Source organism: Lysobacter sp. GCM10012299, from assembly GCF_042649405.1.
Classification (GTDB): Bacteria; Pseudomonadota; Gammaproteobacteria; order Xanthomonadales; family Xanthomonadaceae; genus Lysobacter_J.
This window is the reverse complement of the sequence record NZ_JBHRZC010000002.1, coordinates 1-56,364: the sequence shown is the minus strand read 5'-3', so window position 1 is coordinate 56,364 and position 56,364 is coordinate 1. Positions and strand designations below refer to the sequence as shown.

The window sequence follows — 56,364 nt, the reverse complement described above, 5'->3', positions numbered from 1 at the left end:
GGCGTCGGCAGGGGTGATTTTTGTTGCGGCGCAGCAAGCGCTGGGCATCGGACGGACGCTGAAAGCCTTATAGGAAAGGGCCTCTGGCGTGGCGTCCCGACTTGTGACAACGTTGGCCGACGGATGTCGTACGAGTCAACGTGCGACATTGACCGCATTCCTTGGGAGGGGAACCCAGCATGTCCACCACCACTGTCGCCGGGCCGCGCAGCCATTACGGCTCGATCGCGATCATCGGCGCCCTGTTCTTCATCTTCGGCTTCGTCACCTGGCTCAACGGCCCGCTGATCTCGTTCGCCCGGCTCGCCTTCGATGTCAGCGAGACGCTCGCGTTCCTGATCCCGAGCGCGTTCTACATCTCGTACTTCTGCCTGGCGCTGCCGTCGTCGGTGATCCTCAAGAAGACCGGCATGAAGAAGGGCATGGCGCTGGGCCTGTTCCTGATGGCAGTCGGCGCGGCCGTGTTCGGCCAGTACACGACGGCGCGCGTCTACGGCGGCGCAGTCGGCGGCATCTTCATCATCGGTGCCGGCCTGGCGATCCTGCAGACCGCGGTCAACCCGTACATCAGCATCCTCGGCCCGATCGAGGGCGCGGCGCAGCGCATCGCGGTGATGGGCATCTGCAACAAGCTCGCCGGCTGGGCGGCACCGTACGTGATCGGCACGCTGGTGATGCACGGCATGGGCGACGTCGCCGCCGCTGTCGCAGGCGCTGACGCAGCGACCAAGGAAACCGTGCTCAACGAGTTCGCCGCGCGCATCCACACGCCTTACATGGTGATGGCGGGCCTGCTGGCGCTGCTGGCGGTGGCGATCCTGTACTCGCCGCTGCCGGAAGTGCGCGCCGAAGAGGTCAACTCCGAAGGCGACAACGGCGAGAAGAAGAGCCTCTTCCAGTTCCCGCACGTGTGGCTGGGCGCGCTGTGCATCTTCGTCTACGTCGGTGTCGAGGTGATGGCCGGCGATGCCATCGGCACGTACGGCCAGGCCTTCGGCCTGCCGCTGGACGAGACCAAGTTCTTCACCGGCTTCACCCTCGGCTCGATGCTGCTGGGCTACGTCGTCGGCCTGATCCTGATCCCGCGCTTCATCTCGCAGGAGCGCTACCTGAGCATTTCGGCAGTGCTGGGCGTGCTGCTGGCACTGGGCGCCTACCTGACCACCGGCTACGTCTCGGTCGGTTTCGTCGCGGCGCTGGGTTTCGCCAACGCGATGATGTGGCCGGCGATCTTCCCGCTGGCCATCCAGGGCCTGGGACGCCTCACCGAGAAGGGCTCGGCGCTGCTGATCATGGGCATCGCCGGCGGCGCGGTGATCCCGCAGCTGTTCGTGCACTTCAAGCAGCACTACGACTTCCAGCTGGTGTTCCTGCTGCTGGTGGTGCCCTGCTACCTGTACATCCTGTACTTCGCGCTGCGTGGCCACAGCGTTGGCCACGCCTCGGCGGTGGTCAACGGTGCGGCGGCATCGCAGCACGGTTGATGAAGGGCTGCCGCCGCCGCGATTCACTTCGCTGGCGGCGGTGGTTAGGCTAGTCGTCTTTACGCCGCGTCACCGGACGCGGCGGTTCATTCCGGCCACGCGAGGCTTCGGTGCGCAGACCCACGATTAAAGACGTCGCCGAGCGCGCCGAGGTGTCGCTCAAGACTGTCTCGCGCGTCATCAACGACGAACCCAGCGTGCAGGCCAGCACGCGAGCGCGCGTGCAGCGCGCCATCGACGACCTGGGCTACCAGCCCGACCCGTCGGCCCGCAGCCTGCGCAGCGCGCAGAACTACGCGCTCGGGCTGGTCTACGACAATCCCAACCCCTATTACGTCATCGCCGTGCAGAACGGCGTGCTGTCGGTCTGCCGCGAGACCGGCTACGGCCTGCAGATTCATCCCTGCGATTCGTCCTCGCCCAATCTCGCCAGCGAGCTGATCGACCTGGTCCAGCACTCGCGCCTGGCCGGCCTGGTGCTGGCACCGCCGATGTCCGAGCGCAACGAGCTGGTGACCGAACTGGTCGCGCACGGCATCCGCCTGGTGCGGATCGTCTCGGCGGCCGCCGACCCGCAGGACGGCAGCGCCTGCATCTATGTCGACGACCGCGACGCCGCCTACGAGATCACCGAGCACCTGATCCAGCTCGGCCACAGCCGGATCGGTTTCCTCTGGGGCGGCAAGTCGCACGGCTCGTCGTGGGAGCGCTACAAGGGTTACGAGGATGCGCTGCGCGAGTACGGCATCACCCTCGACCCCGACCTGGTGGTCGAAGGCGACTACTCCTTCGACGACGGCTTCCGCGGCGCCCGCCGCCTGTTCGCGCTGGCCGACCGGCCGACCGCGATCTTCGGCAGCAACGACGAAATCGCCGCCGGCGTGCTGGCGGCGGCCAAGTCCAGCGGCATGAACGTGCCCTACGACCTGTCGATCGCCGGCTTCGAGGACAGCCCGTTCTCCAAGCAGAGCTGGCCGGCGCTGACCACCGCCAAGCAGGCCACGCAGGAGATCGCGCGCCACGCCGCGCACCGCCTGCTGCAGGAGATCCGCGAGCACGCCCCGAGCAAGCCGCTGCCCAACGAGGGCTTCAGTCCCGAGCTGGTGGTACGCGGCTCGACGGCGCCGCCGCGACCGAAGGGCTGACGCGACTTCGCGTCATCCCGGCGCATTTACCGTCATCCCGGCGAAAGCCGGGATCCATCTGCCGTTGCTCTATTCGCCGTCACCTTTTTTTATCGCGCCATCGCGCAGGCTGCTGCGGCCACGATTCCTCGCCCGAGGGGAGCTCCGCATGTCGGCCCTGCCCACCGCCCCGCCCGCGCCCGATGCCTTGAAGGATCCGGCGCTGGTCCCGCTGTTCGAACAGGACCGCGCCCTGGTCAAGCTCGGCCGCGGCATCCGCGTGCTCAAGGCCATCGACTGGCCGATGGAACTGGAGGAACGCTTCCTCGCCGGCTGGCGTGTCGGCTGCCCGGAATTGCCGCAACCGCCCACGCAACCTCATGCAATGGCGTCGGAGATCGAGGGCCTCGACAACCTGCTCGGACGCATCGATCGCGGCCACCCGCTGGGCATGTGGCTGTACAAGTCGGCATGGAGCTACCGTGTCGCCGCGCAGATGCTCGGCGCGATCGGCACGCCCGAGTACACGCGTTGTTCGGCGCTGCTGTACGGCCGCCCTGACCACCTCTACCAGAACCAGGACGCCACCAACGCCGACGTCGCCAGGGACCTGCTGCGCGTCACCGACGAGCTGATCAACGACCGGCTGCTTCCCGAGATCCCCGTCGACATCGAGGCACCGGAATTCGCCCACCGCCTGCGCGAGCGCATCGATCCGTTCTTCACCCACGACAAGGTCGAAGTGGTGCTCGATCCGAACCTGGCCTCCAAGGCCACCGCCGGCAGCAAGCGGGTGACGCTGCGAGCGACGGCGGTGTTCTCCGAGCGCGACCTGGAGCAGCTGATCCAGCACGAGGCCTTCATCCACACGCTGACCGCGCTCAATGGCAAGCACCAGCCCTACCTGACCTCGCTGGGTTGCGGAACGCCGCGTACCACGCGTGCGCAGGAAGGATTGGCGACGTTCTCCGAGATCATCACCGGTGCGATCGACATCGCCCGCCTGCGCCGCGTCGCGCTGCGCGTGGTGATGGTGGAACAGGCCCTCAAGGGCGCCGATTTCATCGAGGTGTTCCGCGGCTTCCTCGAGGCCGGGCAGAGCGAGGTCGAGAGCTACCGCAGCGCCGCGCGCATCTTCCGCGGCGGCCATGTCGGCGGCCTGGTCTGCTTCACCAAGGACGGCGCCTACCTGGAAGGCGTGCTGCGCATCTATGCCTTCATCTGCAAGGCCCTGCACGAGGGTCGCAGCGAGCTGCTGCCGCTGCTGTTCTGCGGGCGCGTCACCGTCGCCGACACCGTCGTGCTCGAGCCGTACCGCAACAACGGCCTGATCGTACCGCCGCGCTACCTGCCACCGTGGGCACGCGACCCGACGCGGGTGCTGTCGGTGATGGCGTTCTCGACCGTGGTCCAGCGCCTGCGCCTGGAGAAACTGACGCTGCAGCGCTTCGTCGAGGTCGAGGACGAGACCCTCGAGGCGTCCGGCATCGGCGACTAGGCGGTCGGGGGCTTGGCCTACCCGGGTACGGTCCGGCGTTTACGTCTGGGCCGGCTGGCTCTGCAATCCCCCGATGCGGAGGACGCCAACCGAAACGGCACCGACGGAAGGTGCCGGGCCACATCGAGGTCCGCCCGGCTACCCGGCCCCGGGGCGGAAGTGCGCTGCAGGTCGGGATCTACCGAACCGCGAGTGACCGCTCCGCCTTCACCCATGCCTGCAGACATGCCCTGACCCCCGAACCTTCGCGCTCGCGGCGAGCCACGGAGAATCCAACATGAAGTCGATGATCATCCCGGCCGCGTGCCTGGTCGCATTCGCCTGTGCGGGTTTGTTTGTTCCGGTCGCCAGCGCGCAGGACATGGCCAAGACCGCGGGCAAGAACGTCAAGGTCCTGGTCGACAACGACAAGATCCGCGTGCTGGAACTGACCATGCCACCCGGCGCCAGCACGGGCATGCATTCCCACGGCGACAACTGGGTTTACTTCATCACCGGTGGCGAAGCGACGCAGACCAAGGAAGGCGGCAAGCCGGAAGTGGCCACCCGCAAGGCCGGCGAGTCGCTTTGGAGCGGCCCGGTGGTGCACGACACCGTCAACTCGGGCAAGAACGTCGTGAAGACACTAGTAGTCGAAGTGAAGTAGCCACGCCACCGCGCAGGACCGTAGCCCGGGTAAGCGAAGCGCACCCGGGGTTCATGCGCATCGGACCCCGGGTGCGCTTCGCTTACCCGGGCTACATGTGGTCAGCGCGTGGGTTCGAGCGACGGCTTCTTCCAGCTGTGGTCGACCACCGACGGCGCCGGGCTGTAGTTGCGCAGGATCGCGTAGAACGGCCCGTTCGGCGCCGGCAGCCAGTTCGCCTCCTTGTCCTTGCCCGGCGAGGCGTGCTGCAGGTACAGCGTGAGGCCACCGTCTGCATCGCGCTTGAGCGTGGACAGCATCGGCGAGTTGATGATGTAGCGATTGAGCGGGTTGTCGACCAGCAGCTTGCTCTTGCCGTCGTACATCGTGATCGACCAGAACGCGTTGGTCGGCGGCAGGCCGTCCTTGCCAAAGCGCATCACGTAATCGTGCTTCGAGGCATCCGCCGGTGCGCCCTTGGCGTCGACGAAGTAGCTCTGGTAGTCGGCTTCGGAGCCGGAGTTGCCGTAGATGCCGAGCTTGGCGCCGGCGAAGCGGTAGAGGTCGTTGCCCTTGAGGTACTCGCGGGTGCCGAACATGTCGGCGCTCGACACCTGCTCGGTGTTGACCTTGGTGGCAACGAATGTCTGCAGGTCCTTGTCGGCGTCGGCGATGCCGTCGAGCAGGGCCTGGCGAGTTTCAGGCGACAGCGCCGCTTCGTCGAACGGCTTGCCCGGGGCCACGCCAATCGCCTCGAAGCGCTTGCGCGCTTCCGCATCGGCCGCATTGGGCGGCATGAACTGCAGCAGGAAGTTCAGGTAGCCGAAGAAGCCAAGGTCGTTGGCCTTGGCGGCGTCGTACGTCGGGAAGTCGATCTTCGCCGCCGGCGCCGGCGCCGGCGTGCCGAGGAACTCGCTCAGCGGCTGCGCCTCGTACTGGGCCTGCAGCTTCTTGACGTTGGCCAGGTCGTCCGGCGCGAACAGCTGCGTGCGGAACAGACCGTAGGCGAACTGCGTCTCGGCCTGGAACACCTTGTCGATGCCCTTGGGCGTGTCGCCCTTCCAGCCGGGGCCGGCGATCATGTACTTGCCGGCCTTGCCCTGGGTCAGCGCCTTGTTGATGTAGGCGAAGTTATAGGTGTACATGTCGATCAACTGGACCGAGAAATAGCGTTTCTCGCCCAGCGCCGGAATGGTGATCACCACCGGTTCGGCGCGCAGGTCCATCCACAGGAACGAGTAAGGCGTGTCGGAGTTCGGCGTGATGATCGCCGTGTCCTTGGGCGTCGCCACGCTGGCGGCGCTGCCGATCTGGTTGAACGGCGCGTGGAAGTCGGGGCCGTTGGCGTCGATGGCCTGCGCATACATCGACTTGTAGCTTTCGACGATCGGGTAGCCCCAGATGTAGGCGTTCTTGGCGATGGCGCGGGCCTGCGTCGCCTGATCGCCCTGGCCTGTGGTTGCGGGCTTGTCAGGCGTGGTCGCCGCCGGCGGGGTTTCGCGTTTGCACGCGGGCAATGACAGCGCCAGTACGACGGCGACGAACACTGCGGACAGACGGATGCCCGGCAACGGCTGTTTCATGGCAAGCCCCACGTTTTGACAGTGGGGCGATGCTAGGACGGGCGCTGTGTGCGCGCCCTTCACGCTCGTGCTTGCAGGTGCCTCAGGCGCGCAGCAGCGTTGCCGCGCGTGCCAGCGCTTCGATCGCGCCCCACTCTTCCGCGGCCACCAGGCGCGACGGCGTGATCCACGAACCGCCGACGCAGGCGACGTTGGGCGTGGCCAGGTAGTCGCGCGCGTTGTGCGCGCCGATGCCGCCGGTCGCGCAGAAGCGGATCTCCGGCAGCGGGCCGTGCAGGGAACGCAGTGCGGCGGCACCGCCTGCGGCTTCGGCCGGGAAGAACTTCTGGAAAATGAAGCCGTGCTCGGAGAGGGTCATCGCCTCGCTGGCGGTGGCGGCACCTGGCAGCCACGGCAGTGGCGAATCCTTGGCGGCGGCAATCAGGTCCGGCGTCGAGCCCGGCGAGACGGCGAAGCGCGCGCCCGCCTGCTGCGCGTCGAGCAGGTCCTGCGGCTTGCGCACCGTGCCGACGCCGACGATCGCGCCTTCGACTTCGCTGGCGATCGCGCGCACTGCATCGAGCGCGGCGCGGGTGCGCAGCGTGATCTCGATGGCGGGGATGCCGCCGGCCACCAGCGCGCGCGCCATCGACACGGCGTGGCGGGCGTCCTCGATCACCACCACCGGCATCACCGGGGCTACGTGCAGTACGGATTCAAGCAGGCCCATCTATGCGTTCTCCAGTTATCAGATATTCGTCATTCCCGCGCAGGCGGGAATCCATGGACGTAAGGCCGACCAGCAACGTCCCTGGATTCCCGCCTGCGCGGGAATGACGGGAGCGTGTGAGCCGGGCGACGCAGTTCAGACGGCACCGAAGATGCCGCCGCCCAGGTCCGCCGTCGCGGCCGCATTGCGGAACACCGCAAACAGCTCGCGCCCCATGCCGACATGGCTGGCCGACAGATCGGCGCTGGCGTGCTCGCGCAGCTTCCATTCGTCCGCCGGCACCAGTACGTCGAGCTTGCCGTTGCGCGCATCGACGCGAACCACGTCGCCATCGCGCAGGCGGGCGATGTCGCCACCGCACTCGGCCTCCGGGCTGACATGGATCGCCGCCGGCACCTGGCCGGACGCGCCGGACATGCGCCCGTCCGTCACCAGTGCAACGCGGTGGCCGCGCTTCTGCAGCACGGTGAGCGTCGGCGTGAGCTGGTGCAGTTCCGGCATGCCGTTCGCGCGCGGCCCCTGGAAGCGCACCACCACGACCACGTCGCGATCGAGTTCGCCGCGCTCGAAGGCGTGCTTGACCTGGCCCTGCTCCGAGAACACGCGGCACGGTGCTTCAATCACCCAGCGATCTTCAGGCACCGCCGAGACCTTGATCGCGGCCGTTCCGAGCGGGCCGTGCAGCACGCGCAACCCGCCATCGGCACGGAACGGGTCGGCAACCGGACGCAGGACCGTGGGATCGCCGCTGCGTCCGGTCGCCGGCACGTATTCGACCTGCTGCTCCGGCGCCAGCAGGGCTTCGACGCGATAGCGCGCCAGGCCGGGGCCGGCCACGGTTTCGACGTCGCCGTGGGCGAGGCCGGCGTCGAGCAGCTCACCGATCAGGAAGGCGAGCCCGCCTGCGGCATGGAAGTGGTTGACGTCGGCGCTGCCGTTGGGATACACGCGCGCCAGCAACGGCACCACCGAGGACAGCGCATCGAAGTCTTCCAGGCGCAGCTCGATGCCTGCCGCCGCGGCAATCGCGATGAGGTGCAGCAGATGGTTGGTCGAACCGCCGGTCGCGTGCAGGCCGACGACGCCGTTGACGATGGCGCGCTCATCGATGATGCGACCGACCGGACGATAGTCGTCGCCCAGCGCGGTGATCTGCGCGGCACGGCGCGCGGCCTGCGCGGTGAGCGCATCGCGGAGTGGATTGTCCGGGTTGATGAAGCTGGCGCCCGGCAGGTGCAGGCCCATCAGCTCCATCAGCATCTGGTTGGAGTTGGCGGTGCCGTAGAAGGTGCAGGTGCCGGGGCCGTGGTAGCTCTGCGCTTCGGCTTCGAGCAGCTCTTCGCGGCTGGCTTCGCCGACCGCATAGCGCTGGCGCACGCGCGACTTCTCGTCGTTGGGCAGGCCCGAGGTCATCGGCCCGGCCGGGACGAAGATCGCCGGCAGGTGGCCGAAGCTCAGTGCACCGATCAGCAGGCCCGGCACGATCTTGTCGCACACGCCCAGGTACAGCGCGGCGTCGAACATGTCGTGCGACAGCGACACGGCGGTCGACAGCGCGATCACTTCGCGCGAGAACAGCGACAGCTCCATGCCGGCGCGGCCCTGGGTGACGCCGTCGCACATCGCCGGCACGCCGCCGGCAACCTGCGCGGTGGCGCCGACGCTGCGCGCGGCCTGCTTGAGCAGGAACGGAAACCGCTCCAGCGGCTGGTGCGCCGAGAGCATGTCGTTGTAGGCGTTGACGATGCCCAGGTTGGGCGCGTGGCCACTGCGCAGCGCGGCCTTGTCGCTGGGCGAGCACGCGGCGAACCCGTGGGCGAGGTTGCCACACGAGAGCGTGGCACGGTGCGGCCCGCGTCCGGCGGCGGCATCTATCCGCGCCAGGTAGGCGGCGCGGCGGTCGCGGCTGCGCTCGACGATGCGTTGGGTGACTTCGGCAACTACGGGGTGCAGGGCAGGCATGGACTTCGATTCCCGGTGGTCAGTCCCTCTCAGGGACTCCAGAACAACATCGGCACGACCGGTGCACCCGACAGCACCGAGCGGATCGGCAGCTTCGAGCGCGGGTCACGCGCGGCACCGTCGAGCACGCCGCGCTTCTTCGCGCCTTCGATATGCAGGTACAGCGACGGCGCGGTGAAGATCGCGCTCAACGTCAGGGTGATGCGCGGTTCCGGCGCCGAGGCGCTGCGGACCGCCAGCACCGGCGCGCGGCCGCTGGGCTGCAGGCCGATGTCGCGGCGCTCCAGATCGGGGAAGAGCGAAGCGACGTGGCCGTCTTCGCCCATGCCGAGCACCACCACGTCGAGCGGCAGCGCCTCGTTGGCGACCTGGGTGAGCACCGGCAGCAAGGCGCTTTCCGGCGTCGCGGTCGGGCGTCGCAGCGGCAGCAGTTGCGCCTGCGCCGCGTCGCCCTGGAACAGCGTCTCGCGCAGCAGGCGCTCGTTCGAGCGCGGGTGGTCCGGCGCGACCCAGCGATCGTCTACCGGCACCACGGTGACACGCGACCAGTCCAGCGCCTGCTTCGACAGCTCGATCAGGAAGGCGCGCGGCGTGGTGCCGCCAGACACCGCCAGGCGGGCCTGGCCGCGACGGGCGATGGCGCCGCGCAGGTCGGCGGCGACCGCCTCGGCGAGGGCCGCGGCGAGGTCGGCACGGTCATCGAAGAAATGCTCGCGCAGCGGCAGGGGATCCGGGGTCAGCACTTTGAATCGCTCCGCATGGATTCGTTGAGCCTGCGTGCCTGCTGGCAGGACGGCTTGCACGGGGTCAGACAGCGTCTTCATGCCAGGTCCTTCCGTCGCGTTCGATCAGCGCGACCGCGGCACTCGGGCCCCAGCTGCCGGCGGTGTAGGCCTTGGGCGCTTCGGCGCTGGCTTCCCACGCGGCGCGAATCGGATCGATCCAGGCCCATGCCGCCTCGACTTCATCGCGACGCATGAACAACATCGGATTGCCGCGCACCACGTCCATCAGCAGGCGTTCGTACGCTTCCGGCTGGCGGCCGCCGAAGGTCTCGGCGAAGCTCAGGTCCATCGGCACGCGGCGCAGGCGCAGGCCACCCGGGCCCGGCACCTTGTTCATCAGCCACAGCTTCACGCCCTCGTCGGGCTGCAGGCGGATGACCAGCTGGTTCGGGTAAATCGGTTCGGCCAGCTCGCCGAAGATCGAATGCGGCACCTGGCGGAAGGTGACCACGATTTCCGACATTCGGTCGGTCAGGCGCTTGCCGGTGCGCAGGTAGAACGGCACGCCGGCCCAGCGCCAGTTGCGGACTTCGGCCTTGAGCGCGACGAAGGTCTCGGTGCGCGAATCGTTGCGGCCCAGCTCTTCGAGGTAGCCCGGCACCGGCCGGCCTTCGACCGCGCCGGCGCGGTACTGGCCTCGCACGGTCAGCTGTGAAGTCGCGCCGTTCTCGATCGGGCTCAGCGAACGCAGCACCTTCAGCTTCTCGTCGCGGATCGCATCGGCGGCCAGCGACGACGGCGGTTCCATCGCCACCAGGCACAGCAGCTGCAGGATGTGGTTCTGGACCATGTCGCGCAGCGCGCCGGACTTGTCGTAGTAGCTGGCGCGACGCTCCAGGCCGACGGTCTCGGCCACGGTGATCTGCACGTGGTCGATGTGCTCGGCCTTCCACAACGGCTCGAACAGGGCATTGCCGAATCGCAACGCGATCAGGTTCTGCACCGTTTCCTTGCCGAGGTAATGGTCGATTCGATAGATCTGCGATTCGTCGAAGACCTTGCCGAGGGCATCGTTGATGGCCACCGCGCTGGCGCGGTCGTGGCCGATCGGCTTTTCCACCACCACGCGGGTGTTGTCGCCGGTCAGGCCATGCGCCTGCAGGCGGGCGCCGACGCTGCCGAACAGGTCCGGGCCGACGGCGAGGTAGAACACGCGGACCCGCGACTCGTCGGACAACTCTCCCGCCAGCTCGGCCCAGCCGGTGTCGGCACTGAGGTCGATGCGGCGGTAGCCGAGCATCTCGAGGAAGGGTTCCAGCGCCGCCGGCGAACGCGGATCGTCGGCAAGGGTCTTCTGCAGCGCCTCGCGGACGCGCTCGCGGTAGGCGTCGTCGCCGAGCGTGTCGCGGGCGAGACCGAAGATGCGGGTCCCGGCGACGATCTGGCCGTCGACATAGCGGTGGAACAGGGCCGGCAACAGCTTGCGCAGGGCCAGGTCGCCCGTACCGCCGAAGATGATCAGATCGAAGGGCGCCATCGGCGCGATGGAGGGGCTCACGGGACGCTCCGCGCGGAGGGGGTGGGGACCACTGAAGAGAACCAGACCAGAACCATACCAGTGACGATACCAGTCAAATACCAGGTCCGCAAACCCCCGACTTTAGTCGAGTCCTGAATACGTATTCCTGGGCGGGTTGCCGTCATTGGTATCTCACTGGTATCTTTTGTCCATGCAGGACTATCTGGTCAACGAGTTCAGCCGCCAGGCCGACGCGCGACGCGCGCCGGCCTACCAGCACCTGCGCCGGACCCTGCAGCACGCCATCGAGAATGGCGAACTGACCGCCGGCCAGGCCCTGCCGAGCGAGCGCGAGCTGAGCAAGCTGCTCGACCTGTCGCGGGTGACCGTGCGCAAGGCCATCGCCGGCCTGGTCGGCGACGGCCTGCTGATGCAGCGCCAGGGCGCCGGCACCTTCGTCGCCGAGCGCATCGTCAAATCGTTCTCCAAGCTCACCAGCTTCACCGACGATCTGCGTGCACGCGGCCTCGACCCGACGTCGCGCTTCCTCGAGCGCAGCGTCGGCGAAGTCACGCCCGACGAGGCCATGGCGCTGAACCTGTCGCCCGGCGCCCAGGTCGTGCGCTATTACCGCCTGCGCATCGCCGACGACATGGTCCTGGCGCTGGAGCGCACCGTGGTGCCGCAGTCGGTGCTGGCCGATCCGGGCCTGGTCGAGAACTCGCTGTACGAAGCCTTCACCAAGCTCGGCCTGCGCCCGACCCGCGCGCTGCAGCGCCTGCGCGCCATCGCCTTCGACGCCGAGCAGGCGCGGCTGATGAACCTGGCCGAGGGCAGCCCCGGCCTTTTCATCGAGCGCCGCACCTTCCTCGATGACGGCCGCATCGTCGAATACACGCGTTCGTTCTACCGCGGCGATGCTTACGATTTCGTTGCCGAGCTGCAGAGCGAATGAGCGCTGCCGGCCGACCCCCCTTTTCCGCTCCCCGCTCCGTCATTCCCGCGAAGGCGGGAATCCATGGACGTGGCGTTCCGCTGACTGTCGACGTTGCCCGACAGGCAACGTCCTTGGGTTCCCGCCTTCGCGGAAATGACGAGCAAAACCTCATCAGGACCACCGCATGATCACCCCCACCTCGACCCGGATGCATGCCGAGGCGCAGCAGACGGCTGACGTCGTTGCCGGCCAGTTCGCCGCCAATGCCGGCATCATCGATGCACTTGTCGCCCGGCTGAAGCAGGACCCGCCGCGCTTCATCGTCACCTGCGCGCGCGGCAGCTCCGACCACGCCGCCACCTATGGCAAGTACCTGTTCGAAACCACGCTCGGCCTGATCACCGCCTCGGCCTCGCCGTCGGTCGGCTCGGTCTACGCCGTGCAGCCGCACATGGAGGGCGCCCTGTTCGTGGCGATCTCGCAGTCGGGCAAGAGCCCGGACCTGGTGCGAAATGCCGAAATCGCCAAGGCCGCCGGTGCGCTCGTCGTGGCCCTGGTCAACGTCGAGGATTCGCCGCTGGCGAAGATCGCCGACACCGTGATCCCGCTGCGCGCCGGTCCCGAGACCAGCGTCGCGGCCACCAAGAGCTACCTGTGCTCGCTGGCCGCCCTGCTGCAGCTGGCCGCGCGCTGGAGCGGCGATGCCGCCCTGCTCAAGGCCACCGACGAGTTGCCGGCGGCCCTGCGCGCCGCCTGGGCGCAGGACTGGTCGCCGCTGGTCGACGGCCTGAAGGATGCGCACAACCTGTTCGTGGTCGGTCGCGGCCTCGGCCTCGGCGCCGCGCAGGAAGCGGCACTGAAGTTCAAGGAAACCTGCGGCCTGCATGCCGAGGCGTTCTCCTCGGCCGAGGTCAAGCACGGCCCGATGGCCATCGTCGGCCCCGGTTTCCCGGTGCTGGCGTTTGCCCAGGACGACGACACCGGCGCCGGCACGGTCGCGGTGGTCGAGGAGTTCCACAAGCGCGGCGCGCCCGTCTGGCTGGCGCGTCCGGGCGCGCACCGCGACGACGCCCTGCCGATGCCGGCCTCGCCGCATCCGGCCTGCACGCCGCTGCTGGCGGTGCAGAGCTTCTACAAGGCGGTCAATGCACTGGCCGTGGCGCGCGGGCACAACCCCGACGTGCCGCCCCACCTCAACAAGGTCACCGAGACGGTGTGACGCAATGACCACCACGACCGCCTTCCACAACGGCCACGTCCTCACCGACCACGGCTTCGAATCCGACGTCTGCGTGCTGGTGGAAGACGGCCACATCGTCGCCGTCCTGCCGGGCAAGGCGCCCAAGGGCGCCACGGTCGTGGATCTCGCCGGTGGATATCTCGTGCCCGGCTTCATCGACACCCAAGTCAACGGCGGCGGCGACCTGCTGTTCAACGACGAGCCGACGGTGGAAGGCCTGCGCACGATTGCCCGCGCGCACCGCAAGTTCGGCACCACCGGCATGATGCCGACGCTGATCAGCGACGACACCGACGTGATGGCACGCGCCATCGCCGCCACCCGCGAAGCAATCTCGCAAGGCGTCCCGGGCATTCTCGGCATCCACCTCGAAGGCCCGTACCTCAACGCCGCCCGCAAGGGCGTGCATGACCCGTCCAAGTTCCACACGCCCTCGCAGGACGAACTCGACCTGGTGGCCTCGCTCGGCAATGGCCGCACGATGCTGACGCTGGCGCCGGAGCGCTTCTCGACCGACACGCTGCGCGAGCTCGCGGCGCGCCGGGTGATCGTCTGCGCCGGCCACACCGCCGCCACTTACGAACAGCTGCGCGACGGCTTTGCCGCCGGCATCCGCGGAGTCACCCACCTGTTCAACGCGATGACGCCGATGAACAGTCGCGAGCCGGGCGCAGTCGGCGCCGCACTCGAGAACCCCGATGCCTGGTGCGGCCTGATCGTCGACGGCTACCACGTCCACGACGCCGCGCTGCGCGTGGCGATCGCCGCGCGACCGACCGGCACGATGATGCTGGTCACCGACGCGATGCCGCCGGTGGGCGGCGAGCGCGAGGACTTCGAGCTCTACGGCGTGACCATGACCTGCCGCGACGGCCAGTGCACCACCGCCGACGGCACCCTCGCCGGTTCGGCGCTCGACATGGCCGGCGCGGTCCGCAACACCGTGCAGCGACTCGGACTGCCGCTGGCCGAAGCCTGCCGCATGGCCTCGACCTACCCGGCCGAGTTCCTGGGCCTGGGCGGCGAACTGGGCCGCATCGCCCCGGGCTTCCGTGCCGACCTGGTCCTGCTGGACCACGACCTGCACGTGCAGGGCAGCTGGATCAACGGCCAGCCCTGAGGGGCGCAATCCCTTCCAGCGGCACAGGCTGAACAGGGCGCGGCTGCGGGCCGCGAGGCGTCGCCATGCCCGACACCCGGCTCAGATTGGTCTGACTGCTACAATTCCGAGTCTTTGCTCGGACTTTTGCGTCGCGACCACCCGTCGCGAGGCATGGTTACGGGCGTCCGCAGCCACCCCCGCGCCCCCCGGCGCGCCGGAGCCACGCATGACCAGCACTGCCGAACTCAGCTCGCCGTCCTCGGCGAACACCGCGCTTACCAACTCGGTGCTCGATACCGACTACTCGCTCGAGCACAAGTACAGCCGCGAACAGGGCCGCATCTACCTCAGTGGTGTGCAGGCGCTGGTGCGCCTGCCGCTGATGCAGCGCCTGCGCGACCAGGCCGCCGGGCTCAACACCGCCGGTTTCATCTCCGGCTACCGCGGCAGCCCGCTGGGCGGCTTCGACCTGGAGCTGTGGCGCGCGCGCAAGCACCTGGAAGCGGCCGGCGTGAAGTTCACCCCGGGCCTCAACGAGGACCTCGGCGCCACGATGGTGTGGGGCACGCAGCAGACCAACCTGTTCCCCGGCGCCAAGGTCGAAGGCGTGTACGGTATGTGGTACGGCAAGGGCCCGGGCGTCGACCGCACCGGTGACGTGTTCAAGCACGCCAATGCCGCAGGCACGTCGAAGTTCGGTGGCGTGCTCGCGCTCGCCGCCGACGACCATGCCTGCCGCTCGTCGACGCTGCCGCACGGCTCGGAAGACGAGTTCGTCAGCGCGATGATGCCGATCCTCAACCCCGCCGGCGTCCAGGACATCCTCGACATGGGCGTGCTGGGTTGGGCGATGTCGCGCTACACCGGCCGCTGGGTCGGCTTCAAGACAATCGCCGAGACGGTCGAGTCGTCGGCGTCCATCGATGTCAACCCGCTGGCGATGCAGATCATCACGCCGGACGACTTCGAGATGCCGGTCGGCGGCCTCAACATCCGCTGGCCCGATCCGCCGATGGACCAGGAGATGCGCCTGCACCGTTATGCGGTGAAGGCCGCGCAGGCCTTCGCCCGCGCCAACGGCATCGACCGCACCGTGATTGACTCGCCGCGCGCGCGCCTGGGCATCGTCACCACCGGCAAGTCCTACCTGGACGTGCTGCAGGCGCTGGAATACCTGGGCCTGGACGAGAACGCCTGCGCCGACCTGGGCATCCGCGTCTACAAGGTCGGCATGACCTGGCCGCTGGAACCGGTCGGCATCACCCGCTTCGCGCAGGGCCTCGAAGACATCGTCGTCGTCGAGGAAAAGCGCGCCTTCATCGAGCGCCAGATGAAGGAGTACATGTACAACTGGAGCGGCCAGCGTCCGTCGATCGTCGGCAAGTACGACGAACAGGGCGAGTGGATCCTGCCGTCCACGGGCGAGCTGACCCCGGCCACCATCGCCGGCGTGATCGGCCGCCGCATCCAGAAGTTCCATAACTCCGAGCACATCGAGAACGTGCTGCGCTGGATGGCCGAGAAGGAATCCGAGCTGGCCCTGCCGCGTGCGCAGTTCCCGCGCGTGCCGCACTACTGCTCCGGCTGCCCGCACAACACCTCCACCGTCGTTCCGGAAGGTTCGCGCGCGCTGGGTGGCATCGGTTGCCATTACATGGTGACCTGGATGGACCGCAGCACCGACACCTTCACCCACATGGGCGGCGAAGGCGTGACGTGGTCGGGGCAGGCGGCGTTCACCGAAACGCAGCACGTGTTCCAGAACCTCGGCGACGGCACGTACTTCCACTCCGGCTCGCTGGCGATCCGCCAGTCGGTCGCGACCGGCGTCAACATCACCTACAAGATCCTCTACAACGATGCGGTCGCGATGACCGGCGGCCAGCCGGTCGACGGCACGCTGTCGGTGCCGCAGATCGCCCACCAGGTGCGTTCGGAAGGCGTGCAGACCATCGTGCTGGTGTCGGATGACATCGGCAAGTGGAGCAAGCGCGAGATCTTCCCGTCGGACGTCGAGTTCTTCGACCGCAAGGAACTGGACGACGTCCAGAAGCGCCTGCGCGAAGTGAAGGGCACCAGCGTCCTGATCTACGACCAGACCTGCGCCACCGAGAAGCGCCGCCGTCGCAAGCGCGGCAAGATGGTCGATCCGCAGAAGCGCGTGATGGTCAACTCGCTGGTCTGCGAAGGCTGCGGCGACTGCGGCAAGAAGTCGTTCTGCGTGTCGGTGCTGCCGAAGGAAACCGAGTTCGGCCGCAAGCGTGAGATCGACCAGTCCAACTGCAACAAGGACTACTCCTGCGTCAACGGCTTCTGCCCGAGCTTCGTGACGGTGGAAGGCGGCGGACTGCGCAAGAAGAAGGGCAGTGGCGCCAAGGATCGTCTCAGCGACCTGCCGATGCCGCAGCTGCCCTCGCTCGACCAGCCCTGGAACATCCTCATCACCGGCGTCGGCGGTACCGGCGTGGTGACGATCGGCGCGCTGCTCGGCATGGCCGGCCACCTCGAAGGCAAGGGTGCCAGCGTGCTCGACCAGACCGGCCTGGCGCAGAAGGGCGGCGCGGTCACCACACACATCCGCATCGCCCGCACCCCGGCCGACATCCACGCCGTGCGCATCGCCGCCGGCGAAGCCGACCTGGTGCTGGGCTGCGACATGGTCGTGGTCAACGATTACTGGGCGCTGTCGAAGGTGCGTTCGGGCCGCAGCTCGGTCGTGCTCAACAGCTATGAAGCGATGCCAGGCACGTTCACCACGCGTCCTGACATGCAGTTCCCGGCGACCGACATCATCGCCGCGATCAAGGTCGCGCTCGGTGGCAAGGATCCGCACGTCGTCGACGCCACCCAGCTCGCCACCGCGCTGATGGGCGATGCGATCGCGTCGAACCTCTTCATCCTCGGCTACGCCTGGCAGCAGGGCCTGGTGCCGCTGTCGCTGGATTCGATCATGCGTGCGGTCGAGCTCAACGGCGCCGCGATCGAGATGAACAAGACCGCGTTCGCCTGGGGCCGCCTGGCCGTGGTCGATGCCAAGGCCGTGGCCGAAGCCGCCGGCCTGGTGCGCAATGCCCAGACCGCCGCCGAATCGACCCCGCACGAGCTGCCGATGCTGTCGCCGGGTGCCTGGGAAGGCAACGAGTGGGGCGCGACCAGCGCACCGCGCACGACCCGCAAGGAAGACGAGCTGCGCCACGTGCCGGCACATGGCGGCGACAACGTCGCCTTCCTGCCGCTCGACGATGCGCGCCTGTCGCGTTCGCTCGACGAAGTCATCTCGCGTCGCGTCGCATTCCTGACCGAGTACCAGGACGCCTCCTACGCGCGCCGCTACAGCGATTTCGTCGCGCGCGTGCACGCGGCCGAGCGCAACGTCGCCGGTACCACCGACCTGACCGAGGCCGTCGCCCGCTACGCCTTCAAGCTGATGGCGTACAAGGACGAGTACGAGGTCGCGCGCCTGTACACCAGCGGCGATTTCCAGAAGAAGCTGGAGCAGCAGTTCGACGGTGACTACAAGTTGAAGTTCCACCTCGCGCCGCCGCTGCTGGCGAAGAAGGACGCGCAAGGCCGCCTGATCAAGCAGGAGTTTGGCCCGTGGGTGTTCACCGCGTTCAAGTGGATGGCCAAGCTGCGCTTCCTGCGCGGCGGTACCTTCGACATCTTCGGCAAGACCGAGGAGCGCAAGATGGAGCGCCAGCTGATCGTCGACTACTTCGCCACGATCGAAGGCCTGCTCGGCAAGCTCGACCGCAGCAATGTCGGCCTCGCCGCCGAGATCGCCAGCATCCCCGAGCACATCCGCGGCTACGGCCACGTCAAGGAAGACCACCTGCACAAGGCCAAGGCCCGCGAAGCCGAGCTGCTGAAGGAGTGGGACAACCCGCTGCGGATCGTCAAGGTGGCTTAAGCGCCCGGGTGACATCGTTTGAAGGCAAAGGCCGGCTCGCAGGAGCCGGCCTTTTCTTTTGAGGCTTGAGTCTGCGGAAAGGCGGCATCCGCCCAGCCGGGGATTGCTCCGACCCTTCATTACACGGACTTCGGTACGACCTTAACCGTCATTCCCGCGTAGGCGGGAATCCATGGACGTTGCTCGGCTCGTCCGCGAATCGAAAGTCCACGTCCTTGGATTCCCGCCTTCGCGGGAATGACGGGTTGTTTGGGCCGAAGACCGCGAAACGAAGTGCCGGAGCGGCGGACGACGCCCTTCCGTAGACGAAGGCCTCGCTGTGCAAAATCGCCGCCACGACGATGCCAATCCTCGTGCGCACCCTTTCGCCCCCCGGCCTCCACTTATGGATCGAGGACGCACCTACGCGTCCCCCAACCATCTGGAGATCTACCCATGAAGTCCCCCATCGTTCCCGTTTCCGGCGTTGCCCTGGCCCTGATCGCTGCCGGCATGGCGTTTGCCGCACCCACCGCCAGCGCCCAGGCCAAGTCCTCGGACAAGGTCGAGCTGGTGCACTGTTCCGGCGTCAACGCCTGCAAGGGTCACAACGACTGCAAGACCGCCGACAACGCCTGCAAGGGCCAGGGCAGCTGCAAGGGCAAGGGCTTCGTCGCCGCGTCCAAGAAAGCCTGCGACGACATCGGCGGCAAGCGCGTCGACCCCAAGGTCAGCTTCACCGCCGAGGCCAGCAGCCAGGTGCACTGCCATGGCATCAACGCCTGCAAGGGCCACAACGACTGCAAGACCGCCGACAACGCCTGCAAGGGCCACGGCAGCTGCAAGGGCAAGGGCTTCGTCGCACTGCCGGCCGCCAGCTGCGCCCACACCGGCGGCACCGCGGGGTGAGCATGCGCGCCGCCCTCAGCGGCGCAGGCGACTCCGGCGCACGCGCGCCGGAGTCCCGTCCCTGGCTCGGCTTCGGGCTGGGGCTGCGCCCCGAATACTTCGAACAGATCCTCGCCTCGCCGCCGACCGTCGACTGGTTCGAGATCATCTCCGAGAACTTCATGGTCGACGGCGGCAAGCCGCTGCACTACCTCGACCGCATACGCGCGCGCCATCCGATCGCGATGCACGGTGTATCGCTGTCGATTGGCGGCACCGACCCGCTCGACCGCGCCTACCTCAAGCGTTTGCGCGAACTGATGCATCGCATCGAACCGGTGTGGGTCTCCGACCACCTATGCTGGACCGGCGTCGACGGCATCAACAGCCACGACCTGCTGCCGCTGCCGTACAACGAAGCGACGATCGCGCACGTGGTCAGTCGCGTGCAGCAGGTGCAGGACCATCTCGGCCGCGAACTGCTGCTGGAGAACCTGAGCAGCTATGTCGAGTTCCGCGATTCGGACATGCCCGAATGGGAGTTCGTCGCCGGCATCGCCAGGCGCAGCGGTTGCCGGATCCTGCTGGACGTCAACAACATCCAGGTCAGCGCACGCAACCACGGTTTCGATCCGCACGACTACCTCGCCGGCATTCCGGCCGACCGGGTCTGGCAGATCCACCTGGCCGGCCACAGCGACTACGGCACGTACTGCGTCGATACGCATGACCATGAAGTGCCCGAGTCGGTGTGGTCGCTGTACGAAAGTGCCATCGCGCGCTTCGGCGCGGTCAGCACGATGATCGAGCGCGACGACCACTTCCCGCCGCTGCCGGAGCTGCTGGCCGAACTGGATCTCGCACGTGCGGCATTTGCCCGCGCGACGCCGGCGGTGGCGGTGGCGGCGTGATGGCCCGTTCGCCCGAGAACGTCGGGTTGGCCGAGCTGCAGCAGCGGTTCCTTGCACAGGTGCGCGGCGTCGGCGACCACGTCGACGGCCTGCTCGCCCGCGGGCAGATGCCCGCAACGCTAGGCCTGGGCATCTATGGCAATGCCTATGGCGCGCGGCTGCGCGAAGCGCTCGAGCACGACCACGCGGTGTTGGGCACCTATCTGGGCGATGAGCTGTGGGAGCGCATGTCCGAGGGATTCATCGCCACGCATCCCTCACGGGTACGTTCGTTGCGCGATTTCGGTTCGGGCCTGCCCGGTTTCCTGGCCAGCACCGAGCCGTTCGCCGCGCATCCGCAGCTGGCGGAGCTGGCCCGGTTCGAACGCTGCCTGCTGGACGGATTCGACGCGGCCGATGACGAGCGGCTGGCGTGGGGCGATCTGGTGGGCGTGCCGCAGGCGGCATGGCCGACCCTGCGCCTGGCCTTGCATCCGAGCTTCCAGCTGTTCGAAGCCCGGTTCAACAGCGTCGAGACCTGGCAGGCGATCAAGGCCGGGCAGACGCCACCACCCGCCGTCGCCGTGGACGCCTGCTGGGCGCTGTGGCGTGACGATGAGCGGGTCTGCCGCTTCCGCTCGCTCGATGGCCGCGAACACGCTTCGATCCGCCACTTCCTCGACGACGGAGGCTTTGCCGGCCTGTGTGAAGCACTGGCGACCGACCTTGCGTTGATCGAGGTGCCCGGCGTGGCCCTCGGCTACCTGCAGTCGTGGTGCGCGGAGGGCTGGCTGGCGCGTGTGTGCTGACAGTTCCGGGCGGTCGGCAGTGCCAGAATCCCGGCATGGACACCTTGCAACTGCAGGCGCATTGCGCGGGCCTCCGCGGCGCGACGGTGACCCTGCACCCGGACCCGCGCAACATCCTGGTCTACAACGTCGGCGACAAGACCTTCGCCTACTTCAAGACCAGCGAACCCGAGCGCTGGCGCTTCAGCATCAAGGTCTCGCCGGATCGCTTCGTCGAGCTGACCGACGTGCCCGGCATCAAGCCGGCGCGTTTCATGGGCCGTTTCCGCTGGATCACCATCGTCGATGTGCGCCGGGTGCCGGAGGACTACCTCGTCGAGCTGGTGCAGTGGTCGTACCGGCACGCGCTGGACGGGCTGAGCCGCAAACGCCGTGCGCAGGTGCTCGGCGACGACGCCTGATCCGGACTACACGGGGCACGTCGCGCCGGCTAGCATCGGGGACCGGAGTTTTTTCCGGATGCCCCGGAGTGCCTGCTCGATGCGCCCATTGATCCTGCCTGCCCTGCTCACGGCATTGCTGGCTTCGCCTGCCCATGCGCAATCGCTCGATACGACTGCAGCCGCCAAGGCCGTGCAGCCGCAGGTCCTTGCCTGGCGCCGCGACCTCCATCAGCACCCGGAGCTGGGCAACCAGGAAGTGCGCACCGCCAAGGTGATCGCCGACCAGCTGCGCAAGCTTGGCCTGCAACCGCGCACCGGCATCGCCCATACCGGCGTGGTCGCCGTGCTCAAGGGCGGCAAGCCCGGTCCGCGCATCGCCATTCGCGCCGACATGGACGCGCTGCCGGTGACCGAGCAGACCGGCCTGCCGTTCGCGTCGAAGGTGACGTCGCAGTACCGCGGCCAGCCGGTGGGCGTGATGCATGCCTGCGGCCACGATGCCCATGTCGCGATCCTGCTCGGCGTGGCGACCGCGCTGGCGGCGCAGAAGCAGGATCTGCCGGGCGAAGTGATGTTCGTGTTCCAGCCGGCCGAGGAAGGCCCACCGAATCCCGGCGAGACGTTCGGCGCCAAGCTCATGCTCGACGAAGGCGTGTTCAAGGACTTCAAGCCCGATGCGGTGTTCGGCCTGCATGTCTGGGCCGGTTTGCCGGTCGGCCAGGTAGGCGTGCGCAGCGGCCCGATGCTCGCCGCGGCCGATGAGTGGAGCCTGACCGTCAATGGCAAGCAGACGCACGGCTCGCGCCCGTGGGACGGCGTCGATCCGATCACCGTCGCCGCGCAGATCCTGCTCGGCACGCAGAGCCTGATCGCGCGCCAGGTCAATATCGCCGCGACGCCGGTGGTGCTGACCGCCGGCCAGTTCAACGCCGGCGTGCGCTTCAACATCATTCCCGACGAGGCAAAGGTGGTCGGCACGCTGCGCACGTTTGACGCCAAGGTGCGCGACGACGTGATCACGCGCTTCCGCCGCACCGCCGAGGACTTCGCCCACGCCAGCGGCGCGACCGCGAAGCTCGAGGTGGCCGCCAATGCACCGGCGACGATCAACGACTCCGCGCTGACCACGCGTGTGCGGCCGTCGCTGCAGCGCGCGGTCGGTGCCGACAACGTCGTCGAGATGCCGATGGTGACGGTGGCCGAAGACTTCGCCCAGTTCGCCAACACGGTGCCGGGCCTGTACTTCTTCGTCGGCTCCACGTCCGCCGGCATCGATCCGGCGAAGGCGCCGATCAATCATTCGCCGCAGTTCATGCTCGACGAGCAGTCGCTCGATGTCGGCACGCGCGCGATGTTGCAGGTGGCGCTGGATTACCTGCACGGCGGCGGTTGACCCCAGCGCGGCAACCTTTTTCTTTCGAATCCCTGCCGCGGTCGTCGATCGCGGCACCGACCACACCGGAGTACTCGATGCGTCGTCCCGCCTTGCACGTCCTGCCTGCCCTCATCGCTGCGCTGCTGGCCTTGCCGGCCCATGCCCAGTCGGCCGGCGAGCGCCCCGAAGTGACCGCCGCGGCCAAGGCCGTGCAGCAGAAGGTCGTGGCCTGGCGCCGCGACTTCCACCAGCATCCGGAGCTGTCGAACCGAGAAACCCGCACCGCGGCCAAGGTGGCCGAGCACCTGCGCGCGCTCGGGCTGAAGCCGCTGACCGGCATCGCCCACAACGGCGTGGTGGCGATCATCCAGGGCGGCAAGCCCGGCCCGCGCGTGGCATTGCGCGCCGACATGGACGCGCTGCCGGTGACCGAGCAGGTCAACCTGCCGTTCGCGTCGAAGGCCACCGCCACCTTCCGCGGTCAGACGGTCGGCGTGATGCACGCCTGCGGCCACGACGCCCACACCGGCATCCTGCTCGGCATCGCCGATGCACTGGTGAAGATGAAGGCCGACCTGCCCGGCTCGGTGATGCTGGTGTTCCAGCCGTCCGAGGAAGGCGCGCCCGATGGCGAGGAAGGCGGTGCGTCGCTGATGCTGGCCGAAGGCGTGTTCAAGGACTTCAAGCCGGACGCGATGTTCGGCCTGCATGTGTTCTCGACGCTGCAGGCGGGCCAGATCGGCGTGCGCCAGGGGCCGCTGATGGCGGCGTCGGACAAGTTCACCATCAAGATCAAGGGCCGGCAGACGCACGGTTCGCGGCCGTGGGGCGGCATCGATCCGATCGTCGCCGCGGCGGACGTGATCGGCACGGCGCAGACCATCGTCAGCCGTCGCACCGACATCGCCAAGCTGCCGGCCGTGGTCACCTTCGGCGCGATCAACGGCGGCATCCGCTACAACATCATTCCCGATGAGGTCGAGATGGTCGGCACCATCCGCACCTTCGACGAGGGCATGCGGCAGAAGATCTTCAGCGACCTGAAGAACGTCGCCGAGCATGTCAGCGCCGCCAACGGCGCGACGGCCATCGCCAATGTGCCCGACAGCGAGGGCAATCCGGTGACCGTCAACAATCCGGCGCTGACGGCGCGGATGCTGCCCAGCCTGCAGGCCGTGGCCGGCGTGGACAACGTGGTCGAGCCGCCGCTGCAGATGGGCGCGGAGGACTTTTCGTACTTCGCCAAGGAGGTGCCGTCGATGTTCTTCTTCGTCGGCGCGACGGCCAAGGGCATCGACCCGGTGACGGCGCCGAGCAACCACTCGCCGCAGTTCGCGCTGGACGAGTCGGCGCTGGACCTGGGCCTGCGCGCGTTGCTGCAGGTCACGCTGGACTACCTGCACCAGCCGCAGTAACCCCGTCATCAAACCCCGTCATCCAGGCGAAAGCCGGGACCCATCTTGACCTTGTGCCGAAGGCACAGTGGAAAGCAACGGCAAAATGGATCCCGGCTTTCGCCGGGATGACGGTCAAAGTTCGTTGACCGAATACGGATCCATTGAGTACGGATGGACTTCGGCCAGATGGCCCGGTTGCGCCTGCACCCGGGCGATCCACGTTCCAATCGCCGGGAACGATTCAAGCGCGAAGCCGGCCTCTGCGGCGACGCTGACGTACGCAAACACCGCGATGTCGGCGACGCCATAGCTTTCACCCAGGATGAAGTCGCGCGTCGACAACTCGCGCTCCAGTATCCCCAGCGCATTCGCACCCGCCGCCCGCTTCATCGCCACCAGCGCCTCCGATCGCCGTGGCAGCTTCCCCGTCAGCGTCCAGTGGCGCAGCGCGCCGATCTGGCTTTCGATGCGCTCCTGTTCGAACGACAGCCATTGCCAGGCCTTGGCCCTGCCGTAGGCATCGTCGGGCAAGTACCGGGTGCCTTCGGCGAGGAACATCAGGATCGCGTTCGATTCGGCAATCGTGCGGCCGTCGTCGAGTTCGAGCGCCGGCACGGTGCCGGTCGGGCTGCGCGCCAGGTGGTCGGGCTGACGCCCTTGGCCCTCGAAGATGCTGACGATGCGGGTCCGGTACGGGCGCCCGAGGTGCTGCAGCAGCTGGCGGACTTTCCAGGCGTTGCGTGAGGGCAGGTAGTCGTAAAGGGTGAGCATGGGGCGGGCCGGCGGGGTCGATGGGCGCAGTGTCGGCCGCGGTGGTCGTGGCCGATATCCGATCCTTGCGGCGCCTTGGCGGGCTTGCCGGTCAGGTTCGCCCCGGCCGGCGCGGGTAAAATCGCCGCCATGACCGCCCAAGACCTGCCGCTCGGCCGCCACGTCGACTACCCGCACGAGTACGACGCCTCCCTGCTGTTCCCGATCGCCCGTACGCTCGGTCGCGGCGACATCGGCATCGATGACGATGCGCTGCCGTTCATCGGCGTCGATCGCTGGCATGCCTACGAGCTGAGCTGGCTCGACGGCCACGGCAAGCCGCATGTCGGCACCGCGACCATCAGCGTGCCGGCGACCTCGCCCAACCTGGTCGAGTCGAAGTCGCTGAAGCTGTATCTCAACTCGTTCAACGCCACGCGCTTCGACAGCGACGAGGCGGTACGCGAGCGCATGGCCGCCGACCTGTCTGCCGCTGCAGGTGCGCAGGTTGAAGTCGCCTTCGGCCTGCCGCCGATCGACGAGAGTGCGGACTATGCGGTGATCGATTGCATCGACGGCCTCGATGTCGCCATCGACGATTACGGCCCGCCCAATGCCAGCCATCTCAGTGCCGACCCGGCGCATGTCGTCAGCGAAACGCTGACCAGCTCGCTGCTGAAGTCGAACTGTCCGGTCACCGGCCAGCCCGACTGGGCGCGCGTGGTGATCACCTACCACGGTGCGAAACTCGATCGCGCCGGCCTGCTGCGTTACCTGGTGTCGTTCCGCGACCACGCCGAGTTCCATGAGCAATGCGTGGAGCGCATCTTTTCCGACCTGGCCGCGCATGCCGCGCCGCAACGGCTGTCGGTGGAAGCCCGCTACACCCGTCGCGGCGGCCTCGACATCAATCCGTGGCGCGCGACGCCCGGCACCGCGCAGCCGTCCGCAGGGCGCGACGAAAGGCAATGAAGCGCGGCCTTCGTCACAACGCTAACGGCTTGTGACGGGGCTCACCCGGTCGCCATATTTCCTTAACAAGGCGCGTGTCATGGTGCTTCCGCCATTTAGGCAGGAGCTTCCCACCCATGACCACACCGGATAAGAAAGCCGATTTTTCCGGCGTAAGCGCCAACGTCGACACCACCGCCGAGAAGGTCGAGAAGGCCGATTTCTCGGGCGTGACTGCCTCCGTCGACACCACCGCCGAGAAGGTAGGTGAGCAGACCTACACCGTCGCCAAGGGCGACACCCTTTCGCATATCGCCAAGCAGTTCTATGGCAGCGCGAACAAGTGGAACGCGATCTTCGAAGCCAACCGCGACCAGCTGGACGATCCCGACAGGATCCAGCCGGGCCAGGTGCTGAAGATTCCGCCGCAGGACTGACCCACTCCCTTCCCCTTTGCGTCAAAGAGTTCCGAGGAGATCGACCCATGATCAATCGCAATCGCCTGCACTACGCCGTAGCCGTCGCCTTGCTGGCATCGCTCGCCGTGGTGGGCTGCAAGAAGAAAGAAGAGCCCGTTGCCGTGACCCCGGCGCCGGTCGAGACGACGCCAGCCGCTCCGGCCGAGCCGATGCCGGCACCGGTTCCGGCCGGCGTCGCCGTCACCAGCGTCACCCTCGGCACCACCGCGGGCGCGGACAAGAAGATTGCCGCACCGACGATGGCGTTCACGCCGAAGGACAAGATCATCGTCTCGGTGGCCACCGACGGCACCGCCAGCAACGCCGATGTCTCCACCCGCCTGGTCTACCAGGACGGCCAGACCGCCGGCGAGAAGAAGGAGACCCTCAACACCACCGGTGCGGAGACGACCAACTTCGAGTTCACCAACGCCAAGCCGTGGCCGGCAGGCAAGTACAAGGCCGAAGTCACCGTCAACGGTGCGCCGGCCTCGACCACGGAATTCGAGATCAAGTAACACGACAGAACCCTCTCTCCCCCACCCCATGGTGGGCAAGCATGGGCGCGGTCCTTTGCCGCGCCCCTTTTTTTGCCTGTCGTCAGCGCGCGCCGTCGTCAGCGAGCGGGAAACTCGCCGTCGACGTAGAACCAGCGCCCGTCCTCGCGCACGAAGCGACTGAGTTCGTGCAGCCGCACTGCCGGCGCGCCACCCACTTTGTAGCGGGCGACGAATTCGACGATGGCGCTGTCGGCGCCCGTCATCGCATGCCGCTTCACCTCCAGGCCAAGCCAGCGGGTCGACGCGGAGTCGCCCAGGTCGAGCGGCGCAGGCCGCGTGTCGGGGTGCCAGGTCTCGCGAAGGTAGTCGCTGTCGCCCCGGACATAGGCGCTGTAACGCGAGCGCATCAGCGCTTCGGCGGTGGTCGCGGCGGCGCCGGCATGGAGCGGGCCACAGCAATCGGCATACGGTCGGCCGAGGCCGCAGGGACAGGGGGCGGACATGGGCGTGTGCGACGCTGAATCGGGCTGGAGAGAGGGAAATCCCTGCCATTCTCGGCGAGAAAACACGCATGCGACTACCATGTCGTGTTTCTGTGATCGCGAGTTCCCCCCGATGAAAGCCCCCGCCTATCTCGACGACACCCAGATCGAACAACTGGCCGAGCTGCTGGAACAGCGCGCGGTGCCCTTCAAGGGCTTCAACCTGGAAGCGCTCGACGGCTACCTGTCCGCGCTCGCGGTCGGCCCGGAAGTGATCCCGTTCGAGCAGTGGCAGGGCCCGGTCTGGGGCACGCCGCCGCGCTGGAAGGACGACGAGGAGCGCGAGACCGTCGAAGCCCTGCTGCAGGGCCACTGGAACATGGTCAGCCAGCGCGTGCGCTTCGGCGATGACGACCTGCCCGACCACCTGGCGCCGCTGCTGTGGCTGCCCGAGGACCCGGAAGAGGAGCAGGAGGACGACCTCGATGTCGGCCGCGACTGGGCGTTCGGCTTCTTCCGCGGCGTCGAGCTGAGCGAGATCCCGTGGGACGCCTGGCTGGACGAGCACGAGTGGATCGACGAGATCTTCCTGCGCTTCGACCGCCTCGCCAGCGGCGAGATCGTCGGCGAAGACCCCGAGCAACCCGGCACGCCGGTCAGCTACCGCGAGCGCCTGGAGATCATCGCCAGCCTGCCCGGCATGCTGGCCGACCTGCACCACCAGCGCATCGAGGCGCTGACCCCGCGCGAGCCCATCCGCCGCGAAGCCACGCCCGACCGCAACGAACCGTGCCCCTGCGGCAGCGGCAAGAAGTACAAGAAGTGCTGCGGGGCAAGCTGAGCGCCCGGCCGAAGGACCGGCGCCCAACACCCGGGCGTATGGAAGCCGGCAACGCACACAGCGTTGCAAGCTGATGCTTTGCCGGCCCCGCTGAAACCGCGACAATGCGACGGTTGCGCGCCCGCGGGCGCGCGTCGCCCTCGGCAAGCATCCGCGAGCACCGCGATGCTGCCCGGCCTGCAAAGGCCTCCCGACCACACTGCATCCGCAAGCGAGTCACGCCGACATGTCCAACACCCCCAAGATCATCTATACGCTGACCGACGAAGCGCCGTTCCTGGCCACGCAGTCGCTGCTGCCGATCGTCGCGGCGTACACCGCCACCGCGGGCATTGACGTGGAGACGCGCGACATCTCGCTGGCCGGCCGCATCCTGTCGCAGTTCCCGGACTTCCTGAAGGACGACCAGAAGATCGGCGACCACCTGGCCGAGCTGGGCGAGCTGGCGACCACGCCGGACGCCAACATCATCAAGCTGCCCAACATCAGCGCCTCGGTGCCGCAGCTCAAGGCCGCCATCGTCGAGCTGCAGCAGCAGGGCTACGCGCTGCCGGATTACCCGGAAGAGCCGCAGGGCGAGCGCGAGAACGAGATCAAGGCCCGCTACGACAAGATCAAGGGCAGCGCGGTCAACCCGGTGCTGCGCGAAGGCAACTCCGACCGCCGCGCACCGCTGTCGGTGAAGAACTACGCCCGCAAGCACCCGCATCGCATGGGCAAGTGGAACAGCGAATCGAAGTCACACGTCGCGCACATGGACGGCGGTGACTTCTATGGCAGCGAGCAGTCGCACCTGGTGGAGAAGGCCGGCACGGTTTCCATCGACCTGGTCGGCAAGGACGGCCGCCGCAACATGCTCAAGACCAACATCAAGGTCAAGGCCGGCGAGCTGATCGACGCTTCGGTGATGAGCGCCTCGGCGCTGTCGCGTTTCATCGACGCACAGATCGAGGATGCCAAGGCGCAGGACGTGCTGCTCTCGCTGCACCTCAAGGCGACGATGATGAAGGTCTCCGACCCGATCATGTTCGGCATCGTGGTCAAGCGTTACTACCGCGACGTGCTGGCCAAGCACGGCAAGGAACTGGAGCAGGCCGGCTTCGATGCCAACAACGGCATCGGTGACCTGTATTCGCGCCTGTCGTCGCTGCCGGCCGACGTCGCCGCCGCGATCGAGGCCGACATCGCCATCGAGTACACCCGCCGCCCGGCGCTGGCGATGGTCAACTCCGACAAGGGCATCACCAACCTGCACGTGCCCAGCGACGTGATCGTCGACGCCTCGATGCCGGCGATGATCCGCGACTCGGGCTGCATGTGGAACACCGACGGCAGGCTGCAGGACACCAAGGCGGTGATCCCGGATCGCTGCTACGCCGGCATCTACCAGGCGGTGATCGACGACTGCAAGGCCAACGGCGCGTTTGATCCGGCCACGATGGGCAGCGTGCCCAACGTCGGCCTGATGGCGCAGAAGGCCGAAGAGTACGGCTCGCACGACAAGACCTTCCAGATCCCCGCCGACGGCACCGTGCACGTGCTCGACGAGGCCGGCAACGTGCTGATGGAGCACGCGGTGGAAGCCGGCGACATCTGGCGCATGTGCCAGACCAAGGACGCGCCGATCCAGGACTGGGTCAAGCTCGCCGTCAACCGCGCGCGCCTGAGCCACACCCCGGCGGTGTTCTGGCTGGATCCGCAGCGCGCACACGATGCCAACGTGATCGCCAAGGTCGAGCGTTACCTCAAGGACCACGACACCAGCGGCCTGGACATCCGCATCCTCGCCCCGGTCGACGCGATGAAGCTGTCGCTCGAGCGCATCCGCAAGGGCCAGGACACCATCTCGGTGACCGGCAACGTGCTGCGCGATTACCTCACCGACCTGTTCCCGATCATGGAACTGGGCACCAGCGCGAAGATGCTGTCGGTCGTGCCGCTGATGGCCGGTGGCGGCCTGTTCGAAACCGGCGCCGGCGGTTCGGCGCCCAAGCACGTGCAGCAGTTCGTCGAGGAGAACTACCTGCGCTGGGATTCGCTCGGCGAGTTCCTGGCGCTGGCCGCGTCGATCGAGCACATGGCCGACCGTTACGGCGATGCCCGTGCACGCGTGCTGGCTGACGCGCTCGACGCCGCCAACGGCAAGTTCCTCGACAACGACAAGTCGCCCTCGCGCAAGGTCGGCGGCATCGACAACCGCGGCAGCCACTTCTACCTGGCGATGTACTGGGCGCAGGCACTGGCCGCGCAGGACGTGGATGCCGGCCTGAAGGCGCGCTTCGCCAAGCTTGCGGCCGCGCTGGAGAGCAACGAGGCGAAGATCGTCGAGGAGCTGGTGGCGGTGCAGGGCAAGCCGGTCGAGATCGGCGGCTACTACCACCCGGACGTGGCGCTGATGTCGAAGGCGATGCGCCCGAGTGAGACGTTCAATGCGGCGGTGGCGGCGCTGTAAGGCCCTATCACCGTTGCTGCGTGAAAAAGGCCCGGCACACGCCGGGCCTTTTTGCTTATGCCCGTCATTCCCGCGAAGGCGGGAATCCATGGACGTTGCTCTCGATTGCCAGTGCAACGTCAAGATGGGTCCCGGCGTTCGCCGGGACGACGATCAGGGCGTTTGCGACGTCGCCGGACGCACGTACGGCAACGACGCGTTCCGGTCCCGTTCCTGCTCACGCTGCCGGAACAGCCGGTTCGCCTTTTCTTCCGTCATCTCGAACTTTGGCGCCACGTACGGCAGCAGCAGGCGTAGCCACGACTGGCTGATGCGTCGCGCCTCTTCCGGGCAGCCCTTCGCGCGCGCTTCGGGCAGGTCACCGTCGGTGACGATGCTCAGGTAACGCGCCGGATCGCTGCCATACAGCAGGCATTGCAGGTTGAAGTAGCGCTGCTCGCCCAGCGCGTGCTGGTCGGCGTACGCATCGAGGTTGTATTCACCGGTGCTGCGCGCCAGGAACCAGTTCGACGCCATGCGCAGGTTCTCGGTGACCACCGTCGTGGATTCGTCCAGGCCGGCGAAGCGCAGCATCAGCGTGGTGGCGAGCTGGTCGACCGCATCCTCTTCGCGCCCGGTGATCGGGATCTGCAGCATGTTGATCAGGGCGTGGCCCGTCTCGTGCAGGATGATGAAACGGAAGTTGGCATCCAGGTAACGCTGCGCGTAGTCGTCGCCGAGCTTGTTCTGCGCGGCCATCTCGCGGCCACGCTCGAGCAGCACCTTCATGGTCTCGTAGCACATGACCACTTCGCCGCGCTCGGGCGTGTAGAACGCGTTGGGTTCGCCGCACTCGGCGGTGAGGTAGTTGATCTGCCGCGGCAGCATCAGCATGCCGTCGATGGCATGCACTTCCGGCATCTTGTGCAGCAGGTCGCCGTCGTGGGCGAGCTTGTAGTACTCCTCCAGCGCCGGGTTCTTCGGTTTGACGTATTCGTAACCGAACTGCACGCCGCCCACCTTCGAATCGGCATCGGCCGCCTTGCCGAACACCACAGGCTTGAGCGCGGCCAGCTCGTCGCTGACCGCCTTCTCGGCGTCGGCGCGACCTTCGGCCCGGCCTTCGGCGCGTGCCGCGGCCAGCTTGGCCGGTTCACGCTTGGCGACGATCAGCGAATAGCCGAAGGCGCCGCTGACCGCGCCCAGGGCCAACGACAACGTGACGATCAGGACTCTTGGCGACATGCGCTTCCCCGTTGCGTGGCGCATCCCATATTCCGCCACGCCCGGATCGTAGCGGCTTGGGCGTGACGACGGAACCGCCCCGCATTCACGTGCTCAGGACGCGTGCGCCTCGGCGACCACCGGCTCGGGGCGTATCCGCACCGCCCACACCACGCCCGCGATCAACAGAGCGATGCCCAGCAGCTTCAGTGCGCCTGGCATCCGGCCACGCAGCGCGAAGGCGTACGCCAGCGCCGCCAGGGTCTCGAACACGATCAGCTGTCCGGCCAGCGCGGTCGGCAGGCGCTGGCTGGCTTCGTTCCAGCAGGTCGTGCCCAGCCAGGAAGCGAACAGGCCGATCGCGGCCATCAGGCCGATGAAGAACCACGGCCGCGGGCCGAACGGCATCGCGAAATCGGCACCGGCCAGCGCCATCCCTATCCACAGCAGGCCGTAGCCGACGGCGGCCAGCGGCAACGTCGCCACGCCCTGCGCGGTCGCCCAGGTGCGCGGGTTGCGGTCGGGGTGCGCGCGCAGCCAGTCGGCATTGCGCAGCGGGTACCAGGTCCAGCAGGCCACCGCGACCACGGCGAGCAGCGCACCCTGCGCGTAGCGCATCGGATTGGCCTGCGGATCGGCACGCAGCGCCTGCAGTTCGACGTGGTTGACGCAGCCGATGCCGGCAGCGATCAGCAGCAGCGACGGCGCCAGCCTCGCCCACGGCAGGCGACCGTCGCGGCGGTGGTCGCGCAGGTTGGCGCTGATCGCGATCACCACCGGCAAGGTGCCGATGATCATCGTCGGCAACGGCGCGCCGGCCAGCTGGATGGCGCTGGCCAGGCACAGGTAATAGAGGAGGTTGCCGATGACGGCCAGCTTCACCGCTTCCAGCCAGTCGATGCGCGAAAGACGCCGCAACGCGGCACGGTCGATCCACGCCAGCGGCAGCGCGATCAGTCCGAAGGCGAGATAGCGCCCCACCGACTGCAGGGCCGCCGGGTATTCCGGCAGCAGCAGCGGGCCGACGAACACCAGGCCCCACATCAGGCCGGCGGCGAGCGCATAGAGGGTTCCGATCCACATGTGACACAGCGTGCGCGGATCGGCGGCGCCTGTCTTGAACCAGATTGCGCTACTGGCGCACCTGCTGGCGGTAGCGCGCCGGAGTGACGCCGTAGCGGCGGGCGAACGCACGCGTGAGGTGGGCCTGGTCACTCAGGCCGACGCTCGCGGCCACGCGTGCGGGTGCGTGGCCATCGGCCAGCAGGCGCTTGGCTTCGAACAGGCGCAGCGCCATCAACATCTGTTGTGGTGTCGCGTGGTGGACCGCGCGGAAGCTGCGCAGGAAATGGAACGGGCTCAGGCCCGCCACGCTGGCCAGCTCTTCCAGCGTCAGCGAGCGGTCGAGGTTCGCACGCAGGTAGTCGATGACCGGCGTGAATCGCGGCGCAGCCTGGCGTGCGACTGCTGGGCGTCGGGCCTGGCGCCCGAAGGTGTGCAGCAACTGCGACAGCAGGCTGTCGAACGCCAGCGGTTCATCGGCAAACCACAGGCCGTCGAGCAGCGCCGTCACCTCGCGCGCGCTGGCTGGATCGTGGGCGACGGCGTCGGCGAACCACCAGCCACGCTCGCCGGTGACGGACTCCACCACGTCCGGATCGATGTAGACCATGCGGTAGCGCCAGCCGCCCTCGGTCTCGGCACGACCGGTGTGCAGCGCATCGGGATTCATCAGCACCAGCGAATCCGCCGGCGCCAGATGGTCACTGCCGTGGTAACGGAAGCGTTCGACACCGGACTCGATCGCGCCCAGGCCAAAGGCTTCGTGCGTGTGCGGCTCGAACGCGTGGCGGACGATGTGCGCCCGGTACAGCTCGATGCCGGCGCGATGCGTCGGCCGGCGGAACTGCGCCACGTCCTGCGGATGCTCGAACTGGAGGGGGACGCCTTGCATGCGGCGATGATGCCACCGGCGGCGGCCAGCCTGCGGGCCATGGCGCCGTCCCTGGCACCTTCAGCTTCGTGTCGTGGCCGCTGCGACCGTCGAGTTCAGGCGCAGCAACCGATGGCGTCGCGGACGTCGAGTTCAGGCGCGGAGCGCTTTTCCTCGGCCTTGCGGGCGGCGCGCGCGTGGCCCAGCGGGGCGAAGTACTTCTCGGACGCGGCGCGGTTGCCGTAGCCGTGCGAGTAACGGTCGTCGTCCTCGTCGAACGGATGCGGCTCGGTCTGGTTCGTCTGCAGGAACAGCAGGTTGGTGAAGATGCTCATGGCGGACTCCCGGATGGTCTTGCCTGCCTGGCGTGGACAACTTCCTTGAACAGGTTGCAAGATAGGCCTGCAGGATTCGAAGGAAAAGCGACAGTTTTGCAACCAAGGGTTGAGTTCTGATCAAGCCTTGGAATGACCACCGGCACTGGAAACCGTCCATGAGTCGTCCGCCCCTGCAGTCACTGATCGGATTCGCCGCCGCCGCGCGCATGGGCAACCTCACCCGCGCGGCCGAGTCGATGCACCTGACGGTCAGCGCGCTGAGCCACCAGATCCGCGCGATCGAAGAACGTCTCGGCCGGCGCCTGTTCGTGCGCGGCGCGCGCGGCGTGCGCCTCACCGACGACGGCCAGGCGCTGTACGAACGCATCGCGCCACACCTCGACGCGATCGAACGTGCATTGCAGCCGCGCGTTTGCCGCGACGACTCGTTGACGATCACCCTGATGCCCTCGTTCGCATCGAGCTGGCTGGTGCCGCGCCTGCCGCGCTTCCTCGCCGCGCATCCGCAACTGGAGATCAGCCTGCAATCGAACATCGGCGTGGTCGACTTCGCCCGCGAAACCGCGATCGATGCCGGGATTCGCTTCGGTCCGGGCAAGTGGCCGGGCCTGGAAGCGGTGCACCTGTTCGACGACTGGGTGACGCCGACCGCGAGCCCGGCACTGCTCGAACGCCTGGGCTACCCGACGCTGGAAACGCTTGGCAGCTTCCCCTTGCTTGGCGCGCCCGGCGGTCGCTGGAGCGAATGGTTCTCCGAATTCGGCGGCACGCCGCCGGAACGCTTCGTCGCCATCCTCGACGATTCGGAAAACCTGCATCGCGCCGCCGTCGAAGGGCTCGGGATCGTGCTCGGGCGGATGACGCTGGCGCGTCCGCTGATCGACGCCGGCCGCCTGGTGACGCTGTTCGACGAACGCTTCAAGGCCGAGTTCGCCCATTACCTGGTGTTCCCGCCGCGCTCGCGCGGGCACCGCGGACTGGCCGTGTTCCGCGACTGGCTGCTGGAGGAAGCGCAGGTGTACGAGGCCGCCGAAGCGGAGCCGCCGCGTCCCGTCGGCGCCGCGCGCAAGAAGGCGAAGGCGGCCAAGGCGCCGTCGGGGCCCAGGCGTCGCAAGGCCGGGTGATGGCCGCCGCCTGCGCTTGGGGTTAGGCTGGCGCCCCCGTACCCAAGGCCTGGAGCCCACCGCATGAAACGCACGCTGCCCGTCGTCCTGCTGTCCAGCCTGGTGTCCGTTGCGCTTGCCGGCTGCGCCAGCAGTGCGCACGACGCCACCAACGAAGCGGCGGCTGCGGCCACTGCCCCCGCTGCTGCCGCCACGGCAAACAACGGCGCCGCCCTCGACGCCGCCCTCGCTGGCAGCATCCGCGACCCGCGCAATGTCGCGCGCGACCAGTACCGCCACCCGCGCGAGACCCTGACGTTCTTCGGCGTCGCGCCGCAGCAGACCGTCATCGAGATCACCCCGGGCGCCGGCTGGTACTCCGAGATCCTCGCGCCGTACCTGAAAGACGGCGGCCATTACGTCGCTGCCGTGTGGGACGACGCCATCACCGGCCAGCCCAAGTACCGCTACGACCTCAACAAGACCCTGCGCGCCAAGTTCGCCGGCAACGCCGCCGCGTACGGCACGCCGGAAGTGCGCGTGTTCGATCCCAAGGCGCCGAACTTCGGCCGGGCCGGTTCGGCCGACACCGTGCTGACTTTCCGCAATGCCCACAACTGGGTCAGCGACGGCAATGCCGAGACCTACTTCAAGGCGTTTTACGACGTGCTCAAGCCCGGTGGCGTGCTCGGCGTGGTCGACCATCGCGCCAAGCCCGGCACCGACCTGGCCAAGCAGAAAGAGTCCGGCTACCTCACCCAGGACCTGGTGATCCAGCTGGCCCAGGGTGCCGGTTTCGTGCTCGAGGAGAAGAGCGAGATCAACGCCAACCCGAAGGACACCACCGACCATCCCAACGGTGTCTGGACGCTGCCGCCGGTGAATCGCCACGACGCCGCCGACGATGCCAAGTACAAGGCGATCGGCGAGAGCGACCGCATGACGCTGCGCTTCCGCAAGGCGAAGTAATCCCGACCGCGCGGGAAGCGACCTGCGCTTCCCGCGCCTGCACGCATGCTGATTGCATTCAACAAACCTTATGGCGTGCTGTGCCAGTTCACCGACCGCAGCACGCCGCCGCGGCCGACTCTGGCAGGGTTTGGCCTGCCGCCGGACGTGTATGCCGCGGGCCGTCTCGACCACGACAGCGAAGGCCTGTTGCTGCTCACCGACGACGGCACGCTGGCCCATCGCTTGACCGATCCGCGGCACAAGCAGCCCAAGACCTACTGGGTGCAGGTCGAGGGCGATCCAGGCGACGAACAGATTTCTGCCTTGGCGCGCGGCGTCGTCCTCAACGACGGTCCGACGCGACCGGCGCAGGTACAGCGGATCGAAACGCCTTCGCTGTGGCCACGCGATCCGCCGGTGCGCTTCCGCAAGACCGTGCCCGATGCCTGGCTCGAGATCACGATCAGCGAAGGTCGCAATCGCCAGGTGCGGCGCATGACCGCAGCGGTGGGATTGCCGACGTTGCGGCTGGTGCGGGTGGCCATCGGGCCGTATCGGCTGGGCGATCTCGCACCCGGCCAGTGGCGCAATTGCGACTGATGGAACGAGGTGTCAGCCGCGCGTCTCTTCGCGCGGATCGGTGTCCTCGGGGAAGTTCGCCACCGGCACCGAGTTCGCGCCCGGCCTTGTGAGCAGCAGCACGCCGCTCAGCACCACGGCGGTGCCGATCAACTGCACCGCCGTGATCGGCTCACCGAGCAGCCAGGCGCCGAGGAACACCAGCGACACCGGCCCGATCACCGACATCTGCGCCGCCGACCCCGCGCCCAGCCGCGCCACCGCGCCCATCGTGAAGGTCACCGGCAGGAACGTGCAGAAGATCGCGTTGACCAGCGCCAGCCAATAGACATTCGTGGGCAGCTGCAGCAGGTGCACCGGATCGCGCAGCAGCAGGTAGTGGATCACCGTCGCCGCGGTCGACACGCACATCGCGTACGCGACCAGCCGCAGCGAGCCGATGCGCTGGATCAGCTGGCCCGACATCGCCAGGTACAGCGCGTAGCTCAGCGCCGCCAACAGCACCAGGCCGCTGCCGAAGAGCACGTGTTCGCCCTGCACGCGCAGGTTCTCGACGAACACCAGTGCGACGCCGGCATAGCTCACCGCCAGCGCGATCCACTCCTTGCGCGCGACCTTGCGACCGAAGGCGAACACACCGATCAGCAGCACGAACGTCGGATTGAGGAACAGGATCAGCCGCTCCAGCGACACCGGCACGTATTCCAGGCCCCAGAAGTCGAACAGGCTGGAGAGGTAATAGCCGAGCACGCCGAGGATGAGGATCAGGCCGAAGTCGCGACGGCTCATCGGGTGGCGGCCCGCGCGACGCGACTCGTGGATGCCGAGGGCGACGAACAGCGGCAGCGACATCAGCATGCGCAGCGCCAGCACATCGAGCGCATCGATGCCGTAGCGGTACTGGAACTTGGCCAGGATCGCCTTGGCCGAGAACAGCACCGCGCCGACGGCGGCGAGGGTGAAGCCGATCCTGCGGGTGGCAGGGTCGTGGTGCGTTGCCGTAGCGCTGTTCGAGGAAGCGCTCATTCCGCGCTGGCGCCGTCGAGTTGCGCGACCTGCGCCGGCGTCAGCGACAACCGCGCCGCTGCCAGCAGTTCCTGCAGCTGCGCCACGCTGGTGGCGCTGGCGATGGGCGCGGTGATCGACGGCCGCGCCATCAGCCAGGCCAGGGCCACCTGTGCCGGCGTGGCCGCGTGGCTGGCGGCGACATCGTCCAGCGCCTGGACGATGCGCAGTCCGCGCGGGTTGAGGTACTTGCCGATGGCGCCGGCGCGGGCGCTGCTCTTGCCGACGTCGGCGGCGCTGCGGTACTTGCCGCTGAGGAAGCCGCTGGCCAGCGAGTAATACGGGATCACCGCGATGCCATGGGCCAGCGCCAGCGGTTCCAGTGCCGCCTCGAAGCCGGCGCGGTCGTACAGGTTGTAGTCCGGCTGCAGGCTCTCGTAGCGCGGCAGGTGGTGGCGCCGCGAGGTCTCCAGCGCCTCCGCCAGCCGCGGTGCGCTGTAGTTGGAGGCACCAATGGCGCGCACCTTGCCCTGTTCGATCAGGCGGGCGAAGGCACCCAGGGTTTCGGCCAGGGGCGTCTCGGGGTCGTCGGCATGGGCCTGGTAGAGGTCGATCACGTCGGTCTGCAGGCGCTGCAGCGAGCCCTCGACCGCGGCCTGGACATTGGCCGGCGACAGCCCGCGGTGGCGTTCCCACTTGCCGAGCTTGGTGGCGATCGTGACCCGGTCGCGCTTGCCGCCGCGCTTGAACCAGCGGCCCAGGATCGTCTCCGATTCGCCGCCCTGGTTGCCGGGGACCCAGTACGAGTACGAATCGGCGGTGTCGACCAGGTCGAAGCCGGCGTCGACGAAGGCGTCGAGGAGGGCGAAGGAGGTCGCCTCGTCCGCGCTCCAGCCGAACACGTTGCCGCCGAACGCGAACGGCGCCACCTGCAGCGACGAACGGCCAAGCGGACGGGAGGACTGGCTCATATGGGGGTGGCGGCTGAAGTAGGGTGTTACATGATGCGGTGCGTTGTGGTCCATGGGGCAGACGCATCCCGCAACGTCGTGTTGCGGATCATGACCGGATGTCGACCGATGCCGGCACGGGACTGCGGGCAAAAGGAAGCCAAATGCACGCATTCCGGCGGGTTTCTGCTAACGTCTGGACCGATTCTGCCGCGGCGCGGGAGGGGACGTCGCCGCCACGGGGACACGGACGCATGGCCATAGCGACAAGCAATTCGGGCCCCAGCACGACGGGTCGCATTCTGGTCGTCGACGACCAGAACGTGAACCTGCGCGTGGTCGGAACCCTGCTCGTCCGCCAGGGCTACGAGGTGATCACCGCCGGCAGCGGCGAGGAAGCGCTGCAGCGCTACGTCGAATCGCCGCCGGACCTGATCCTGCTCGACATGATGATGCCCGGCATGGACGGCTTCGACGTGCTCGCCTCGCTGCACGAACTGGGCCCGTTGCAGGTGCCGGTGGTCTTCGTCACCGCCGCCCACGACCGCGACCTGCTGCTGCGTGCCTTCGACGCCGGCGTGGTCGATTACGTCACCAAGCCCTTCCTGCCTGAGGAGCTGCTGGCCCGGGTCAACGCCCACGTCGGCCTCAAGCTCACCCGCGACCGCCTCGAACGTGTGGCCCGCGAACGCGAGGAACTGGTCAACCTGGTCGCCCACGACCTCAAGAATCCGCTCAGCAGCGTGCTGTTCGCCGGCGAGCTGCTGCGCAGCGGCGTGTGCAAGCCCGAACGCGTGCCGCGCTACCTGCAGATGATCCACGAGAGCGCCGACGACGCCCTGGGCTACATCCGCCATTACCTGGAAAGCCAGGGCGGGCGGCGCGCGCAGGAAGCCGCGGCCGAGCGCGCCGACCTCGGCGAAACGCTGGAGTGGCTGCTGCAGCGCTACGAGATCCAGCTCGATGCCCGCGGCATCCGCGTCGACCTGCGCCCGCCCTCTGGCCCGGCCCAGGTCGCGATCCATCCGCGCGTGCTGCGTCAGGTCAGCGAGAACCTGGTGACCAACGCGATGAAGTACGCGCCCGGTTGCGAGTTGCTGCTGACCGCACGCAGCGGCGCGCCGGGCTACTGGCAGCTGATCGTCGCCGACCGCGGGCCGGGCATCCCGGCCGACCGCCAGCGCGAACTGTTCAAGCCGTTCGTGCGCCTGCACGAAGGCGACGACCCCAATGGCCTGTCCAATGGCCTGGGCCTGTCGCTGGCCAAGCGCATCATCGCCAACGCCGGGGGCCAGCTCTGGTACGAACCGCGGCGCCATGGCGGCGCCCGGTTCATCATCGAACTGCCCGAAGCGGCGCCGATCACCATCTAGGCGCGCGTCGACCAGCCCCGTTTACTCCGGGCTGGCGCTGGCCCGGGTCGAACGCGTCCGCCGCGGCGCAGGGCGACGTCCCGTGCGCTGCGCCTCGACGCGGCGCGAACTGCCTTCGATCGCCTCGCCGCTGCCGTTCTCGGCCTTGCGCGCGCGACGCTTGGCGGCGTACCAGAGCAGGCCGGCACCGGCGACGGCGGCGGCCACGAGCACCGGATTGCGGCGTGCGAACTTGCCTGCCACCTGCACGCCACCCTTGACGACACCCAGCTTGGCGCCGGTTTCCAGCCATTTGCCGGCATGCTGGGTGACGCTCGGCACGGCGTGGCGGAGGTTGTCGCCGACGGCCGAGGCCAGTTCCAGGGCGCGTTCGGGCAGGTCGGAAAGCTTGCTCATCGGTAGGAACCCACGTGACGTTGGCTGGTCTGCAGTGTCCACGCGGCTTCGTTGAAGGAGCGTGAGCGGGACGCGTGGTTGCCGGCTCGCGGCTGAATGCCGATCATGGCCCTCGCCCAAGTCGCCCCAGCGCGGTCCGCCATGATCCGAGTGTTGCCCAACGTGCTCTACGCCGCCGAACTGCAGGCGGTGCGCGAGTTGTTGCCGCAGGTGCGCTTCGGCGACGGCCGCATCACCAATCCCGATTCGTCGGTGAAGCAGAACCTGCAGGCACCGCAGGACGACCCGGCCAACGCCCGCATCGCCCAGATCGCGCGCGATGCACTGATGCGCTTCCCCGAGCTGCGCGTGTTCGCGCAACCGCGGACGATGGCGCGGACCACCGTGGTTCGTTACGAGCCGGGCATGAACTACGGCTGGCATGTCGACGAAGCGTTGTTCCCGTCGACGCCGCCGATGCGCAGCGACCTGTCGTGCACGGTGTTCCTCAACGACCCGTCCGATTACGACGGCGGCGAGCTGACCATCCAGCTGGGCGCGCAGGAGCTGACCTACAAGCTCCAGCCCGGCAGCGCGATCCTGTATCCGTCGACCACCATCCATCGCGTCACCCCGGTCACGCGTGGCGTGCGCCTGGCGGCGATCACCTGGCTGCAGAGCTGGGTCGCCGACAGCGGCCAGCGCGAGTTGCTGGTGCAGCTGGAGGAAGCGCGCGCACTGGCCGCCAGCGGCGACGATCGCCAGCGCCTGCAGGTGCTGCTGGAGTCGCTGCGGACCAACCTGTTCCGGATGTGGGCGGACACCTGAGTCAGGTTGTCATGTCCGCGAGTTGCGGATGTCGCCTCATCACTGCTTCCACCCACGCTTCGCCTTCGGCGATCTGCGCGCCGTGCCGCTCCATCGCCAGCGCAAGGTCGTGGGCGCGATCGTCGCGGCCATAGCCGTGCGCTTGCGCCTTCGAATAGCGGCCCCACGCCGGTGATGCGGTCGCCGTGTCCAGGCCGGCAGCGTCGAGATCGAAGTGCTCGGCGAGTCGTTGCAGCTGCTCGCGCGGCTGTGCCAGCAAGGCATCGAAGTCCATGTGCAGCACGCGCGCAGCGTGTTCGCCGCGCGCGGTCGCGCTGAAGCGCACGCGCTCCGCCAGCCAGCCCATGGCGCATTGCTGCGGCAGGCTCAATGCATGCAGTGCAGTGCCGTCGGCGACGCCGCGTGTATGCAGGTCGCGCAGTCGCTCGCCGGCGGCGCTGGCCGCGTCATGCACCGAGGCCGGCGATTTCAACAGCGTCGCCAGGTAGGGCCGCAACGGCATGTCGAGCAGGACCGCGCGCATCGTCGGCTGCGATTGCAGCAATGGCGCGATCAATCCATTGCAGCTGCTGGTGGCCTTGACCACGCTGCGGGTCTGCGGTGGCAGCGGTTGCGACCAGCGCGACCACAGCGCGCGCAACAGCTGCGCTGCCTGCGCCGGCGACAGGCGCGACTGCAGTTCGTCCAGGCCGGGCCAGGCCTCGGCCAGCGTGCGCAACGGCAGCGGTTCACGCAGGCCCTGCAGCTGTGGCCAGCTGTCGAGCAGGCGGCTGAGCAGGGTCGAGCCGCAATGGCCGATGTGGAAGATGGCGTCGGCGGATGGCACCGCTGCCGCGTCGCGGGCGAGCACGGTATCGAGCGGCACCCAGGCGCCGTCGGCATTGGCGGGCAGCGCGCGGTCGTCGAGGAATGCCGCTTCCCGTCGCTGCGCTGCATCCAGGCGCAGGAACAACACGCGCCGCCCGACCAGGTCGAGCTTGAACGGCAGGAACCCAGGGTCGTCGAGCGGTGAAGTCATGCCGCGGAGTGTAGCGAGCCGGTCACGTGCCGCGGGGCTTGGCGCGGTGGGTGGCGGCGGCGGTCCACGGATCGTCGGGCCAGGGATGGCGGGGGTAGCGGCCCTTCATTTCCTTCTTCACTTCCGGGTAGGTGCGATCCCAGAACCCGCGCAGGTCCTGGGTGATCTGCAATGGCTTGCCGCCCGGCGAAAGCAGGTGCAGCGTCAACGGCACGCGTCCGTCGGCGATGCGCGGCGTGTCGGCCAGTCCGAACAGCTCCTGCAGTTTCACCGCCAGCACCGGTGCCACCGGCGCATCGGCGGCGTCGTCGAAGTCGTACTCGATGGCGCGCTCCATGCCCGATGGCACGGCCATCCGCGTCGGCGCGAGGGCGTCGATCTTCTGCCGCAATGACCAGTCGAGCTGCGAGCGCAACGCTTCGCCGAGCTCCTGCTCCGACAGCGCATCCAGGCGCGTCTTGCCGCTGAGCACCGGCTTGAGCCATTGCTCCACGGTCGCCATCAGCGCGGCGTCCGACAGGTCGGGCAGTTCCAGTTCGGGCAGCCATGCGCGCAGGCAACGCACGCGCGCGCGCCACTGCGACAGCGACGACGTCCACGGCAGTGCCTGCAGGCCAAGCTGGCGGACGGCGTCGACCAAGGCGTCGGCGTAGCGCGACGGGTCGGGTTTGGCCAGCGGCCGGCTGTCGATGACGATGCGGTCGAAGCGCTGCTCGCGCACGGCGGCAATGCCACGCAGCGCGCTGTCCCAGACCACGCGATCTTCGCTGACGAAGCGCCGCGGGAAGTCGTTGCGCAGGCGCTGCTCATCGAGCGGGGCGGCACGCATCACGCGCGCATCGCGTGGGTCGTCGCGCAGCTCGCTGATGGCAATCCAGGGTTCGCCATACAGGGCGCTGTCGTCGAACAGTTTGGCGCTGCGGCCGTTGGCGAGCTGGTAGCGGTAGGGATCGGTCGGGTGCTGGCGCGCGATCCGGTCCGGGAATGCATGCAGCAGCAAATCGCCGAGCAGGTGCGGCGGTGCCGAGGCCGGTGGCTGTGCATCGATGCGCAGTCGCCGGCGCCATTGCTTCGCGGCCTGGTCGATGGCGGCCAACGCCGAACGCGAGGCATCGGCGCCGACACGACCGGCACGGAACGCCGCCAGCGCCTGCCAGCGTTCGGCCAGCGCGTCGCTGCGCGAGCGCAATGGGTCACGCGCTTCGACCAGCGCCGCGAGATCGCAGGCGAGGGCCTGCTCGCTCGCCTGCGACGGCGCCAGCAGCATCGCCGCCAGACGTGGATGCGTGCCCAGCGCGAGCATGCGTCGGCCCAGCGACGTGATCGCCCCGCCGTCGAGCGCACCCAGTCGTTGCAGCAGTTCGCGTGCCGCCGCCAGCGCGCCCGTGGGCAGCGCATCGACGAAGCGAAGATTGGCATCGCCCCACGCCGCCAGTTCCAGCGCCAGGCCCGCCAGCTCCACCTGGCCGATCTCGGCGCGACGTTGCGGTTCCAGCCGCTGCGATTCCGGCCACAACCGGTACGCCCAGCCTTCCGCGACGCGGCCGGCGCGGCCGGCACGCTGGTCGGCGGAGGCCTGGGCGATGTTGACCACGTCGAGACGGGCGAAGCCGCTGTTGGGGTCGTAGCGCGGCTCGCGTGCCAGGCCGCTGTCGATCACCACACGCACGCCGGGCAGGGTGACGCTGGACTCGGCGACGTTGGTGGCCAGCACGACACGACGGCGGCCATCGGGATCGGGCTGGAGCACCCGCGACTGCTGCTCCACCGGCAGCTCGCCATGCAGGGTGAGCACATCGGCGCTTGCAGACGCCGCGCCCGCCTCGAGCGCGCCCTGCACGCGGGCAATCTCGCGCTGCCCGGGCAGGAACACCAGCACGTCGCCGGGATGCTGCACCAGCGCCTGCTCCACGGCACGCCGCGCCTGGTGCTCGATCGCCTCGTCACGCCGCCCCGGGAAATGCGCGATCGAAACCGGATAGCTCCGCCCCGCGCTGCTCAATCGCGGCGCATCGAGGAAAGCCGCCAGGCGTTCGCCATCAAGCGTGGCCGACATCACCACGATGCGCAGGTCTTCGCGCAGGCCCGATTGCACGTCCAGCGCCAGCGCCAGGCCGAGGTCGGCGGCGAGGTGGCGCTCGTGGAATTCGTCGAACAGCAGCGCGCCGACGCCCTCGAGCATCGGGTCGTCCTGCAGCATCCGCGTCAGGATGCCCTCGGTGACGACTTCTATGCGCGTGCGCGCCGACACCTTGTTCTCGAAGCGGATGCGGTAGCCGACCGTTTCGCCGACCGGCTCGCCGCGCTGACGGGCCATGAAGCCGGCGGCGGCACGCGCGGCCACGCGACGCGGCTCCAGCATCACGATCTTCTGCCCGGCCAGCCAGGGCGCATCGAGCAGCGCCGGCGGCACCTGCGTGGTCTTGCCGGCGCCCGGCGGCGCCTCCAGCACCAGGCGCGGGTGCACGGTCAGGCTGTCGCGGATGCACGGCAGCAGTTCGTCGATGGGGAAGGTGGGCGCTTGCCGGGCTTGCTCGTTCACCTCGCAAGGATAAGGCGCGAGCGCTTGTTAAACTGCCCCGCCCCGCTCTGCCCCCTCAGACATGCAACTGGTCGACATCGGCGCCAACCTCACCCACGACTCGTTCGACCACGACCGCGACGCCGTGCTCGCGCGTGCGCGCGAAGCCGGGGTGGCGCAGATGGTCATCACCGGCGCCAGCCGCGAGCATTCGCCGCTGGCACTGAAGCTGGCGAAGCAGCATCCGGGCGAACTGTTCGCCACCGCCGGCGTGCATCCGCACCATGCCAGCGAGTACACCGCCGAATGCGATGCGGAGCTGCGCGAACTGCACACGCACGCCGAAGTGGTCGCCGTCGGCGAGTGCGGGCTCGACTACTTCCGCGATTTCTCGCCGCGACCGTCGCAGCGCCGCGCCTTCGAGCAGCAGCTGCAGATTGCGGTGGACCACGCCGTCAACGGCGTGGCCAAGCCGCTGTTCCTGCACCAGCGCGACGCCCACGCCGATTTCATGGCGATGATGAACAACTTCGACGGCCGCCTCGGCCCGGCGGTCGTGCATTGCTTCACCGGCACGCGCGAGGAGTTGTTCGACTACCTCGACCGCGACTGGCACATCGGCATCACCGGCTGGCTCTGCGACGAGCGCCGCGGCCAGCACCTGCGCGAGCTGGTGAAGTCGATCCCGGCCAACCGCCTGATGATCGAGACCGATGCGCCGTACCTGCTGCCGCGCACGATCAAGCCGGCGCCACCGCACCGGCGCAACGAGCCGATGTACCTGGCCCACATCGTCGAAGAGCTGGCCCGCGACCGCGGCGAAGACGTCGCCACCGCCGCGGCCAACAGCACCGCCACCGCGCGCGCGTTCTTCCGCCTGCCGGGCTGAGGCCCCTCAACGGCTGGCCAGGCGCCTGGACGCCTGCGGCCTGGCGAGCACGATCTGGACGATGCCGGCGTTGCGCTGGCAGGCGCGTTGGGTGTCGATCATCAGCCGGGTACGGACGAGATAGGCCTGGCCGAGGTTGTCGACGCCGGTCAGGCGGGCGACATCCTGCTGGCTGGGCAGCAGTGGGCGCTGGCAATCGATGGTGATGGTCGGGGCCACCGCGTCGGGAGCTGACTGGGCAGCAGCTGCGGGCGCGACGAAGGCCATCAGCAGGACGGCGAGACGGATGTTCATGGGATGCTCCGGACGGCGCCGGTCGATCCCGGCACGTCCAGCCTCGCGCCGTCCCCGCTGCGGGTCTTGAGGCCACGCTGAGGGCAAGCGCAGGCTTATGTTGGGGCGGCGGCCAAAGCTTGGGGAATGCTTAGGCCGTGTGCACGACCCGCCCCCGTATCCGTATTTGGGTGTTTCCCACGTGCCGCGATGACCCGACCCGTTCCCCCCGTGCTCCGCTTCGACGACATCGTCCTGGACCTGCCAGGCCGGCGCCTGCTGCGCGCGGGCCAGCCACAGGCGCTGGAGCCCAAGGCCTTCGCTGTCCTGGAATTGCTGGCCGGCTCGCCCGGCCAGGTGTTCTGCCGGGACGAGATCCTCGACGCGGTCTGGGGCCATCGCCACGTCACCCCCGGCGTGCTCAACCGCGTGATCACCCTGGTCCGGCACGCCCTGGGCGAAGACGCACAAAGCTCGCGCTACCTGCACACGGTGCACGGCTATGGCTACCGCTTCGACCTGCCGGAAAAGACGGAGGAAGCCGCCAGCGTGGCCGACGTGGTGGTTCCGACGGCGGAGACCGTGCCGAACGTGACCGTCGAGGACGACGACGCAACCGCGGCACAACCTCCATCGGCGCCGCCGCCGGTCGATGCCGTTGCACATTCACATTCGCGTCCGTGGTTGCGCTACGCCATCGCGGCCGCCTTCGCGCTCGTGGCCGTCGCCGTTTCGATCGGGGTATGGCGGTCGCAACACACCGACGGCCCGACAGCAGCGCCGGTGCTGGCAGTCCTGCCGATGCGCGCCGTCGGCGACGACCCGCGCGGCCAGGCCTTCGCCGACGGCCTCAGCGAGGAAATGGTCGGACTGCTGGCCCACATCGACGGCTTGCGCGTGATCTCGCACACCGCCTCGTTCAAGTTCCGCGATGGCACGTTGCCGATGCCCGAGGTCGCCAGGCAGCTGCAGGCCACGCACCTGCTCGAGGGCAGCGTGCGCCAGGACGGCGAACGCCTGCGCATCAGCCTGCACCTGGTCGAAGCCAGCGGCAACCGCACGATCTGGTCGCAAAGTTTCGACCGCGAGTTCCGTGACATCTTCGCCGTCCAGCGCAGCATCGCCTACGCGATCGCCAACACGCTGGAGCTCCAGCTTGGCCTGTCGGCGACCTCGTCCAGCCCCGGCGAGGATCCCGCGCTGTACCGGCAGTACCTGCTGGCGCGCAATGCAGCACCGCGCGTCGGTGAGGATCGGGCCGAGGCATCGGAGGCCGCATTGCGCGAACTGACCCGCGAGCATCCCGACTACGCGCGGGCGCAGGGCGGTCTGGCGGTGATCCTGTGGGGACGCTCGCTGTCGGCGCGGCCCGGACGTGACGAGCTGCGGGCCGAGGCCGAACAGACGGCGGCGAAGGCACTGCAGCTGGACCCGCAGCAACCCGAAGCCAACACCGTCATCGCGGCAAAGGAATGTCGAGCGCAGCGGTGGGCCGAATGCATGCGGCTGTCGCAACTGGCGATCCGGCTGGCGCCTTCCGATACGTGGTGCCGGGGCTGGTACGCCTACCGCCTGGCCACGCTCGGTTACGTCCAGCAGGCCCTGCGCGAGACCGACGAAGCACTCAAGCTGGCGCCGTTCGACCAGGACCTGCATTTCTGGCGAGGCCGCCTGCTCGATACCCTGGGCCGCCACGACGAGGCGCGCGATCACCTCGCACTGTCGCAACCCGATCGCGCCGCCACCGCGACGTTCTTCAACGCGATATGGCGCCGCGACTACGGCACCGCGCAACGGCTGGTCGAAGCGCTGCCCGCCGACCTGCCCTGGCGCGCATCGGAACTGGCGGCGGTCGCGGCATTGCGCGACCCGAAGCTATGGCCGGCGGTGATACCGGCGATCGAACAGTCCGAACGGCATTCGCTGTATGGCCAGATTCCCTACGACTTCACCCGGCTGCTGTTGCCCGTGCGCGATTACGCGCGCGACATCGACGGACTCGATGCCGTGCAGCAGGCTGGATACGCGTCGTACCAGTGGGTGTTCTGGCAGCCCGAATCGCGCGAGCTGCGGCGGGATCCGGCATTCCAGCGCTACGTGCAGCGCAGCGGCATGGTGGCGTACTGGCGCGAGCACGGCTGGCCGGATGTGTGCCGCGGCAATGGTGACGGCGTGACTTGCGACTAGCGCGGATGCCGGATCTCGTTCGATGGGTACTTGAACCATCCGGACGGCACGCCAAGCCCCTGGCAGTCGATCCGCTGCGACAGTGGCTCGTCGTTGCGGTTAAGGTTCTCCTGGGCGCAGGGGTCCTTGATCGAGGGAAAAACCAGCGGTTCCGGCTCACGTCGGTCGGCGATGAAAGTGAAAGCGGGTCGACGCTCAGGGGCGACTGGCGCAGCCACATCAGTCGGGAGCGTCAGGCCCGGAGGTGGGCGCGAGACAGCCCCGCTTTGTGCGAGGGTAGGCAGTGGTAGCAAGGTGACGAACAACGCCGCGAGCATCCGGTTGCCTCCGGCTCTCAAGCGGGCTTCTCTTATTGCGTCCAAGGCGTACTCGATGCTGCCGAAGGCCGTCAATTCGAGCACCGGGCACTTCCGTAGAACATCAGAATCGTCTGAACTGCAGGATCGAGGCTAGTTGGCCCGCGCCAATTCGTACGCCTGCAGATGGCACCACGCGGCGGCGAGCAGCGGCGCGGACTGATCCGCAGCCTGCGCCCGATGCAGCATGTCGCCGACGATCTGCATCGCCTCCACGGCCTGGCCTGCTTCCAGGTCACGCAGCATCGAGGCCTTCAATGGCGAACCGGACTGGGTCAGCGTCGTCAGTGCCGACTGCTGCGCCGCCTCCGCGATCGGTTCACCTTCGACTTCGGCGACGGCCAGGCACTCGCGGTAGAGCGCGCGCATGAACGCGTCACCGCCCTCGCCCGCGACGATCCCGCCGACGCTGGCGCGCATCAGGCAGGTAGCCGCGGCCAGGGTCGACAGGAAGGTGTACTTGGCCCACTGCTCGCTGGCGATGCGCGGCGAACGCACGTGGTCGATGCCGGCATGGGCGCACAGCGCGGCGAACGCTGTGGTGCGTTCGCTGTCCGGGTTGCCCTCCCGCTCACCGAACGTGATCGAAGCCGGTCGGCCGAGATGCAGCACTTCACCGTTGGGCCCCTTCATCGCGCTGATGAAGCACAACCCGCCGAGTACGCGCTCCGCACCAAACCTGGCATCGAGCAACGGGTAATGGGCGAGGCCGTTGAGGATCGGCAGCACGGCGGTGTTCGCGGCGACGGCAGGCGCCGCCGAAGCCATCGCGCTGTCGAGGTCGTAGGCCTTGCAGCTCAGCAGCACCAGGTCGAACGGGCGCTCGCGTGCCAGCGTCGGCAATGCATCGGCGGTGACGTGCGCGACGGCGATGTCGGCATCGCCCAGCGGGCTGCGCAGCGACAGGCCGTGCGCGTGCAGTTGCTCCGCGCGCGCCGGACGCACCAGGAAGGTGATGTCGGCGCCCGATTGCGCCAGGCGGCCGCCGAAGTAGCCGCCGGTTCCACCCGCACCAAGGACAAGCACGCGCATCGCGGAACCCTCAGCTGCGCAGGCCGACACCGCGCTTGAGCAGCCACAGGCCGAGCGAGGCCAGCGCGACCACGAACGCCATCATCAGCGTGTAGGCCACCCACACCGGCACGTCGCTGACGCCGAGCAGGCCATAGCGGAACGCGTTGACCATGTAGAAGATCGGGTTGGCATGCGTCATCGCCTCGGCCCACGGCGGCAGCAGCTTGACCGAATAGAACACGCCGCCCAGATACGTCAGCGGGGTCAGGATGAAGGTCGGCACGATCGCGATGTCGTCGAACTTCTTGGCGTACACCGCGTTGACGAAGCCGGCCAGCGAGAAGATCGTCGCGCCCAGGATGACGGTGGTGAGCGTGACCAGCGGGTGCGGGATGCGCACCTTGGTGAAGAACATCGCGATCACCAGCACGATCGCGCCGACCATCAGGCCGCGCAGCACCGCACCGGCGACGTAACCGCCGAGGATCACCCAGTTCGGCATCGGGCTGACCAGCAGCTCCTCGACGTGGCGGCCGAACTTGGCGCCGAAGAACGAGGACGAGATGTTGCCGTAGCTGTTCTGGATCACGCTCATCATCACCAGGCCGGGGACGATGAAGTCCATGTACTTGATCCCGTCCATCTCGCCCACGCGCGAACCGATCAGGCCGCCGAAGATCAGGAAGTACAGGGTCATCGTGATCGCCGGCGGCACCAGGGTCTGGCCCCAGATGCGCAGGATGCGGTTGATCTCGCGACGGACAATCGTGCCCAGCGCCACCAGGTTGCGCTGGTGGTCGGTGAGTTCCTTGGCGACGGCGGTGTTCATGCTTCGTCCTGCAATGCGGTGTGGTGTGTGCCCCGGGCGGGAGCAAGCGTCGTCATGCGACGGCTTCCGGCGGAGCCTGCGCGGTGCTGTCCTGCGCGTTCTCGCCGGTCAGGCGGACGAACAGTTCCTCGAGGCGATTGGACTTTGTGCGCATCGAGCGCACGCGGATCCCGGCCTCGCCAAGCACGGCGAACACGCGGTTGAGGTCCATCGCACGCGGCATCTCGATGTCGAGCGTGTGGTCGTCGGCGGCCAGCAGCGTCGTGCCTTCGATCGTGGGCAACGTCGCCGGCAGCTGGCCGTCGATGTCGAGCAGGAAGCCTTCGACGTCGAGCTTGGCCAGCAGCGCCTTCATCGGGCCCTGCTCGACGATGCGGCCGCGGTCGATGATGGCCAGGTTGCGGCACAGGCTCTCGGCTTCTTCCAGGTAGTGCGTGGTCAGGATGATCGTGGTGCCGGCGGCGTTGATCTCCTTGAGCGTCTTCCACATGCCGCGGCGGATCTCGATGTCGACGCCGGCAGTGGGCTCGTCGAGGATCAGCAGCCGCGGCTGCGTCATCATCGCCCGCGCGATCATCAGCCGGCGCTTCATGCCGCCCGAGAGCGTGCGGCTCATCATGTTGGCCTTTTCCCACAGGTGGGCGCGCTTGAGCTCGACCTCGGCGCGCTGCAGCGCCTGCTCGCGCGGCACGCCGTAGAAGCCGGCGTAGTTGACCAGGATGTCGAGCGGCTTCTCGAACATGTTGAAGTTCAGTTCCTGCGGCACCAGCCCGATCAGGCGCATCGCGGCATCGCGATTGCGCGCCAGGTCGACGCCGAAGATCGACACCGAGCCGGCGCTGAGGTTGACCAGCGAGCTGACGACGCCGATCAGGGTGCTCTTGCCGGCACCGTTGGGGCCGAGCAGTGCGAAGAAATCGCCGGGCATCACGTCCAGCGAGACGCCCTTGAGCGCCTCGACGCGGTTGTCGTAGGTCTTGCGCAGGTCGCGCACGGACAGTGCGGGGGCCGCTGTTGCCGGGGAAGCACCTGCGGGAGCGGCAGCTGCCGCGGTGGAGAGGTTCGAAGCCGGGGTCATCTGGGAGGCCTGTAGTAGAGCGCGCCTGCGCTGCGAGCCGCGAAGCGATAACCGGTAGTATAGGCGGCCTCGTGCCGGCGCTCCGGCTACAGTCTGTTGCAACTTCCACCGGTATTGTCGTGGCCATCCAGCATTTCCCTCTCAAGCTCGTTTCGCGCCGGATGCTGGCCCCCACGGTCGGCCACTACACGTTCGTCCGCGACGACGGCCAGCCGCTGGACTTCATCCCGGGCCAGTTCATCCAGGTCCACTTCACCTACGCCGACGGCACCGCGACCAAGCGCAGCTATTCGCTGGCGACCATCCACGACCACGCCCTGGGGCCTGGCGAGGCGGTCGAGATCGCCGTCAGCTACGTCGCCGGCGGCGCCGCGACGGCGCTGTTCGAGGGCCTGGAGGGCGGCGGCCGGGTTGACGCCAGCGGTCCGTTCGGCCGTTTCTGCCTGATGCCGGCCGACGCCAACAAGCGCTACCTGCTGATCGGCACCGGCACCGGCGTCACGCCTTACCGGGCCATGCTGCCGCAGCTCGATGCCCTGATCCGCGAGCGCGGCATCCAGGTGGTGCTGCTGTTCGGCGCGCGCACCCCGGTGGAACTGCTGTACGGCGACGAGTTCCGCGCGTTCGCCGCCCGCCATCCGGACAACTTCCGCTTCGTCCCCTGCTTCTCGCGCGAATTGCCTGAGCCGGGTTCCGAGCAGGCGCATGCCGACGTCCGCCACGGCTACGTGCAGCAGTACCTCGACGAGTTCGCGCCCAGCGCCGGCGATGACATCGCCTACCTGTGCGGCAATCCGAACATGGTCGATGCCTGCTTCGAGGCCTTGAAGGGCCATGGCCTGCCAATTCCGCAGATCCGCCGCGAGAAGTACGTAAGCAGCAAATAAGGCTGCCATTCTTCCGGCGCCCCTCGTCTGGCATTCTTGAAGGCGCTTTGCCTTATGGACGAGAGGGAACCATGCGCAAGTTCGGGGGACGGACGGCCGCGGTCGCGGTAGTCCCATTGTTGTCAGGCGCGCTGCTTTCAGCCGCGCTGTTGTCGGGCTGCAGTTCGCAGGTGGAAGGATCGTCCGCGTCGGCCGCCAAGGCCACCGGGCAGCGGATGTTCGGCAGCATTGCGTTCGAACCGTGCACGCTGTCGGCGCCACTGTCGCCGACCAGCATCGACGCGCAATGCGCGAAGTACGAAGTCGCCGAGAATCCGGCCGAACCGAAAGGCCGCAAGATCACGCTCAACATGGCCTGGCTGCCGGCCAGCGACCAGTCGGGCGGCACCGCCGATCCGGTGTTCTTCCTTGCCGGCGGCCCCGGCCAGGCCGCCACCGAGTACGCGGCGCAGGTCGACATGGCGCTGCGCGATGCACGCAAGCAGCGCGACATCGTCCTGATCGACCAGCGTGGCACCGGCAAGCTCAGCCCGCTCGATTGCCGCGATGCCAACGGCCGCGAGCTTGCGCTGCCCGACGCCGACGGGACCGACGCCAACGCCATCGCCGACTACGCCGGACGCTGCGCGCAGGCGCTGGCCGGCAAGGCCGACCCGCGTTTCTACACCACCACCCAGGCCATCGCCGACCTCGACGCGGTGCGTGCCGCACTCGGCGTCAGCCGCATCAACCTGGTCGGCGTGTCGTACGGCACGCGCGTGGCGCAGCAGTACGCGGCGCGCTACCCGAAGCACACGCGCGCGATCGTGCTCGATGGCATCGCTCCCAACGACCTGGTTGTCGGCGGCGAGTTCGCCCGCACCTTCGAGCGCGCACTCGGTCTGCAGGTCGCGCAGTGCCAGAAACTGGACAGCTGCCGCAAGCGCTTCCCGCAGGACCTGCGCACGCAGCTGCATGCCCTGAAGACGCGACTCGCCGCAGCGCCCGTCGACGTCGAGTACCGCGACCCCGCCAGTGCCGAGGTGAAGCACGACACGCTCACCGCCGACACCGTGGTCGGTCTGACCCATCTGTTCTCGTACATGCCGCAGATGGCATCGCTGCTGCCGGTGGTGATCGACGAAGCCGACCGCGGACGGTACGCACCGCTGATGGCACTGTCGCAGATGATGACCCGTGAAGTCGGCGGGCAGATGTCGCGCAGCATGCAGTGGTCGGTGATCTGCGCCGAGGATGCCGATCGCTATCGTCCCGATCCTGCCGATGCCGACACGGTGCTTGGCCCCGACGTTGCGACCGCCTTCTTCGCCGCATGCAGCCGCTGGCCGCATGGCGCGCGTCCGGCCAACTTCAACGCACCGCTGAAGTCGAACGTGCCGGCGCTGCTGCTGTCGGGCGAGATCGATCCGGTGACGCCGCCGTCGTACGGCGAGCAGGTGCTCAAGGGCCTGCCCAACGGCCGCCACTTGGTGCTGCGCGGGCAGGGCCACAACGTCAGCGGCGTCGGCTGCCTGCCGAAGCTGGTGGGCCAGTTCCTCGAATCGACCGACGCACGCAAGCTCGACGCCAAGTGCCTGGACGCGATCGGCTACGTGCCGCCGTTCACCGGCTTCAACGGGTGGGAACCATGATCATCGCCAACGACCTGCACAAGAGCTTCAAGACCAAGACCGGCACCGTGCGCGCCGTCGATGGCGTCAACTTCGAAGCACGCGACGGCCAGATCACCGGCCTGCTCGGCCCCAACGGCGCCGGCAAGACCACTACGCTGCGCATGCTCTACACGCTGATGAAGCCCGACGCCGGCCAGGTGCTGGTCGATGGCGTCGATGCCGGGCGCGACCCGGAGGCCGTGCGTCGCGCACTGGGCGTGCTGCCGGATGCGCGCGGCGTCTACAAGCGCCTGACCGCGCGCGAGAACATCGCCTACTTCGGCGAGCTGCACGGCATGTCGTCCCAGGCCATCGCGCAGCGCACGCAGACGCTGGCCGATGCCTTGCAGATGCATGACATCCTCGACCGCCAGACCGAAGGCTTCTCGCAGGGCCAGCGCACCAAGACCGCGATCGCACGCGCACTGGTGCACGACCCGCGCAACGTCATCCTCGATGAGCCGACCAACGGCCTGGACGTGATGACCACACGCGCCATGCGCACCTTCCTCCAGCAGCTTCGTGCCGAGGGCCGCTGCGTGATCTTCTCCAGCCACATCATGCAGGAGGTCGCCGCGCTGTGTGACCGCATCGTCATCGTCGCCAAGGGCCAGGTGGTTGCCGCCGGCACGGCCGACGAACTGCGCGCACAGACCGGCGAAGCGAATCTCGAGGATGCCTTCGTCAAGGCGATCGGTTCGGAAGAGGGCCTGCACGCATGAGCTCGATCCAGTCCGACAAGGCACCTCGCTGCGGCAACGTCGCCACGCTGTGGTCGGTGATGCGCAAGGAACTGCGCGACATCTCCCGCGACCGCCGCACGCTGGCGCTCGCGTTGCTGATGGGACCGCTGTTGTATCCGCTGCTGATGATCGGCATCGGCACGCTGGCCGAGAGCCGCGCCAAGACGCAGCTCGACAAGGTGCTCGAGGTGCCGACGGTCGGCATCGAGCGCGCGCCAAACCTGGTGGCGTTCCTGGCCACGCAAGGCATCGAGGCCAAGCCGGCACCGGCCGACCTGGACGCGGCGATCGCGCGACAGGACATCGACGTCGCCATGCGCATCAGCGTCGGCTTCGCCCGCAACTGGCACGACGGCCAGCCGGCACTGGTGGAGATCGTTCGCGACAGCACGCGCCGCGACAGCGACATTCCCGGTGCGCGGTTGCGCGCGGCATTGACGGCCTACGGTGACCAGGTCGGCGCGTTGCGCCTGCTCGCCCGCGGCATCGATCCGTCGATCACGCGCGCACTGAATGTCGGCAGTCGCGATCTTGCCACCGAGGATGCCAAGCGCGGCCTCGTGCTGTCGTCGATCATGCCGTACCTGCTGATCCTGATGTCGTTCCTGGGTGGCGCCTACCTGATCATGGATGCGACGGCCGGTGAACGTGAGCGTCAGTCACTGGAACCGCTGCTGGCAACGCCCGCGCGACGCGGCGCGATTGTCAGCGGCAAGATCGCCGCGGCATGTGCGCTGGGCCTGCTGTCGTTGTTGTTGACGCTGCTCGCGTTCAAGTTCAGTGCGCAGGTGGGCACGAGCGTCGGCAAGATGCTCGACGTGAGCTTCGCTGCGATCGGCAAGATGCTGCTGGTGCTGTTGCCGATGCTGTTCATCGGTACGACGCTGCTGACGTTGTTGTCGGCGACGGCCAAGAGCATGAAGGAAGCGCAGAGCCACATGACGTGGCTGATGCTGCTGCCGATGATCCCGACGATCGCCTTGGCGGTGAACCCGATCAAGACGCAGATGTGGCAGTTCGCCGTGCCGTTCCTCGCCCAGAACCAGATGCTGCTGAAGGTGATCCGCGGCGAGTCGATCGATCCGCGCGTGTGGGCGATCTACCTGGCGGCGGGCTTTGGTGTGGCGGCGCTGCTGTGGTTCGCGGCGGTGCGGCGCTATCACCAGGAGAGGCTGGCGATTTCCGGCTGATGCGTTTGTTGGGCTTTGCGAGGAGACACGGGCCGCATTGCGGCCCGTTTCTTTTGCGCGGTGTCAGTGGGGGAGGAGGTGGGGTGTATTCCGCGAACCTCCGCTTCGCTCCGTGATTGTTCGCGAAATACACCCCACCCCCTCCTTCCCGAAGCTTCTGCCGCTTCATTGACTTCGCGTTTGGCGCCGCGGCCTTGTTTGCTTAGCGCGGCTGCACCGGCGGGACTCGGGCTGAAAGGACCAAGGGCGGTGTCCGTGCCCTCGGCTCATTCGCGCGTCCGCTCGGTGAGCTCGGTCCCGGACGCCCGCGAATGGATCATGTGGTTCTTAGAACCATAACCAACGTCCATGGGTTCCCGCCTTCGCGGGAATGACGGCTTGTCGACGAAGACCGGGCAATGAATTGCCGAAGCGTCGTTCGACGGGTCGGGGATTGATCCGCAGCGGGACATGGATGTCCCGCGCCCCGCATCGGACAGGATGTCCGACTAAGGGGCGGAGCAATCCCCGGCCCGG

The 56,364-nt window shown here is 68.1% G+C and carries 51 protein-coding genes; 30 read left to right on the top strand and 21 right to left on the bottom strand.

Annotation, left to right across the window (positions count from 1 at the left end; translation table 11 throughout):
* Window positions 1-179 precede the first annotated feature (179 nt).
* The 4 genes from ACFOPO_RS04620 (at window position 180) to ACFOPO_RS04605 (ending at window position 4,752) form a co-directional block, all read left to right on the top strand.
* Window positions 180-1,484: a sugar MFS transporter gene (locus tag ACFOPO_RS04620; RefSeq protein WP_386701397.1), complete on the top strand. Its 1,305-nt coding sequence runs from the start codon at window positions 180-182 to the stop codon at window positions 1,482-1,484.
* A gap of 110 nt (window positions 1,485-1,594) precedes the next feature.
* A complete protein-coding gene (locus tag ACFOPO_RS04615) occupies window positions 1,595-2,629 on the top strand; it encodes a LacI family DNA-binding transcriptional regulator (RefSeq protein ID WP_386701395.1) in 1,035 nt (344 codons plus the stop codon).
* Window positions 2,630-2,777: 148 nt separating this feature from the next.
* Window positions 2,778-4,106 (top strand): flavohemoglobin expression-modulating QEGLA motif protein, encoded by a 1,329-nt coding sequence (locus tag ACFOPO_RS04610; RefSeq protein WP_386701393.1) that lies wholly within the window; start codon window positions 2,778-2,780, stop codon window positions 4,104-4,106.
* 277 nt (window positions 4,107-4,383) lie between these two features.
* Window positions 4,384-4,752, top strand: coding sequence for a hypothetical protein (locus ACFOPO_RS04605; RefSeq protein ID WP_386701391.1), 369 nt, complete (start codon window positions 4,384-4,386; stop codon window positions 4,750-4,752).
* Between the two features lie 101 nt (window positions 4,753-4,853).
* Here ACFOPO_RS04605 and ACFOPO_RS04600 read toward each other — a convergent pair whose 3' ends face one another.
* From ACFOPO_RS04600 to zwf, 5 genes are all read right to left on the bottom strand, one after another.
* Window positions 4,854-6,314, bottom strand: coding sequence for a DUF1254 domain-containing protein (locus ACFOPO_RS04600; RefSeq protein WP_386701389.1), 1,461 nt, complete (start codon window positions 6,312-6,314; stop codon window positions 4,854-4,856).
* Between the two features lie 82 nt (window positions 6,315-6,396).
* Complete coding sequence (eda, locus tag ACFOPO_RS04595) at window positions 6,397-7,023, bottom strand: bifunctional 4-hydroxy-2-oxoglutarate aldolase/2-dehydro-3-deoxy-phosphogluconate aldolase (protein ID WP_386701387.1); 627 nt, start codon at window positions 7,021-7,023, stop codon at window positions 6,397-6,399.
* Between the two features lie 135 nt (window positions 7,024-7,158).
* On the bottom strand, window positions 7,159-8,985 hold the full coding sequence (gene edd / locus ACFOPO_RS04590; RefSeq protein ID WP_386701385.1) for a phosphogluconate dehydratase: 1,827 nt from the start codon (window positions 8,983-8,985) through the stop codon (window positions 7,159-7,161).
* A 29-nt stretch (window positions 8,986-9,014) separates the two neighbouring features.
* Window positions 9,015-9,728, bottom strand: coding sequence for a 6-phosphogluconolactonase (gene pgl / locus ACFOPO_RS04585; protein WP_386701383.1), 714 nt, complete (start codon window positions 9,726-9,728; stop codon window positions 9,015-9,017).
* A 64-nt stretch (window positions 9,729-9,792) separates the two neighbouring features.
* Window positions 9,793-11,247, bottom strand: coding sequence for a glucose-6-phosphate dehydrogenase (zwf, locus tag ACFOPO_RS04580; RefSeq protein WP_386702666.1), 1,455 nt, complete (start codon window positions 11,245-11,247; stop codon window positions 9,793-9,795).
* Window positions 11,248-11,440: 193 nt separating this feature from the next.
* Between zwf and ACFOPO_RS04575 the strand changes: the two genes are divergently transcribed.
* The 10 genes from ACFOPO_RS04575 to ACFOPO_RS04530 all read left to right on the top strand — a co-directional run bounded on the left by ACFOPO_RS04575 (window position 11,441) and on the right by ACFOPO_RS04530 (window position 24,157).
* The gene (locus ACFOPO_RS04575) at window positions 11,441-12,184 is read left to right on the top strand and encodes a GntR family transcriptional regulator (RefSeq protein ID WP_241917760.1); all 744 of its coding nucleotides are present in this window, start codon (window positions 11,441-11,443) and stop codon (window positions 12,182-12,184) included.
* A 166-nt stretch (window positions 12,185-12,350) separates the two neighbouring features.
* Window positions 12,351-13,385, top strand: a complete 1,035-nt coding sequence (locus ACFOPO_RS04570; protein WP_386701380.1) for an SIS domain-containing protein — start codon at window positions 12,351-12,353, stop codon at window positions 13,383-13,385.
* A 4-nt stretch (window positions 13,386-13,389) separates the two neighbouring features.
* A complete protein-coding gene (gene nagA, locus ACFOPO_RS04565; RefSeq protein WP_386701378.1) occupies window positions 13,390-14,526 on the top strand; it encodes an N-acetylglucosamine-6-phosphate deacetylase in 1,137 nt (378 codons plus the stop codon).
* A gap of 208 nt (window positions 14,527-14,734) precedes the next feature.
* Complete coding sequence (locus ACFOPO_RS04560) at window positions 14,735-18,418, top strand: indolepyruvate ferredoxin oxidoreductase family protein (protein ID WP_386701376.1); 3,684 nt, start codon at window positions 14,735-14,737, stop codon at window positions 18,416-18,418.
* A 435-nt stretch (window positions 18,419-18,853) separates the two neighbouring features.
* Entirely contained in the window at window positions 18,854-19,306 is a 453-nt protein-coding gene (locus ACFOPO_RS04555; protein WP_386701374.1) for a hypothetical protein, read from the top strand.
* A gap of 2 nt (window positions 19,307-19,308) precedes the next feature.
* Window positions 19,309-20,196: a DUF692 domain-containing protein gene (locus tag ACFOPO_RS04550; protein WP_386701372.1), complete on the top strand. Its 888-nt coding sequence runs from the start codon at window positions 19,309-19,311 to the stop codon at window positions 20,194-20,196.
* Entirely contained in the window at window positions 20,196-20,984 is a 789-nt protein-coding gene (locus tag ACFOPO_RS04545) for a putative DNA-binding domain-containing protein (protein ID WP_386701370.1), read from the top strand. Before ACFOPO_RS04550 ends, ACFOPO_RS04545 begins: the two co-directional genes overlap by 1 nt.
* 35 nt (window positions 20,985-21,019) lie before the next feature.
* The gene (locus ACFOPO_RS04540) at window positions 21,020-21,385 is read left to right on the top strand and encodes an MmcQ/YjbR family DNA-binding protein (protein WP_386701368.1); all 366 of its coding nucleotides are present in this window, start codon (window positions 21,020-21,022) and stop codon (window positions 21,383-21,385) included.
* Between the two features lie 79 nt (window positions 21,386-21,464).
* Entirely contained in the window at window positions 21,465-22,760 is a 1,296-nt protein-coding gene (locus tag ACFOPO_RS04535) for a M20 family metallopeptidase (RefSeq protein WP_386701366.1), read from the top strand.
* A 77-nt stretch (window positions 22,761-22,837) separates the two neighbouring features.
* Entirely contained in the window at window positions 22,838-24,157 is a 1,320-nt protein-coding gene (locus ACFOPO_RS04530) for a M20 family metallopeptidase (protein WP_386701364.1), read from the top strand.
* A 114-nt stretch (window positions 24,158-24,271) separates the two neighbouring features.
* Here ACFOPO_RS04530 and ACFOPO_RS04525 read toward each other — a convergent pair whose 3' ends face one another.
* Window positions 24,272-24,910: a glutathione S-transferase family protein gene (locus ACFOPO_RS04525; protein WP_386701362.1), complete on the bottom strand. Its 639-nt coding sequence runs from the start codon at window positions 24,908-24,910 to the stop codon at window positions 24,272-24,274.
* A gap of 129 nt (window positions 24,911-25,039) precedes the next feature.
* On the opposite strand from ACFOPO_RS04525, the gene queF reads away from it, so the two are divergent.
* The 3 genes from queF to ACFOPO_RS04510 all read left to right on the top strand — a co-directional run bounded on the left by queF (window position 25,040) and on the right by ACFOPO_RS04510 (window position 26,816).
* Window positions 25,040-25,861: an NADPH-dependent 7-cyano-7-deazaguanine reductase QueF gene (gene queF / locus ACFOPO_RS04520; RefSeq protein WP_386701360.1), complete on the top strand. Its 822-nt coding sequence runs from the start codon at window positions 25,040-25,042 to the stop codon at window positions 25,859-25,861.
* Between the two features lie 116 nt (window positions 25,862-25,977).
* On the top strand, window positions 25,978-26,277 hold the full coding sequence (locus tag ACFOPO_RS04515) for a LysM peptidoglycan-binding domain-containing protein (protein WP_200608122.1): 300 nt from the start codon (window positions 25,978-25,980) through the stop codon (window positions 26,275-26,277).
* A gap of 47 nt (window positions 26,278-26,324) precedes the next feature.
* Window positions 26,325-26,816 carry a hypothetical protein gene (locus ACFOPO_RS04510; protein WP_386701357.1) on the top strand — a complete coding sequence of 164 codons (492 nt, stop codon included), beginning with the start codon at window positions 26,325-26,327 and terminating at the stop codon, window positions 26,814-26,816.
* A gap of 98 nt (window positions 26,817-26,914) precedes the next feature.
* Here ACFOPO_RS04510 and ACFOPO_RS04505 read toward each other — a convergent pair whose 3' ends face one another.
* Window positions 26,915-27,301 (bottom strand): YchJ family protein, encoded by a 387-nt coding sequence (locus ACFOPO_RS04505; RefSeq protein WP_386701355.1) that lies wholly within the window; start codon window positions 27,299-27,301, stop codon window positions 26,915-26,917.
* Window positions 27,302-27,413: 112 nt separating this feature from the next.
* Here ACFOPO_RS04505 and ACFOPO_RS04500 point away from each other — a divergent pair, with 112 nt between their 5' ends.
* A complete protein-coding gene (locus ACFOPO_RS04500; protein ID WP_386701353.1) occupies window positions 27,414-28,121 on the top strand; it encodes a UPF0149 family protein in 708 nt (235 codons plus the stop codon).
* A gap of 226 nt (window positions 28,122-28,347) precedes the next feature.
* On the top strand, window positions 28,348-30,573 hold the full coding sequence (locus tag ACFOPO_RS04495; protein WP_386701351.1) for an NADP-dependent isocitrate dehydrogenase: 2,226 nt from the start codon (window positions 28,348-28,350) through the stop codon (window positions 30,571-30,573).
* A 153-nt stretch (window positions 30,574-30,726) separates the two neighbouring features.
* Here ACFOPO_RS04495 and ACFOPO_RS04490 read toward each other — a convergent pair whose 3' ends face one another.
* The 4 genes from ACFOPO_RS04490 to ACFOPO_RS04475 form a co-directional block, all read right to left on the bottom strand.
* Complete coding sequence (locus ACFOPO_RS04490) at window positions 30,727-31,797, bottom strand: DUF4344 domain-containing metallopeptidase (RefSeq protein ID WP_386701349.1); 1,071 nt, start codon at window positions 31,795-31,797, stop codon at window positions 30,727-30,729.
* Window positions 31,798-31,890: 93 nt separating this feature from the next.
* Complete coding sequence (locus ACFOPO_RS04485; RefSeq protein ID WP_386701347.1) at window positions 31,891-32,859, bottom strand: DMT family transporter; 969 nt, start codon at window positions 32,857-32,859, stop codon at window positions 31,891-31,893.
* A gap of 49 nt (window positions 32,860-32,908) precedes the next feature.
* A complete protein-coding gene (locus tag ACFOPO_RS04480) occupies window positions 32,909-33,730 on the bottom strand; it encodes an AraC family ligand binding domain-containing protein (protein WP_386701345.1) in 822 nt (273 codons plus the stop codon).
* 95 nt (window positions 33,731-33,825) lie between these two features.
* Window positions 33,826-34,044 carry a hypothetical protein gene (locus tag ACFOPO_RS04475; protein ID WP_386701343.1) on the bottom strand — a complete coding sequence of 73 codons (219 nt, stop codon included), beginning with the start codon at window positions 34,042-34,044 and terminating at the stop codon, window positions 33,826-33,828.
* 158 nt (window positions 34,045-34,202) lie between these two features.
* On the opposite strand from ACFOPO_RS04475, the gene ACFOPO_RS04470 reads away from it, so the two are divergent.
* The 3 genes from ACFOPO_RS04470 (at window position 34,203) to ACFOPO_RS04460 (ending at window position 36,701) form a co-directional block, all read left to right on the top strand.
* Window positions 34,203-35,171 (top strand): LysR substrate-binding domain-containing protein, encoded by a 969-nt coding sequence (locus ACFOPO_RS04470; RefSeq protein WP_386701341.1) that lies wholly within the window; start codon window positions 34,203-34,205, stop codon window positions 35,169-35,171.
* A 63-nt stretch (window positions 35,172-35,234) separates the two neighbouring features.
* Window positions 35,235-36,119, top strand: coding sequence for a class I SAM-dependent methyltransferase (locus ACFOPO_RS04465; protein ID WP_386701339.1), 885 nt, complete (start codon window positions 35,235-35,237; stop codon window positions 36,117-36,119).
* A 45-nt stretch (window positions 36,120-36,164) separates the two neighbouring features.
* Window positions 36,165-36,701: a pseudouridine synthase gene (locus tag ACFOPO_RS04460; RefSeq protein WP_386701338.1), complete on the top strand. Its 537-nt coding sequence runs from the start codon at window positions 36,165-36,167 to the stop codon at window positions 36,699-36,701.
* A gap of 12 nt (window positions 36,702-36,713) precedes the next feature.
* On the opposite strand, the gene ACFOPO_RS04455 is transcribed toward ACFOPO_RS04460, so the two are convergent.
* Both ACFOPO_RS04455 and ACFOPO_RS04450 read right to left on the bottom strand, forming a co-directional pair.
* Window positions 36,714-37,706, bottom strand: coding sequence for a DMT family transporter (locus tag ACFOPO_RS04455; protein ID WP_386701336.1), 993 nt, complete (start codon window positions 37,704-37,706; stop codon window positions 36,714-36,716).
* On the bottom strand, window positions 37,703-38,656 hold the full coding sequence (locus tag ACFOPO_RS04450) for an aldo/keto reductase (protein ID WP_386701333.1): 954 nt from the start codon (window positions 38,654-38,656) through the stop codon (window positions 37,703-37,705). Before ACFOPO_RS04450 ends, ACFOPO_RS04455 begins: the two co-directional genes overlap by 4 nt.
* A 233-nt stretch (window positions 38,657-38,889) precedes the next feature.
* Between ACFOPO_RS04450 and ACFOPO_RS04445 the strand changes: the two genes are divergently transcribed.
* Entirely contained in the window at window positions 38,890-40,008 is a 1,119-nt protein-coding gene (locus ACFOPO_RS04445) for a response regulator (protein ID WP_386701331.1), read from the top strand.
* 21 nt (window positions 40,009-40,029) lie between these two features.
* Here ACFOPO_RS04445 and ACFOPO_RS04440 read toward each other — a convergent pair whose 3' ends face one another.
* A complete protein-coding gene (locus tag ACFOPO_RS04440; protein WP_386701329.1) occupies window positions 40,030-40,404 on the bottom strand; it encodes a hypothetical protein in 375 nt (124 codons plus the stop codon).
* A gap of 141 nt (window positions 40,405-40,545) precedes the next feature.
* On the opposite strand from ACFOPO_RS04440, the gene ACFOPO_RS04435 reads away from it, so the two are divergent.
* Entirely contained in the window at window positions 40,546-41,211 is a 666-nt protein-coding gene (locus tag ACFOPO_RS04435) for a Fe2+-dependent dioxygenase (RefSeq protein WP_386701327.1), read from the top strand.
* Between the two features lies 1 nt (window position 41,212).
* Here the strand turns inward: ACFOPO_RS04435 and ACFOPO_RS04430 are convergent, their stop codons facing one another.
* Together ACFOPO_RS04430 and hrpB are read right to left on the bottom strand one after the other, a co-directional pair.
* Entirely contained in the window at window positions 41,213-42,229 is a 1,017-nt protein-coding gene (locus ACFOPO_RS04430) for a hypothetical protein (RefSeq protein ID WP_386701325.1), read from the bottom strand.
* A 22-nt stretch (window positions 42,230-42,251) separates the two neighbouring features.
* Window positions 42,252-44,771, bottom strand: coding sequence for an ATP-dependent helicase HrpB (gene hrpB, locus ACFOPO_RS04425; protein WP_386701322.1), 2,520 nt, complete (start codon window positions 44,769-44,771; stop codon window positions 42,252-42,254).
* Window positions 44,772-44,832: 61 nt separating this feature from the next.
* Between hrpB and ACFOPO_RS04420 the strand changes: the two genes are divergently transcribed.
* Window positions 44,833-45,639 (top strand): TatD family hydrolase, encoded by an 807-nt coding sequence (locus tag ACFOPO_RS04420; protein WP_386701320.1) that lies wholly within the window; start codon window positions 44,833-44,835, stop codon window positions 45,637-45,639.
* 6 nt (window positions 45,640-45,645) lie between these two features.
* Here the strand turns inward: ACFOPO_RS04420 and ACFOPO_RS04415 are convergent, their stop codons facing one another.
* Window positions 45,646-45,933, bottom strand: a complete 288-nt coding sequence (locus ACFOPO_RS04415; RefSeq protein WP_386701318.1) for a hypothetical protein — start codon at window positions 45,931-45,933, stop codon at window positions 45,646-45,648.
* 189 nt (window positions 45,934-46,122) lie between these two features.
* Here ACFOPO_RS04415 and ACFOPO_RS04410 point away from each other — a divergent pair, with 189 nt between their 5' ends.
* The gene (locus tag ACFOPO_RS04410) at window positions 46,123-48,099 is read left to right on the top strand and encodes a winged helix-turn-helix domain-containing protein (RefSeq protein ID WP_386701316.1); all 1,977 of its coding nucleotides are present in this window, start codon (window positions 46,123-46,125) and stop codon (window positions 48,097-48,099) included.
* Here ACFOPO_RS04410 and ACFOPO_RS04405 read toward each other — a convergent pair.
* From ACFOPO_RS04405 to ACFOPO_RS04390, 4 genes are read right to left on the bottom strand one after another with little or no spacing between them, the layout of a single operon-like run.
* On the bottom strand, window positions 48,096-48,500 hold the full coding sequence (locus tag ACFOPO_RS04405) for a hypothetical protein (RefSeq protein WP_386701314.1): 405 nt from the start codon (window positions 48,498-48,500) through the stop codon (window positions 48,096-48,098). The genes ACFOPO_RS04410 and ACFOPO_RS04405 overlap by 4 nt on opposite strands.
* 48 nt (window positions 48,501-48,548) lie before the next feature.
* On the bottom strand, window positions 48,549-49,487 hold the full coding sequence (panE, locus tag ACFOPO_RS04400; protein WP_386701312.1) for a 2-dehydropantoate 2-reductase: 939 nt from the start codon (window positions 49,485-49,487) through the stop codon (window positions 48,549-48,551).
* A 10-nt stretch (window positions 49,488-49,497) separates the two neighbouring features.
* Entirely contained in the window at window positions 49,498-50,298 is an 801-nt protein-coding gene (locus ACFOPO_RS04395; protein ID WP_386701310.1) for an ABC transporter permease, read from the bottom strand.
* Between the two features lie 52 nt (window positions 50,299-50,350).
* Window positions 50,351-51,376, bottom strand: coding sequence for an ABC transporter ATP-binding protein (locus tag ACFOPO_RS04390; RefSeq protein ID WP_386701307.1), 1,026 nt, complete (start codon window positions 51,374-51,376; stop codon window positions 50,351-50,353).
* 119 nt (window positions 51,377-51,495) lie between these two features.
* Between ACFOPO_RS04390 and ACFOPO_RS04385 the strand changes: the two genes are divergently transcribed.
* The 4 genes from ACFOPO_RS04385 (at window position 51,496) to ACFOPO_RS04370 (ending at window position 55,848) form a co-directional block, all read left to right on the top strand.
* A complete protein-coding gene (locus ACFOPO_RS04385; protein WP_386701305.1) occupies window positions 51,496-52,263 on the top strand; it encodes a ferredoxin--NADP reductase in 768 nt (255 codons plus the stop codon).
* 71 nt (window positions 52,264-52,334) lie between these two features.
* On the top strand, window positions 52,335-53,894 hold the full coding sequence (locus tag ACFOPO_RS04380; RefSeq protein WP_386701302.1) for an alpha/beta hydrolase: 1,560 nt from the start codon (window positions 52,335-52,337) through the stop codon (window positions 53,892-53,894).
* Entirely contained in the window at window positions 53,891-54,637 is a 747-nt protein-coding gene (locus tag ACFOPO_RS04375) for an ATP-binding cassette domain-containing protein (protein WP_386701300.1), read from the top strand. The genes ACFOPO_RS04380 and ACFOPO_RS04375 overlap by 4 nt, the downstream gene beginning before the upstream one ends.
* Window positions 54,634-55,848: an ABC transporter permease gene (locus tag ACFOPO_RS04370; protein WP_386701298.1), complete on the top strand. Its 1,215-nt coding sequence runs from the start codon at window positions 54,634-54,636 to the stop codon at window positions 55,846-55,848. The genes ACFOPO_RS04375 and ACFOPO_RS04370 overlap by 4 nt, the downstream gene beginning before the upstream one ends.
* The last annotated feature ends 516 nt before the right edge of the window (window positions 55,849-56,364 follow it).

Coding starts and splice junctions, on each gene's coding strand:
- ACFOPO_RS04620 (WP_386701397.1), top strand. CDS start 180: ATGTCCACCACCACTGTCGCCGGGCCGCGCAGCCATTACGGCTCGATC.
- ACFOPO_RS04610 (WP_386701393.1), top strand. CDS start 2,778: ATGTCGGCCCTGCCCACCGCCCCGCCCGCGCCCGATGCCTTGAAGGAT.
- ACFOPO_RS04605 (WP_386701391.1), top strand. CDS start 4,384: ATGAAGTCGATGATCATCCCGGCCGCGTGCCTGGTCGCATTCGCCTGT.
- ACFOPO_RS04600 (WP_386701389.1), bottom strand. CDS start 6,314: ATGAAACAGCCGTTGCCGGGCATCCGTCTGTCCGCAGTGTTCGTCGCC.
- eda (WP_386701387.1), bottom strand. CDS start 7,023: ATGGGCCTGCTTGAATCCGTACTGCACGTAGCCCCGGTGATGCCGGTG.
- edd (WP_386701385.1), bottom strand. CDS start 8,985: ATGCCTGCCCTGCACCCCGTAGTTGCCGAAGTCACCCAACGCATCGTC.
- zwf (WP_386702666.1), bottom strand. CDS start 11,247: ATGGCGCCCTTCGATCTGATCATCTTCGGCGGTACGGGCGACCTGGCC.
- ACFOPO_RS04575 (WP_241917760.1), top strand. CDS start 11,441: ATGCAGGACTATCTGGTCAACGAGTTCAGCCGCCAGGCCGACGCGCGA.
- ACFOPO_RS04570 (WP_386701380.1), top strand. CDS start 12,351: ATGATCACCCCCACCTCGACCCGGATGCATGCCGAGGCGCAGCAGACG.
- nagA (WP_386701378.1), top strand. CDS start 13,390: ATGACCACCACGACCGCCTTCCACAACGGCCACGTCCTCACCGACCAC.
- ACFOPO_RS04560 (WP_386701376.1), top strand. CDS start 14,735: ATGACCAGCACTGCCGAACTCAGCTCGCCGTCCTCGGCGAACACCGCG.
- ACFOPO_RS04555 (WP_386701374.1), top strand. CDS start 18,854: ATGAAGTCCCCCATCGTTCCCGTTTCCGGCGTTGCCCTGGCCCTGATC.
- ACFOPO_RS04550 (WP_386701372.1), top strand. CDS start 19,309: ATGCGCGCCGCCCTCAGCGGCGCAGGCGACTCCGGCGCACGCGCGCCG.
- ACFOPO_RS04545 (WP_386701370.1), top strand. CDS start 20,196: ATGGCCCGTTCGCCCGAGAACGTCGGGTTGGCCGAGCTGCAGCAGCGG.
- ACFOPO_RS04540 (WP_386701368.1), top strand. CDS start 21,020: ATGGACACCTTGCAACTGCAGGCGCATTGCGCGGGCCTCCGCGGCGCG.
- ACFOPO_RS04535 (WP_386701366.1), top strand. CDS start 21,465: ATGCGCCCATTGATCCTGCCTGCCCTGCTCACGGCATTGCTGGCTTCG.
- ACFOPO_RS04530 (WP_386701364.1), top strand. CDS start 22,838: ATGCGTCGTCCCGCCTTGCACGTCCTGCCTGCCCTCATCGCTGCGCTG.
- ACFOPO_RS04525 (WP_386701362.1), bottom strand. CDS start 24,910: ATGCTCACCCTTTACGACTACCTGCCCTCACGCAACGCCTGGAAAGTC.
- queF (WP_386701360.1), top strand. CDS start 25,040: ATGACCGCCCAAGACCTGCCGCTCGGCCGCCACGTCGACTACCCGCAC.
- ACFOPO_RS04515 (WP_200608122.1), top strand. CDS start 25,978: ATGACCACACCGGATAAGAAAGCCGATTTTTCCGGCGTAAGCGCCAAC.
- ACFOPO_RS04510 (WP_386701357.1), top strand. CDS start 26,325: ATGATCAATCGCAATCGCCTGCACTACGCCGTAGCCGTCGCCTTGCTG.
- ACFOPO_RS04505 (WP_386701355.1), bottom strand. CDS start 27,301: ATGTCCGCCCCCTGTCCCTGCGGCCTCGGCCGACCGTATGCCGATTGC.
- ACFOPO_RS04500 (WP_386701353.1), top strand. CDS start 27,414: ATGAAAGCCCCCGCCTATCTCGACGACACCCAGATCGAACAACTGGCC.
- ACFOPO_RS04495 (WP_386701351.1), top strand. CDS start 28,348: ATGTCCAACACCCCCAAGATCATCTATACGCTGACCGACGAAGCGCCG.
- ACFOPO_RS04490 (WP_386701349.1), bottom strand. CDS start 31,797: ATGTCGCCAAGAGTCCTGATCGTCACGTTGTCGTTGGCCCTGGGCGCG.
- ACFOPO_RS04485 (WP_386701347.1), bottom strand. CDS start 32,859: ATGTGGATCGGAACCCTCTATGCGCTCGCCGCCGGCCTGATGTGGGGC.
- ACFOPO_RS04480 (WP_386701345.1), bottom strand. CDS start 33,730: ATGCAAGGCGTCCCCCTCCAGTTCGAGCATCCGCAGGACGTGGCGCAG.
- ACFOPO_RS04475 (WP_386701343.1), bottom strand. CDS start 34,044: ATGAGCATCTTCACCAACCTGCTGTTCCTGCAGACGAACCAGACCGAG.
- ACFOPO_RS04470 (WP_386701341.1), top strand. CDS start 34,203: ATGAGTCGTCCGCCCCTGCAGTCACTGATCGGATTCGCCGCCGCCGCG.
- ACFOPO_RS04465 (WP_386701339.1), top strand. CDS start 35,235: ATGAAACGCACGCTGCCCGTCGTCCTGCTGTCCAGCCTGGTGTCCGTT.
- ACFOPO_RS04460 (WP_386701338.1), top strand. CDS start 36,165: ATGCTGATTGCATTCAACAAACCTTATGGCGTGCTGTGCCAGTTCACC.
- ACFOPO_RS04455 (WP_386701336.1), bottom strand. CDS start 37,706: ATGAGCGCTTCCTCGAACAGCGCTACGGCAACGCACCACGACCCTGCC.
- ACFOPO_RS04450 (WP_386701333.1), bottom strand. CDS start 38,656: ATGAGCCAGTCCTCCCGTCCGCTTGGCCGTTCGTCGCTGCAGGTGGCG.
- ACFOPO_RS04445 (WP_386701331.1), top strand. CDS start 38,890: ATGGCCATAGCGACAAGCAATTCGGGCCCCAGCACGACGGGTCGCATT.
- ACFOPO_RS04440 (WP_386701329.1), bottom strand. CDS start 40,404: ATGAGCAAGCTTTCCGACCTGCCCGAACGCGCCCTGGAACTGGCCTCG.
- ACFOPO_RS04435 (WP_386701327.1), top strand. CDS start 40,546: ATGATCCGAGTGTTGCCCAACGTGCTCTACGCCGCCGAACTGCAGGCG.
- ACFOPO_RS04430 (WP_386701325.1), bottom strand. CDS start 42,229: ATGACTTCACCGCTCGACGACCCTGGGTTCCTGCCGTTCAAGCTCGAC.
- ACFOPO_RS04420 (WP_386701320.1), top strand. CDS start 44,833: ATGCAACTGGTCGACATCGGCGCCAACCTCACCCACGACTCGTTCGAC.
- ACFOPO_RS04415 (WP_386701318.1), bottom strand. CDS start 45,933: ATGAACATCCGTCTCGCCGTCCTGCTGATGGCCTTCGTCGCGCCCGCA.
- ACFOPO_RS04410 (WP_386701316.1), top strand. CDS start 46,123: ATGACCCGACCCGTTCCCCCCGTGCTCCGCTTCGACGACATCGTCCTG.
- panE (WP_386701312.1), bottom strand. CDS start 49,487: ATGCGCGTGCTTGTCCTTGGTGCGGGTGGAACCGGCGGCTACTTCGGC.
- ACFOPO_RS04395 (WP_386701310.1), bottom strand. CDS start 50,298: ATGAACACCGCCGTCGCCAAGGAACTCACCGACCACCAGCGCAACCTG.
- ACFOPO_RS04390 (WP_386701307.1), bottom strand. CDS start 51,376: ATGACCCCGGCTTCGAACCTCTCCACCGCGGCAGCTGCCGCTCCCGCA.
- ACFOPO_RS04380 (WP_386701302.1), top strand. CDS start 52,335: ATGCGCAAGTTCGGGGGACGGACGGCCGCGGTCGCGGTAGTCCCATTG.
- ACFOPO_RS04375 (WP_386701300.1), top strand. CDS start 53,891: ATGATCATCGCCAACGACCTGCACAAGAGCTTCAAGACCAAGACCGGC.
- ACFOPO_RS04370 (WP_386701298.1), top strand. CDS start 54,634: ATGAGCTCGATCCAGTCCGACAAGGCACCTCGCTGCGGCAACGTCGCC.